This is a genomic window from Rhodococcus pseudokoreensis (assembly GCF_017068395.1).
Lineage (GTDB): Bacteria > Actinomycetota > Actinomycetes > Mycobacteriales > Mycobacteriaceae > Rhodococcus_F > Rhodococcus_F pseudokoreensis.
Genome location: NZ_CP070614.1, coordinates 57672 through 115159 on the forward strand (window position 1 = coordinate 57672; position 57488 = coordinate 115159).

54 protein-coding genes and 7 pseudogenes (2 of these 61 cut by a window edge) are annotated in these 57488 nt (G+C 66.6%); 38 read left to right on the forward strand and 23 right to left on the reverse strand.

Annotation, left to right across the window (positions count from 1 at the left end):
- A protein-coding gene (locus tag JWS13_RS00240; protein WP_241031975.1) for a hypothetical protein crosses the window boundary here: on the forward strand, positions 1-708 show its 3' portion. The gene continues 120 nt to the left of window position 1, outside the view; the window shows 708 of its 828 coding nt (coding positions 121-828); its start codon lies beyond the left edge, outside the window; the stop codon is at positions 706-708.
- A gap of 301 nt (positions 709-1009) precedes the next feature.
- Here JWS13_RS00240 and JWS13_RS00245 read toward each other — a convergent pair whose 3' ends face one another.
- Complete coding sequence (locus JWS13_RS00245) at positions 1010-1858, reverse strand: phosphoadenosine phosphosulfate reductase domain-containing protein (protein WP_206003913.1); 849 nt, start codon at positions 1856-1858, stop codon at positions 1010-1012.
- Positions 1859-2498: 640 nt separating this feature from the next.
- Here JWS13_RS00245 and JWS13_RS00250 point away from each other — a divergent pair.
- The 10 genes from JWS13_RS00250 (at position 2499) to JWS13_RS00295 (ending at position 11911) form a co-directional block, all read left to right on the forward strand.
- On the forward strand, positions 2499-3515 hold the full coding sequence (locus tag JWS13_RS00250) for a MinD/ParA family ATP-binding protein (RefSeq protein ID WP_241031976.1): 1017 nt from the start codon (positions 2499-2501) through the stop codon (positions 3513-3515).
- Between the two features lie 263 nt (positions 3516-3778).
- Positions 3779-4315 (forward strand): hypothetical protein, encoded by a 537-nt coding sequence (locus JWS13_RS00255; RefSeq protein ID WP_206003915.1) that lies wholly within the window; start codon positions 3779-3781, stop codon positions 4313-4315.
- Entirely contained in the window at positions 4312-4740 is a 429-nt protein-coding gene (locus JWS13_RS00260) for a hypothetical protein (protein WP_206003916.1), read from the forward strand. The genes JWS13_RS00255 and JWS13_RS00260 overlap by 4 nt, the downstream gene beginning before the upstream one ends.
- On the forward strand, positions 4737-5588 hold the full coding sequence (locus JWS13_RS00265; RefSeq protein ID WP_206003917.1) for an RAMP superfamily CRISPR-associated protein: 852 nt from the start codon (positions 4737-4739) through the stop codon (positions 5586-5588). The genes JWS13_RS00260 and JWS13_RS00265 overlap by 4 nt, the downstream gene beginning before the upstream one ends.
- Positions 5589-5965: 377 nt before the next feature.
- Positions 5966-6298 carry a hypothetical protein gene (locus JWS13_RS46110; RefSeq protein ID WP_319617499.1) on the forward strand — a complete coding sequence of 111 codons (333 nt, stop codon included), beginning with the start codon at positions 5966-5968 and terminating at the stop codon, positions 6296-6298.
- Positions 6299-6807: 509 nt separating this feature from the next.
- Positions 6808-7908 (forward strand): ATP-binding protein, encoded by a 1101-nt coding sequence (locus tag JWS13_RS00275; protein ID WP_005261707.1) that lies wholly within the window; start codon positions 6808-6810, stop codon positions 7906-7908.
- Positions 7905-9158, forward strand: a complete 1254-nt coding sequence (locus JWS13_RS00280; protein WP_005261709.1) for a vWA domain-containing protein — start codon at positions 7905-7907, stop codon at positions 9156-9158. The genes JWS13_RS00275 and JWS13_RS00280 overlap by 4 nt, the downstream gene beginning before the upstream one ends.
- Positions 9155-9352 (forward strand): hypothetical protein, encoded by a 198-nt coding sequence (locus JWS13_RS00285; protein ID WP_005261712.1) that lies wholly within the window; start codon positions 9155-9157, stop codon positions 9350-9352. Before JWS13_RS00280 ends, JWS13_RS00285 begins: the two co-directional genes overlap by 4 nt.
- Entirely contained in the window at positions 9349-10539 is a 1191-nt protein-coding gene (locus JWS13_RS00290; protein WP_005261715.1) for a hypothetical protein, read from the forward strand. Before JWS13_RS00285 ends, JWS13_RS00290 begins: the two co-directional genes overlap by 4 nt.
- 70 nt (positions 10540-10609) lie before the next feature.
- A complete protein-coding gene (locus JWS13_RS00295) occupies positions 10610-11911 on the forward strand; it encodes an AAA family ATPase (protein ID WP_005261716.1) in 1302 nt (433 codons plus the stop codon).
- 141 nt (positions 11912-12052) lie between these two features.
- Here JWS13_RS00295 and JWS13_RS00300 read toward each other — a convergent pair whose 3' ends face one another.
- A complete protein-coding gene (locus JWS13_RS00300; RefSeq protein WP_206003919.1) occupies positions 12053-12217 on the reverse strand; it encodes a hypothetical protein in 165 nt (54 codons plus the stop codon).
- An 873-nt stretch (positions 12218-13090) separates the two neighbouring features.
- On the opposite strand from JWS13_RS00300, the gene JWS13_RS00305 reads away from it, so the two are divergent.
- The 8 genes and pseudogenes from JWS13_RS00305 to JWS13_RS00335 all read left to right on the forward strand — a co-directional run bounded on the left by JWS13_RS00305 (position 13091) and on the right by JWS13_RS00335 (position 21038).
- Positions 13091-13408, forward strand: a complete 318-nt coding sequence (locus JWS13_RS00305; protein ID WP_005261717.1) for a hypothetical protein — start codon at positions 13091-13093, stop codon at positions 13406-13408.
- A gap of 800 nt (positions 13409-14208) precedes the next feature.
- Positions 14209-14393: pseudogene (locus tag JWS13_RS46115) on the forward strand (type II toxin-antitoxin system PemK/MazF family toxin); the annotation flags it as partial.
- Between the two features lie 258 nt (positions 14394-14651).
- Positions 14652-17009: a helicase-associated domain-containing protein gene (locus JWS13_RS00310; RefSeq protein ID WP_005261718.1), complete on the forward strand. Its 2358-nt coding sequence runs from the start codon at positions 14652-14654 to the stop codon at positions 17007-17009.
- Positions 17010-17291: 282 nt separating this feature from the next.
- On the forward strand, positions 17292-19202 hold the full coding sequence (locus JWS13_RS00315; RefSeq protein WP_005261719.1) for an RNB domain-containing ribonuclease: 1911 nt from the start codon (positions 17292-17294) through the stop codon (positions 19200-19202).
- A gap of 326 nt (positions 19203-19528) precedes the next feature.
- Positions 19529-19819 (forward strand): type II toxin-antitoxin system Phd/YefM family antitoxin, encoded by a 291-nt coding sequence (locus tag JWS13_RS00320; RefSeq protein WP_005261720.1) that lies wholly within the window; start codon positions 19529-19531, stop codon positions 19817-19819.
- 29 nt (positions 19820-19848) lie between these two features.
- A complete protein-coding gene (locus JWS13_RS00325) occupies positions 19849-20097 on the forward strand; it encodes a type II toxin-antitoxin system RelE family toxin (RefSeq protein WP_037205898.1) in 249 nt (82 codons plus the stop codon).
- A 44-nt stretch (positions 20098-20141) separates the two neighbouring features.
- A complete protein-coding gene (locus tag JWS13_RS00330) occupies positions 20142-20447 on the forward strand; it encodes a hypothetical protein (protein ID WP_037205900.1) in 306 nt (101 codons plus the stop codon).
- 237 nt (positions 20448-20684) lie between these two features.
- Positions 20685-21038 carry a hypothetical protein gene (locus JWS13_RS00335; RefSeq protein WP_005261723.1) on the forward strand — a complete coding sequence of 118 codons (354 nt, stop codon included), beginning with the start codon at positions 20685-20687 and terminating at the stop codon, positions 21036-21038.
- A 384-nt stretch (positions 21039-21422) separates the two neighbouring features.
- Here the strand turns inward: JWS13_RS00335 and JWS13_RS00340 are convergent, their stop codons facing one another.
- Entirely contained in the window at positions 21423-21866 is a 444-nt protein-coding gene (locus tag JWS13_RS00340) for a helicase associated domain-containing protein (RefSeq protein WP_005261724.1), read from the reverse strand.
- Positions 21867-22210: 344 nt separating this feature from the next.
- Between JWS13_RS00340 and JWS13_RS00345 the strand changes: the two are divergent.
- The 7 genes and pseudogenes from JWS13_RS00345 to narI all read left to right on the forward strand — a co-directional run.
- A pseudogene (locus JWS13_RS00345) lies at positions 22211-22446 on the forward strand (NADPH-dependent FMN reductase); the annotation flags it as partial.
- Positions 22447-22748: 302 nt separating this feature from the next.
- Positions 22749-23258, forward strand: coding sequence for a DUF3052 family protein (locus JWS13_RS00350; RefSeq protein WP_169693811.1), 510 nt, complete (start codon positions 22749-22751; stop codon positions 23256-23258).
- A 545-nt stretch (positions 23259-23803) separates the two neighbouring features.
- A complete protein-coding gene (locus JWS13_RS00355; RefSeq protein WP_051055435.1) occupies positions 23804-25027 on the forward strand; it encodes a nitrate/nitrite transporter in 1224 nt (407 codons plus the stop codon).
- Between the two features lie 12 nt (positions 25028-25039).
- Positions 25040-28726, forward strand: coding sequence for a nitrate reductase subunit alpha (locus JWS13_RS00360; protein ID WP_005261733.1), 3687 nt, complete (start codon positions 25040-25042; stop codon positions 28724-28726).
- Positions 28726-30384, forward strand: coding sequence for a nitrate reductase subunit beta (narH, locus tag JWS13_RS00365; RefSeq protein WP_005261734.1), 1659 nt, complete (start codon positions 28726-28728; stop codon positions 30382-30384). Before JWS13_RS00360 ends, narH begins: the two co-directional genes overlap by 1 nt.
- Positions 30381-31046 (forward strand): nitrate reductase molybdenum cofactor assembly chaperone, encoded by a 666-nt coding sequence (gene narJ, locus JWS13_RS00370; protein ID WP_037205867.1) that lies wholly within the window; start codon positions 30381-30383, stop codon positions 31044-31046. The genes narH and narJ overlap by 4 nt, the downstream gene beginning before the upstream one ends.
- Positions 31047-31778 carry a respiratory nitrate reductase subunit gamma gene (narI, locus tag JWS13_RS00375; protein ID WP_005261738.1) on the forward strand — a complete coding sequence of 244 codons (732 nt, stop codon included), beginning with the start codon at positions 31047-31049 and terminating at the stop codon, positions 31776-31778. It begins immediately after the preceding gene.
- Between the two features lie 172 nt (positions 31779-31950).
- On the opposite strand, the gene JWS13_RS00380 is transcribed toward narI, so the two are convergent.
- The 3 genes from JWS13_RS00380 to JWS13_RS46290 all read right to left on the reverse strand — a co-directional run bounded on the left by JWS13_RS00380 (position 31951) and on the right by JWS13_RS46290 (position 33842).
- Positions 31951-32496, reverse strand: a complete 546-nt coding sequence (locus JWS13_RS00380; RefSeq protein WP_157792750.1) for an oleate hydratase — start codon at positions 32494-32496, stop codon at positions 31951-31953.
- A gap of 100 nt (positions 32497-32596) precedes the next feature.
- Positions 32597-32929, reverse strand: a complete 333-nt coding sequence (locus JWS13_RS00385; protein ID WP_005261743.1) for a cupin domain-containing protein — start codon at positions 32927-32929, stop codon at positions 32597-32599.
- Positions 32930-33107: 178 nt separating this feature from the next.
- Positions 33108-33842, reverse strand: a complete 735-nt coding sequence (locus tag JWS13_RS46290) for a CDP-alcohol phosphatidyltransferase family protein (protein ID WP_368680376.1) — start codon at positions 33840-33842, stop codon at positions 33108-33110.
- Between JWS13_RS46290 and JWS13_RS00390 the strand changes: the two genes are divergently transcribed.
- The 3 genes and pseudogenes from JWS13_RS00390 (at position 33799) to JWS13_RS45155 (ending at position 36050) form a co-directional block, all read left to right on the forward strand.
- Entirely contained in the window at positions 33799-34272 is a 474-nt protein-coding gene (locus JWS13_RS00390; RefSeq protein WP_005261749.1) for an RrF2 family transcriptional regulator, read from the forward strand. The two genes, JWS13_RS46290 and JWS13_RS00390, sit on opposite strands and share 44 nt — an antisense overlap.
- A gap of 1 nt (position 34273) precedes the next feature.
- The gene (locus tag JWS13_RS00395) at positions 34274-35494 is read left to right on the forward strand and encodes a globin domain-containing protein (protein WP_005261750.1); all 1221 of its coding nucleotides are present in this window, start codon (positions 34274-34276) and stop codon (positions 35492-35494) included.
- A gap of 131 nt (positions 35495-35625) precedes the next feature.
- Positions 35626-36050, forward strand: a pseudogene (locus JWS13_RS45155) (hypothetical protein).
- A 727-nt stretch (positions 36051-36777) separates the two neighbouring features.
- Here the strand turns inward: JWS13_RS45155 and JWS13_RS00400 are convergent.
- Positions 36778-37212, reverse strand: coding sequence for a pyridoxamine 5'-phosphate oxidase family protein (locus JWS13_RS00400; protein ID WP_005261752.1), 435 nt, complete (start codon positions 37210-37212; stop codon positions 36778-36780).
- Positions 37213-37359: 147 nt separating this feature from the next.
- Here JWS13_RS00400 and JWS13_RS00405 point away from each other — a divergent pair, with 147 nt between their 5' ends.
- The 3 genes and pseudogenes from JWS13_RS00405 to JWS13_RS00415 form a co-directional block, all read left to right on the forward strand.
- A complete protein-coding gene (locus JWS13_RS00405; protein WP_005261754.1) occupies positions 37360-37677 on the forward strand; it encodes a hypothetical protein in 318 nt (105 codons plus the stop codon).
- A 64-nt stretch (positions 37678-37741) separates the two neighbouring features.
- Positions 37742-38206 carry a pyridoxamine 5'-phosphate oxidase family protein gene (locus JWS13_RS00410; RefSeq protein ID WP_005261756.1) on the forward strand — a complete coding sequence of 155 codons (465 nt, stop codon included), beginning with the start codon at positions 37742-37744 and terminating at the stop codon, positions 38204-38206.
- 550 nt (positions 38207-38756) lie between these two features.
- A pseudogene (locus JWS13_RS00415) lies at positions 38757-39075 on the forward strand (universal stress protein); the annotation flags it as partial.
- A 113-nt stretch (positions 39076-39188) separates the two neighbouring features.
- Here JWS13_RS00415 and JWS13_RS00420 read toward each other — a convergent pair.
- The 5 genes from JWS13_RS00420 to JWS13_RS46295 all read right to left on the reverse strand — a co-directional run bounded on the left by JWS13_RS00420 (position 39189) and on the right by JWS13_RS46295 (position 42698).
- Positions 39189-39410 carry a hypothetical protein gene (locus tag JWS13_RS00420; RefSeq protein WP_005261769.1) on the reverse strand — a complete coding sequence of 74 codons (222 nt, stop codon included), beginning with the start codon at positions 39408-39410 and terminating at the stop codon, positions 39189-39191.
- A gap of 192 nt (positions 39411-39602) precedes the next feature.
- Positions 39603-39791, reverse strand: coding sequence for a hypothetical protein (locus tag JWS13_RS00425; RefSeq protein WP_005261771.1), 189 nt, complete (start codon positions 39789-39791; stop codon positions 39603-39605).
- Positions 39792-40051: 260 nt separating this feature from the next.
- Positions 40052-40477, reverse strand: a complete 426-nt coding sequence (locus JWS13_RS00430) for a DUF5313 family protein (protein WP_005261775.1) — start codon at positions 40475-40477, stop codon at positions 40052-40054.
- Complete coding sequence (locus JWS13_RS00435) at positions 40474-42213, reverse strand: SulP family inorganic anion transporter (RefSeq protein WP_206003920.1); 1740 nt, start codon at positions 42211-42213, stop codon at positions 40474-40476. The genes JWS13_RS00430 and JWS13_RS00435 overlap by 4 nt, the downstream gene beginning before the upstream one ends.
- A gap of 233 nt (positions 42214-42446) precedes the next feature.
- Entirely contained in the window at positions 42447-42698 is a 252-nt protein-coding gene (locus tag JWS13_RS46295; protein WP_394855786.1) for a phosphoenolpyruvate carboxykinase domain-containing protein, read from the reverse strand.
- On the opposite strand from JWS13_RS46295, the gene JWS13_RS46300 reads away from it, so the two are divergent.
- On the forward strand, positions 42594-42833 hold the full coding sequence (locus JWS13_RS46300) for a hypothetical protein (protein WP_394855789.1): 240 nt from the start codon (positions 42594-42596) through the stop codon (positions 42831-42833). The genes JWS13_RS46295 and JWS13_RS46300 overlap by 105 nt on opposite strands.
- A 286-nt stretch (positions 42834-43119) precedes the next feature.
- Here the strand turns inward: JWS13_RS46300 and JWS13_RS00445 are convergent.
- From JWS13_RS00445 to JWS13_RS00455, 3 genes and pseudogenes are all read right to left on the reverse strand, one after another.
- A pseudogene (locus tag JWS13_RS00445) lies at positions 43120-44858 on the reverse strand (GAF domain-containing sensor histidine kinase).
- Positions 44859-44900: 42 nt separating this feature from the next.
- The gene (locus tag JWS13_RS00450; protein WP_005261779.1) at positions 44901-45548 is read right to left on the reverse strand and encodes a response regulator transcription factor; all 648 of its coding nucleotides are present in this window, start codon (positions 45546-45548) and stop codon (positions 44901-44903) included.
- 99 nt (positions 45549-45647) lie between these two features.
- Positions 45648-45941: a hypothetical protein gene (locus JWS13_RS00455; protein ID WP_005261781.1), complete on the reverse strand. Its 294-nt coding sequence runs from the start codon at positions 45939-45941 to the stop codon at positions 45648-45650.
- A gap of 388 nt (positions 45942-46329) precedes the next feature.
- On the opposite strand from JWS13_RS00455, the gene JWS13_RS00460 reads away from it, so the two are divergent.
- Positions 46330-46932 carry an Rv1733c family protein gene (locus JWS13_RS00460; protein WP_005261783.1) on the forward strand — a complete coding sequence of 201 codons (603 nt, stop codon included), beginning with the start codon at positions 46330-46332 and terminating at the stop codon, positions 46930-46932.
- 382 nt (positions 46933-47314) lie between these two features.
- Positions 47315-47665 (forward strand): annotated as a pseudogene (locus JWS13_RS46605) (IS110 family RNA-guided transposase); the annotation flags it as partial.
- Positions 47666-47908: 243 nt separating this feature from the next.
- Here the strand turns inward: JWS13_RS46605 and JWS13_RS00465 are convergent.
- The 5 genes from JWS13_RS00465 to JWS13_RS00485 form a co-directional block, all read right to left on the reverse strand.
- Complete coding sequence (locus JWS13_RS00465; RefSeq protein WP_005261784.1) at positions 47909-49795, reverse strand: phosphoenolpyruvate carboxykinase (GTP); 1887 nt, start codon at positions 49793-49795, stop codon at positions 47909-47911.
- A gap of 53 nt (positions 49796-49848) precedes the next feature.
- On the reverse strand, positions 49849-50730 hold the full coding sequence (locus JWS13_RS00470) for a hypothetical protein (RefSeq protein WP_005261786.1): 882 nt from the start codon (positions 50728-50730) through the stop codon (positions 49849-49851).
- A 121-nt stretch (positions 50731-50851) separates the two neighbouring features.
- Positions 50852-51217: an ArsR/SmtB family transcription factor gene (locus tag JWS13_RS00475; RefSeq protein ID WP_206003921.1), complete on the reverse strand. Its 366-nt coding sequence runs from the start codon at positions 51215-51217 to the stop codon at positions 50852-50854.
- 318 nt (positions 51218-51535) lie between these two features.
- Entirely contained in the window at positions 51536-51820 is a 285-nt protein-coding gene (locus JWS13_RS00480; RefSeq protein WP_005261791.1) for a hypothetical protein, read from the reverse strand.
- Between the two features lie 51 nt (positions 51821-51871).
- Positions 51872-52594 (reverse strand): carbonic anhydrase, encoded by a 723-nt coding sequence (locus tag JWS13_RS00485; RefSeq protein WP_005261796.1) that lies wholly within the window; start codon positions 52592-52594, stop codon positions 51872-51874.
- Between the two features lie 201 nt (positions 52595-52795).
- Here JWS13_RS00485 and JWS13_RS00490 point away from each other — a divergent pair, with 201 nt between their 5' ends.
- The 3 genes and pseudogenes from JWS13_RS00490 to JWS13_RS00495 all read left to right on the forward strand — a co-directional run bounded on the left by JWS13_RS00490 (position 52796) and on the right by JWS13_RS00495 (position 55372).
- Positions 52796-53290, forward strand: coding sequence for a MarR family winged helix-turn-helix transcriptional regulator (locus JWS13_RS00490; protein ID WP_005261798.1), 495 nt, complete (start codon positions 52796-52798; stop codon positions 53288-53290).
- A 49-nt stretch (positions 53291-53339) separates the two neighbouring features.
- Positions 53340-53480, forward strand: a pseudogene (locus tag JWS13_RS45160) (IS701 family transposase); the annotation flags it as partial.
- A 203-nt stretch (positions 53481-53683) separates the two neighbouring features.
- Positions 53684-55372: an IS1634 family transposase gene (locus JWS13_RS00495; protein WP_005261801.1), complete on the forward strand. Its 1689-nt coding sequence runs from the start codon at positions 53684-53686 to the stop codon at positions 55370-55372.
- A gap of 97 nt (positions 55373-55469) precedes the next feature.
- On the opposite strand, the gene JWS13_RS00500 is transcribed toward JWS13_RS00495, so the two are convergent.
- The 3 genes from JWS13_RS00500 to JWS13_RS00510 form a co-directional block, all read right to left on the reverse strand.
- Positions 55470-55898 carry a hypothetical protein gene (locus JWS13_RS00500; RefSeq protein WP_005261802.1) on the reverse strand — a complete coding sequence of 143 codons (429 nt, stop codon included), beginning with the start codon at positions 55896-55898 and terminating at the stop codon, positions 55470-55472.
- A gap of 708 nt (positions 55899-56606) precedes the next feature.
- Positions 56607-57122 (reverse strand): DUF5994 family protein, encoded by a 516-nt coding sequence (locus JWS13_RS00505; protein ID WP_005261803.1) that lies wholly within the window; start codon positions 57120-57122, stop codon positions 56607-56609.
- A gap of 190 nt (positions 57123-57312) precedes the next feature.
- Positions 57313-57488, reverse strand: partial view of a GTP pyrophosphokinase gene (locus JWS13_RS00510; RefSeq protein ID WP_005261804.1) — the final stretch only. 655 nt of this gene lie beyond the right edge of the window; only the last 176 of its 831 coding nucleotides appear in the window; the start codon falls outside the window, past its right edge; the stop codon is at positions 57313-57315.

The window sequence follows — 57488 nt, forward strand, 5'->3', positions numbered from 1 at the left end:
GATCTTCATCGCGCGTATCCGCGGTCGACGAGCCATGCGGATATTCATCGCCGGATGGAGCGGAGGCTTCCGAGCGAAATCGAACTGCGGAGATCGATGAGTTCGAGGCAGAGAAAGGCGCGCTCGGTAACCAAACGTCAGGTGCTGGAAGCGATGCCCAATACCCAGCACCGTGCGCTGAGCAGGTTGGTCCAGGAGCCACAGCGGTGGGCCGAGGTGAACGCGTCTCTTTCCAAAGTCAACGGGGACGCAGTGCAACTCGACGACAAAGATCGTCAACACGTCCAACGTGTTGATCGAGCGATCCAAGCGTACGAGAAAACATCAGGTAGAGGGCACATCGTCTACACCGAGGTAACGATGCCGGATTCGATTGCAGTCCGAGAGCAACTCCCGGGCTCGCTCAGTGCTGGGACGGTTGTCTCGTTCGATCGGTTCACCATGACCCGGCACAACCTCCACGAACTCGACGCTGAGCGCGGTTCCAACGATCTCGCACTCGAAATCCAGACCTCCCGCGGAATGTACCTCGGTATGTCAGATACTGCGGGAGGAAACACTGCTCACCTGCTGCCTCGCGGGATCCGTCTCGAGGTCGTCGCGGCGCATTATGCTCCCTACGAGCGCAATGGAGGTTCGATGGGGGAGCGGTTGGTAGTGCAGATGAGAGAAGTACCGGACCCAGACCCAGCGGATGGGGAGCGATGACATGGTGTGGAAAGACAAACACGGGCGTGAAGAAATCTTCGTCCACCCCGACATCCTGAGCGGAAAGGCCGGCAAGGCGCAGTTCAGAATCACGTCGCCTGCACCCGACCGTGACGCGTCCGGCCCCTCAGACGGACCGGCGACCGACGCGGATACGAGTCGAAAACGGGCGAGCGCGGAACAGAAAAATCGGAGGCCACCAAAGGGTGTGCCTCCGACTCTCGCTGTGCAATCTCAGTGACCCGACTATACCCCACCAGGAAGCCCCGCGGTGGAACGGAGAGCAGAAAGCCTCTATCGCTCAACTGAATTCGTATAGTCGTGGCAGTACTGTGGTCAGTTCCTCGAAGAGTGACGGCCACCCGCGCTTAAGCCATGTCACCCGCCCCCTCTCGAGGAAGCTCGCGTCGATGATGTGGCTGACTCGATGCTGCTGTTCGGGTACGCCGAGGTCACGAAGGATGGTGTACACCGGGTTCATCGGCAACCGAGTGCGTGCAATGTAAGCCCACACGTCGTCGCGGCTCCAGTTCCAGATCGGGCCGAACGCTACCGTCCCGTCCGCCCGTTCCACCTTCCCGCCATGTCGATCCCGTTGCTGCTGTCTCGTTGTGCAGCAACCCCGACAGTTCCGATCGACCTGCTCAGCGAGTGCCCGGTGATACAACGACCAACGACCCGAGCCCTTCACGGACTCGTCAGCGCGCACTCCCCAGATTTCACCTGGACCTTGATCGCTGTGTGCGCGATTGGCCGGCTGGGTGATCAGGACGTCGTGCAATGGATGCTCCGACGCGGTGTTCGGTGCAGTCAGATCCCACGCCCCCGATTGAGCGAGGTACTGCAACAGCGGCGGATCCGAAGGGTAGACGGAGAGGTTCAGGTCCCAACGGTCGGCCAGGTCAGAGATGTACGTGTACGTTTCCGGATATTCGGCTCCTGAGTCGAAGAACACCACCGGAATATTGGAGTCGACTTGCCGAGCCAGGTGAAGCGCAACGAGCGAATCTTTGCCACCGGAGAAAGCCAAATACCCGTCTGCGTCATCGAGGTGCTGCTCAATACGTGAAAGAAGCGCCCCGAGATCGTGACCAATAGGGCGATGAGCACGCAGAACATCGAGATCGAGTCCGTCTGGCAAGTCTCGCATGGCGCCCCTTTTCCGCACATCCTCAGGGTCTCCTGAGTGTCGCTACAAACCAGTCCCACGGTCTCACGGTAGTCGGACTGGTGGGTGCACGAGCGTCGCGCTCAGTGTCCCACTACGGTGATACCGTCCCGACGAATACCCAACCGACCTGCGAAAAGATGAGGGGGACTCCGTGCCCAGCGATCACGAGGACGCTCAACCACCGACTTGGCTTCTCGGCGGAGATGAGCAGGCCGACACAACGACGCCGGCGACCAACGGAAGTCGCTGTACCACTGCTCCCGCCTCCGCTCCGCTACACAACCATCGGGAGGCCGCGAAGGGGACGAGTGACGTGCCGGTCCAACCGGCCAACGGAACGACGTCGGCGAGGACGGGCAACCCGGTTCCGGCGGTGCCGCAGCCGTCCGGGCCGACATCGAACCTCGATACCCCCCGGCAGCCGACATCGTTCGACTCGCTCTCACCGGCCCCCGCAGTCACCACCCCTGCACCCGCCCCAACTCCGCCTGTGAGTCCGATCTTCAGGCCCCCGGCCGCTGCGGCAGAATCAGATCCGGCCGCGCACCAGGCGGAACCGCTGCGCGGCCGACAGCGGACTGCTGACGTTCTCGCGGGCGGGGATCCACCCGCCGGTTTCGTGCATCCGGCGTCGGCGCCCCAGGAAGCTCCACCTCAGCGTCAGCAGTCGGATTTCCGCACCGCCGCACCCTCGCAGCGGATTTCATCGATCGAAGATCTCGACATCATCAAGCGCGCCAAACGGCCACCCGAGCGGGGCGTGGGGAAGCTTCTGTACAAGGTCAGCGGTGGCAAGATCAACACCGGCCAGTCCCCGGCGGAACTCGAGCACCAGGAACTCGTCCGACGGGTGAATCACCCGGTACGAGGCGTCTACAAAATTGCGTTCGTCTCCCTCAAAGGCGGAGTGGGAAAGACCACCGCGGCGATGACGTTGGGTTCAACGTTCGCCTGTCACCGCGGCGACCGCGTGGTAGCCATTGACGCGAATCCTGACCTCGGGACGTTGGCGGACCGTGATCGGCGCGAGCACCGCCACACCGTGCGCGACCTCCTCGCGGACGAGAACATCCGATCCTACAGCGACGTTCGTGCCTATACCTCACAGGGTGAAAGCAGATTGGAGATCCTGGCGAGCGAGGAAGATCCCGAGACATCGGAATCCTTCAACGAACAGGACTACCTCGATACGCTGCGCATCCTGGAAGTACACTACAACCTGGTTCTCACTGACTGCGGCACCGGCATCATGCACTCGGCCATGCACGGAGTGCTCTCGGAGGCGGACGCCCTGGTCGTAGTCAGCCCCACCGCGCGAGATGGGGCCAGGAGTGCTGAGGCCACGCTCAATTGGCTCAGCAAGCACGGCTATCAGAATCTCGTCGAACGCACTGTGGTGGTGATCAATAGCACGCGTCCCGGAGCGTCGCCCCTCGACCTCGATCGGCTCACCCAACTCTTCCGCGACCGCGGCGTGCGGGCGGTGCGCACACTGCCTTACGATGATCATCTCGGTGAGGGCGGCACGATCGATCTGAAGTTGTTGAACAAGAAAACTGCTCGGGCGTACCTCGAGCTGGCGGCTGACCTCGCGGACGACTTTCCGGAGCCACTCGGGCGGCACGTGCGGAACTGAAGACTCCACCCTGACCCAACCTGAACGTGCAGGGCAGGCCACGAAATGACCGGCCCTGCACGTTATCTGTCCGCTTCTGAGTGTCCATCCCCGCCAATAGGGTTTTGCGTATGGCCTCCACTACCGCTGCAATGAGATGTGACAGGAACGAAGCGAGGTACGACGTCTGCACGGCCGCATATGTCGCTGCCCGCCCGACGACACTCAGTATTCCTTCCACCCCGGACGTCTGCGCCCGCTGTGCCCGCGTTGGATCGGCGTGTGTGCCAGCCTCGAAGATCATTTCCCGGGCCTTCACCGCCTTCGATTCGTGGCAGGACCCCACCCGCACAGGCCTGTGCTTCGTCTGCGCATGGATCTACCGCGAACCCGCCCTGCGCTCGGCGATGCACCTGGTCACCACAACCCCCTCCCTGAGCGTTCTCAACTCGCGTGCCCTTGCCGCACACCTGGCCGGACCGATCGCGGACGATCATGCGCTGGTCGTGCCTCTGCGACCAGGGCGTAAGCACTTGTTTCCGGCAGCGAGGTGGGGTGCGGTCGCCGTCGACGACATCACCTTCGAATGGTCTGGCTCGGATGCAGCGACCCTGCACGCGATGCAGCGCCTCCGCGTTGAAGGTTTCTCCCAAACGGCGCTGAGCGCAGCAGCTCCTCCCTACGCCTTCCTGCAAAAGGTTGCGCCACACAAGTGGGGACGTGTCCTCGATGATTGGGAACAGCTCAAACGCTGGCGAAGTGAGCCGCCCTGGTGGGAACTCGGTCTGCGGGCCTCCGTGCCGACGAAGGTGTCCGCGTGAGCTCACCACAGCAGGCTCCGACGACCACGTGGCTCGCGAGCGCCCCGGAGTTGCCGCCACTCGACGGCCCAGCTGCCACAGCTGAGCGGCTCGTACTCCTGCTGCATTATGGGATCGACTGGGATAACAGCTGGGTGGCGTCCCGCCGTTCGACCTACTGGGACCACCACCTACCCGATCGGATCCGTATCGCGACCTATCGCAGCGGAAGCAGCCTGGACCGCTGGTGGGGTCTGGTTGCCGAACAACTCGAATCGGTCCCCAACCTCGACCAACGGCGTGAGCTCACCATCTTGTTGCGTGAACCGCCCAAGCCGGTATTGACCGTGATGAGGTTGTCCACCAAAGCCCTTGTTCTGAGAACACAGATCGTCGCCGCCGCGTACCGAAAAGCTCGGCGCGCAGAGAAGGCAGGCAGCTCGTGACCACCACCGTGCATTGGGATCTGGCCATCACCGCGTTGTCCTCGATTTCCCACAAGGACGACGACACCAGCACCACGACGGCACTGTTCCGTCGTGAACCGGTGATCCAGCCGGACGGCACAGAGGAGTTGGTGCCGATCGTTTCCGGAAACTCGTTCCGAGGCGCACTGCGCCGAACCGGGGAGGAGTTGCTCCGCGACGTCCTCGACTACGAGGGAATCCTCTCCCTCCCGGCCGCACACACCCTCCGCAGCGGCGGGGCGCTGCGAAAGATCAACGGAGAGCCGATCTCCGGCCGCCGACTCGAACGACTGCGCACCCTCATTCCCCAGATCGCGGTGTTCGGCGGCAACACCACTGGCACGATGGTCAAGGGCCGCCTGCAGGTGGGCAAGGTCGTTCCGAAGGTAAGGGAGACCGCGCACATTCTCCGCAATCCCGGCGGGGCGCCGCTGCCGGGACAATTCGATCTCCTCGGACTCGAGCGGTACAGCAGATTCGACGACGCCGACAGTGGCGACTTCCCCACCCCCCGCGCACCGGACAGCAGCAGTGGCAATCAACTGATGCGGTACGAGATCGAAACCTTGCCAGCAGGCACCCAGTTCGAGTCCTGGCTACGCCTCACTCGCGGCACCGACCAGGAGGTCGCGTTCTTCCAGGACGTTCTCGACACCTTCGCCGCCGATGGTCGGATCGGTGGACGGCAGGCAATCGGACACGGCCTGATCAAGCTTGAGTCCGACCGGAAAGTCGTCGCAGGGCCATCACCGCTGGACTGCGATTGGCGTGAACGGGTGCGTGACGTTCGCGGAGAAGCGCTCGATGTGTTGGCCGGCCTGACGTGATGCGTCCGCTGCTCGTGCGTGCGCACTTGGCTCATGGCCTCGCGCATGGGTCGCCGTGGGCAACGAGCCTCGACGGTCTCCTGGCCGCGGAGCTCTGGGACGAGCACAAAAGTCAGGAACGATCCTGTGGCAGGGAGGTCCCCAGGCTCGATCCCTCCATCAGTCCGCCTGACCTCGACTTGCCGCTTGCCCGATGTGAATTGGCCGGCAGCGATTCTTGGCACTGGGCCGCGACCTGCGCCCATTCTGACATCCCGGTGGATCGGCCCACCGTCCGCTACTGGACAGCGAGACCGGATCACACCGCCCTTGGGGACCTGGTCCAGACCCTTCCCGCGTCGATATCAGAACGGCAGGGCCCATACCGTGCTCGCATCATGCCGTTGCTCGCGACAACTACGGCAAGCGTGTGCTGGCAGGGAATCGGCGACATCGACGCCATACGCTCAATCCTCGAACCCGTCGTCGCAATCGGAAAGAAGAGGAGCCAGGGTGAAGGCCATGTCCTTCGCTGGGAGTTCGCCACACTCGACATCGATGGGTGTGCCGCAGCGCATCTCTATCCGGACGGCAGCCTCGGCCGCACCACACCCGCCGCGTGCCTGAGCAAGATCGACATTCCACAGACCGGCGGCTTCGGCACCGCCGGCTTACGCCCGCCCTACATGCATCCACTCCGGAAGCGCCCGCTTCACCTGCCGCGGCAGTAAAACCGTCGAGAGCACGCACCTTGGGGCGAGCTGCAGCTGCCTTCCGTATGAGACGACCTCTCATCATCCGAGCACGTAGTTGGCTACTGCATCGAAGGAGAATCGGAAAAGAGAGAAGGCCAGTCAGCCCAACCGAAAACGGGCCACTCTCATCCGCGGAGCGCGATGCAGCCAGCGGGCGCAGATGGCTTTGCCCCGGATGAGGCCGTCTCACATTGGCAGCCAGGCCTGATGGATGGCACGACGGCCACTGCGCGGCCGCTCGTCGGCGCGCTCAGATGATCGTGCTGATCCTCGCCTGACCGAAGTGCATTGCGCTCATCCAAATAAGTTTGCCAGTTCGGCGAGCCAGACCGACCCATTCGATTCCTGGACCCCGACTCTCGCGGTGCCGGGGACCGGACTGCAAATGCCCTTCGGGACACCATATTTGCGCAGGTAATCGCATATAGTTGCGGTGTCCTGTTAAGCGCGACTCACCATCGCGCCGAAGAATACGGAGTCTTGGAATGGCTGATGTGGCGACTGCTGTGACGGTGTTGGATGCGAATGGGCGGGCCGGTGTTCCGTCGTTGTTGATCTCGGGTCCGGGTATGGGTAAGTCGAGTCTGGTGCGGGGGTTGGCGGCGTCGGACGGGGTGCTGTGCGAGACGGTCCTCGGGTCGTTGCGGGAACCGGCCGACTTCGCTGGCCTGCCGGTGGTGCGTGAGCACGGGGTGACGTTGGAGGCTCCGGACTGGGCGAAGCGCATTCACGCCGAGGGTGGTGGCTATCTGTTTCTGGACGAGTTGACGACGAGTCCGCCTGCGGTGCAGGCGGCGATGCTCGCGGTCGCGTTGGACCTGAAGGTCGGTGATCTGCAATTGCCGAAGGGGACGCGGGTGATTGCGGGTGCGAATCCTCCCGATTGTGCTGCCGGTGGGTACGAACTGGAAGCGCCATTGGCGAATCGGTTCTGCCATGTGGAGTTCACTCCGTCTGTTGATGAGTGGTTGGACGGTATGGCGACTGGGTGGGCCACGCCGCCCGCCTCGCGTGCGGTGGCGACGGACGAACAGCGCGTGGCGCTGGTGCGTAGTTCGATCACCGGATATGTCCAGCGCAACCCGGAAGCGTTGGACGCGTTCCCGTTGTCGGCGGCGCAGACCGGGGGAGCGTGGCCGTCGCGACGCACGTGGGCGATGTTGGCGGCGGTGTTGCCGCATCTGCGTGACGACGACAACGCGGCGATCAATGCGGCGGTGTTCGGGCTGATCGGTGAGGGGACCGGTGTCGAGTTCCTGGAATGGCGCAGGAATGCCGATCTGCCCGACCCGGTGGCGGTGATCGAGAATCCGGAAACGGCGTTCGACTGGCAGTCTCGTCCGGACCTGGTGTGGGCGGTTCTGGCGGGTGTGACGGCGTGGGCTGCGGGGCGGGGCACTGTCGAGGCGTGGCGCAGCGCGTGGGGGCCGCTGATTGCGGCTGCGGAAGCGGGTGCACCTGATGTGGCGGGCGCTGCGGCGCGGACGTTGGCGAAGGCGCGGCCCGCCAAGGCTGTGGTTCCGGCTGCGGCGAAACGGTTCTCCCCGATGTTGGTGGCTGCGGGTCTGGTCGGTGAGGCGGCGTGAGCGCGGTGCGGGTACTCGACCCGGACGAGTTGCGCGCGTTTCGGTTGGCCCGGTTGGTCTCTGCCGAACAGATGCCGTACTTCATGCGGGCGTTGTTCGCGGCGCAACCGGTGGCTGCGCCGGGGCTGGGCACGTTCGCGGTAGATGCGCAGTGGCGGTTGTATCTCGATCCGGCGCTGCTGGTCGGTGCGAACGCGTGGCCGGTCCCGGTGGCGGGTGCGGTCCTGTTGCACGAGGTTGGGCACTTGCTGCGCGCACATGCCGCGCGCGCAGAGTTCTTGCCGAAGCCGGTCGCGCACGTGGCGTGGAACTACGCCGCCGATGCGGAAATCAACGATGACCTTCTCGCGGCCGGTGTCGGACTGCCCGAAGGGGTGATCACCCCGGAGTCGTTCGGGTGCGCATCGGGAGGCATCGCGGAGGACTACTACACGAATCTGGTAGATCCGTCTGCCCCTTCATCTCCGAACGCAGACGGCGATGGTGATCCGGGGTGCGGGTCCGGTGCGGGGTGCCCTGCCGTGCCCGGCGAGTTGGGTGCGGGCGGGAATGAGGTCACCGAAGGTCTCGACGGCGCGGAGGCCGACCTGGTGCGGCGGTATGTCGCGCAGGCCGTTCGTGAGTCTTCGGGAAAGGGGCGGGGGAGCGCCCCGGCAGGATTGGCGCGGTGGGCAGGTGAGGTACTGGCACCGCCGACGGTGGCATGGGATCGGTTGTTGCGTGCGGTGATCCGGCGCGTCTTGGCGGATCAGGCGGGACGGACGAACTACACGTATTCGCGACCCTCGCGGCGCGGGATCCCGGGCATAGTCGCTCCGGCGATGCGCGGCCCGTCGATCACGGTCTCGATTGTGGTCGACACGTCGGGATCGATGTCGGCAGACGATCTGGATGCGGCGATGAGTGAGGTTGCCGGGGTGCTGCGGGCTGGCGGTGTGGCACGTGATCGGGTGCGGATTCTGGCCTGTGATGCGTCGAGCACAACGGCGCAGCCGGTTCGGTCCATCGCGGACGTGAAACTGATCGGCGGCGGCGGCACCGACATGCGGGTGGGTATCGAGGCGGCCAATGCTGCGCGTCCGCAGCCGCATGTGGTGATCGTCCTGACGGACGGGGATACGCCGTGGCCGGATCGCCCGTCGCGGTCGCATCTGGTGTGCGCGGTGATCGGCAGTGACGCGGCGGCGGGGCGTACACCGTCGTGGGCGTCGACGATGTCCGTGCCGGTCGGTGCGGGAGTTCGCGCATGAGCGCGGCAGGAAGCGGCGACCTGGTCCGCTACGCCGACCGGGTGTTGGCCGGTACCGGGATCACCGCCCACCAGGTCGCGGCGGTAGTGGCAGGTACGGCGACCGATGCGGCGGCGGCGGCTCTGCGCGCCGGTTGGCGCTGTGCCGCGAATCCGGTGCATGTGGGGAGCGACGAGGGACGGGGAGCGGCATGAGCGTGGAATGGTTCGACCTCGCTCAGCGGCTCTATGCCGCCGAAACCCGGTCGCCGGTCGCTCGGCTCACGCACACCACGTTCGTGCCGTCCACGGCGGCGCTGGCGGTGCGTGCGGTGGCACGTGGTGGCAGCGTCACCGTGGCAGTGGCCGGTTTCGAGGGCCGCGAGGAACGTACCCGCGACGTGGATGCCCTGGGACTGCTGGCCGCACACGGCGGCACCATCGTGGGGCGCTGCGATCCGGCACCGTTGCTCACCGACGACACCGGCACCCTGCCTGCCCTGGTGACGCTGGCGCGGGCGCACGCACACCACCCGGACCCGCAGGTGGCCGGTGCAGCGGCCATGGTGGCGTGGTGGGCGGATCGGGCAGACCATCCCGGCACGTCGGCGGTGGTGAATCTGGTGGCCGCGTCGTCGGCGCGGTACGTCCTCGGCACCACCCCGGAGGCCGAACGGTCGGCGACCACGTGGCGGCAGTGGTTGGGCATCTCCGATGACAGCGTCATCGGGTTGCATGAGTGGGCCGCGAAGATCAGTGGCGGACCGCTGCTGCCACTACTGGAGCCGATTCACGAGGATGACCGTTATTCGTGGGACCGCGCGCTCTCGGCAGCGACAGCCGGGCATGACTGGTCGCGCCCGGACAACACCGCCAGCGCCGCCATGGGACTGCGCACCCGATGCGATGCCGCCGACTTGAAAGCTGCTGCCCTGCTCGATGATCCGCTCTGGCGGCAACGCGCAGTCCATACCGGGCATGTGGCGGTCGGGGTGGCATCGGTGACCCCGCCGCCGATCCGGTCGCGTCGGCGCAACGCATCGCTGGCGGTGACCTGTGAGCGGCTCGATTCACGGTTGCGCGTCGGCTCCGAGGTCACCGGCTGGATGGGCACCCCAGCGGACAAGCCTTTCGAGCGGTTCTGTGTCGAGGTCACCTCGGCACACGTCGTGGAAGGAAAGTTGGTCCTTCATCTCGGCTCGGTCGGCGCACACGCCCCCGCACCGGGAGCAAGGGTGTGTTTGATGCCGCAGCCGCCGTCCCCGCAGACGATGCGCGCGGGTCGGGGCCGATACTGGCGGCTCTACCGTGCCCGCCGTTCCTGGCTCTCCACCGGCCAAACACCGGTCGCTGCGCGGCGTGAGGTTCCCCTCGACGTGCTGATCGCGGGCGCAGAGGACTAGCCCCGGAAGCCTGCACCGTCACCCGAAAACAGCTTGCTTCACACCACCTTTCGTGAAAGGTCGCACCGTCATGCGCATCCTCGCCCCCCGCCCCGATATCCCCAACGCGGCCCCCTCGAGCGCACCGGCACCCAGGCCGACCCCGCCGTCGCTCACGCAGTGGCCGGGGTCACAGATCATGTCCGATCCGATCACCGCACGTGTGCTGTTCTCGGTGTGGTCGGGTGATCCCGCCGTTGTGGTCCCGTCGCCACCCGGTGCGGGCAAGACCCGACTGGTCGCGCTGCTCGCGGCAGCATTGGTACACCGCGGCGATCTGCGTGTCGGCATCGCGGCCCAGACCCGCGAACAGGCAGTGGAGATTGCGCGGCGCCTCGGCACCCTCACCGACCGGGCTGCTCTGATGTGGACAGCGAAACCACCGAAACCCGACAGCGGGCAGACGCCAGCGGTGTCGGGGCAGAAGGTGCGGTGGCCCGGTGAGGTGGGCGCGATCTTGATCGGCACGACCGCCCGATGGCTGTTCTCGGACCCCGACCGGGTGGCGGCTGACGTGATCGTGGTCGACGAATCGTGGCAGTGCACCTATGCCGATCTGGGCGCACTCGGCGCGATGGCTAGGCAGGTGGTCTGTGTGGGCGATCCCGGTCAGATCGATCCGGTGGTGACCGGCGACGTGTCTCGATGGGACGGCAGCGATACCGCCCCGAACCTGCCGGGACCGATCGCGCTGCAAGCCGCTCACGGCGACGCGGTGGGCGTGGTCCGGCTGCGCCACACCTGGCGACTCGGACCCGGCACCACCGCCCTGATCGGGCCGTTGTTCTACCCCGACCTGCCGTTTACCTCCCGCCGACCACCGGAGCACCTGATCGACGCCGACGGCGTCGTGCTGCCCGAGCTGGCGCACCGTGCAGTCACGGTCTGCGGTGGCCCGTCCGATCCGGCGCTGGTGACCGCGTGCGCACAGCGGGCGCGGGAGCTGGCGGGCGCGGAGCTGGTCACCGCCGAGGATCAGCGACCTATGAGCGCCGCCGATATCGCGGTGGTGGTTCCCCACGTGACGCAGGCGGCGGCGATCCGCGCCCTCCTGTCCGATCACCCGGACGTGCTGGTCGGCACCGCGAACTCTCTGCAAGGGCTCGAGCGTGCCGCTGTGGTGGTGTTGCATCCGCTGGCCGGATACCGCACCGCCGAGCCATTCAGCCTCGATCCGGGCCGCGCCTGCGTGATGCTCTCCCGCCACCGCGCCCACATGAGCGTCGTCATCGATGACGCGAGCGCCGAGGTACTCGCCTACACCGAACCCTCGACCGCGCACGCCGCCAATACCGCCCTGCTGACCGCGCTGCACCGCACTCCCGCTGTGTAGCAACCCCAAAGGGAAGGGACGTTGGCGATGTCCGATGCAACGGTGACCGAGTTCCACACCACGCCGGACCATCTGTCGGACGTGGACTCGCCGGCACCGTTGGCCGGGGTGTCCGCGCACGATGGGCAGCGGATGTGCTGATCAACTACGCCCCCATCGGCGGTACCGAACACCGGCGAGAGCGTCATGGTCGTCGGTGATCTCCTCCGCGATCCGAGGCATCCGGCCGACGCGATGGGCGTCGACGACGGGTAGAAGCCCGGCGGAGAGGGGGAGGTCCATGTCTGCCGCCGAGCTGTCCGGCACGGGCATAGAGGGAACTGACGGTCGGCTGGACGGTTTACGACCTGTTCGGCCGCCAGTCCCCGGCACCGAGAGGGCCGGAGGCCGACGGCCCGGACACATCGGGTCCCGCACCCTCCGGGCGGGTCGCCCGAGATAGGGACGGCGGGGAGTTGTAGGTTGTTGTTGGTTCGTTCGTTCTGGTCGGCTTTGTCCTGGGCATTCGAAAGCCCTTCTCGCCCTTCGTTCGGACGTTCTTTCGCGTTGGCAGTTCGATTCCTTGGCCGGTTGAGCCCGTGGCGTGCTGCGCTGTCCACCATCTGTCGGATGTGAGCTGGTAAGTAGGCGACGCCGAGTTCGGGGGCCGCTGCGGCTTCTCGACAATCGTTCGGATTCGAACGAGGTCCGAACGATCCGTGAGAATCCGAACTTTCCAACGAGAACCCACAGGAGTCAACGGCATTTTGCCGGCGACGTCCTCCCGGCTGCTGTCGGTTCTCAAGGGATCTGGCGGTGGTGCCCTGCCACGAGCTGCGGTTCGCCACATGTCTCGGTCATGTCTTCACCAACTCCTTGCGGATTTCCGAGGGGACCGACGCACCGCGTCGGCGCGGTGCATCACGTGGACCTGCGGTTCCGCCACTTCGAGTGGAGCGAGCCCTGGCTCAGGTACGGACATGTCATCACCACAGTTCGCAGCGTGGATGCTATTGGTAGCTGGTGGCGCACGAATGGTTGAGTCGTTCAGGTGTCCCTGTGATCGGGTGCTCTCGCATCACCGCACCCATCACAGGAAACAACGGCGCCGTCCCCTGCTGACTGTGTGGATGCTTGGACTGCGGTCGGCTCGAACGACAGAATCGCAAGGCCCGGAAGTCGGAGCCGGGGACGGAACTCATGGTGACAAGGTCCGGCATCGGGGTGAGTCAGGTCGCGGACGGGCACGTCGAGCAGACGGGCAAGGGCTACGGTCTGTTCCCAACTCGGATATTGGCTGCCCGCCTCCCACCGGTCGACTGCGGGTTCCTCCGCGTGGCAGGCGGCATCGACACCGGGGCCGACGTGACGGCCGGCATCGAGCAGATGGGTGATGTAGAGGGGCACCAGTTTGCCGGCCTTCCACAGCTCGTGCTCGTCGCTGTCCGGCTCGACAAACGGGCCCGTGACCTTGAAGTCGGCCGCGAACCGCGTGGCGCGTTTGAGATCGGCCGGTGATGTCGTCTCCATACGGCCGCCGATACGGGGCGGTCGAGTGCCGGTCGGTGTGACGGCGGGTTGGGCTCGGCGACGGAAGAACTTGAACATGGACGCTCCTGTGGTGTGGCGGTGGGTTGGGACGGGGGTGTGTCCATTGGTCAACGTTTCTTCACTCGAAGTCGTGGGGAACTGGGTAGCTCGCCATCCTCGCCACATTCGATGAGAACTCGCCACCACACGCTCCGCCCTGGACCCGGTGACGAACACCGCCTGGTACTCGAGTCATCGGCACGGCTCAACTGCGCAATCTCTACCAGCACCGAGGCATCATGCGCCACCCAGGCGAGAAACTGCCCCCAACTCCGCGCCACCTATGTGAGAAACGCGCCAAATCGGCCGAGAACCGACAGCGGCACGGCGTCGCACCAGGCTCGGTATGGGAGATTTGCGCCAACTGAGTGGGGAGCGTGGGGAGCACAAGGAAAAGGCCAGGTGAAGGGGAGAAAAATGCTCCCCACTGGGGTGGGGAGCAGGACGAAATTCGGGGAATTGTTGAAGTGAAAGACACCCGGTCTGCCCGCGTACGCACCGATCGCCGGCATCGTGTGTAGGAATTCAGCAGTGGGTCAACTTTTCATCACCGTGTCACTGGCGTGTCAAAATTTTCATCCGCGTGTCAAAGATGCAGGTCAAGAGTCCAACGATGACTCCGAACCCCTTGAGCGCGGCCCGATTCTTGAATTTTGCGCGCTGAGCCAACATGTCAAACCGCAGGTCACGGAGTTGCGTAATTGACACTTGGGTTGGATTCCTACATCGTGCGGGGGCTGTTGACCGAGGTGCCGGTGGGCCGGCCAACGGGTTGAGCACGATTCGGTGGTCAGTTGCGACAACATCGTCGCGATTCCGGTGTCGGCGTTGGGGCGCGGTCTCGGGTTCTTCTTTCCGTCGCAGGAGGCGGCCCCTGTCCGAGGCGATCCGGTCCGCGTTCGACCTGGAATGACCACTCCCGTGGTGGGACCGCTGGCGCACAGGCAGGTTCCGGGCCACTGCCAGGAGGTGTGGTGGTGACCGAGGGTGAACGGTTCGCGCCCTGTTCGCAGCCGGTGGGGGTGATCGGGAGGCGATTCGCTCGTCGGGATGCATGCCAACCTGTCCGCACCGTATGCAAATCCGGTTCGGATGGTGCTCGACCGTAGCCTTCTGCCGTCGATGATCCTGCCGCCCCCGACGGGGTGGGGCACCCGCTAGTGTCGGGCCGGTGCCGGTTCATGACGTCGACGCGTTGCTCACCCATTTGGGGTCCTTGGACGAGGAGCGGCTTGCCGCGGTTCTGCGTCGGCGGCCGGGGGCGTTGTCGTTGCCGTGGCCCGCGGACCTGGCGGAGTTGGCGGTCCGCCTGGGCGGGCGGGAGTCGATCGCGGCCGCCTACATGCGGCTGCCGCGCCCGCACATCGAGGTGCTCGGCGCCCTCACCCTGGTCGAGCAGCTGGGGCTTCCGGTCACCGCCGCCGGGGTGTCGACGTGGCTGGGCAGCGACCCGGAGGTGGTCCAGCCATTCCTCGATGATCTGCATGAGCGCGCCCTGACGCTGGTCACCGGCGGCGGCGAGATCAGCACACCCGCCCAGTTCCCGCCGGTGGGGGTCGGTCTGGGCCCGCCGGTGCGGGTGCTGCTCGAGGAGACCGCCGTTGCGGTGCTGCGCGGGGTGGCCGCGGCACTGCAGCTGCGCGGTGACGGTGCCAGGACGGTGCTGGTCGATCGCCTCGCCGCCGTCTTCCGCGACCCTGCCGCGGTGCGCACCCTCGTCGACGGCGCGCCGCCGCGGGAGCGGGAGCTGCTGATCGCCTGCGCCGAGCAGGATGCCGCACTCGAATACTTCCCGCCACACTTCGGGTCGCACCGAGCGGGCGGGCGAGAGCAACCCGGGGACTGGGCGGTCGCGCGCGGCGTGCTGTGGCCGAGTTACGACGGCGCCGCGTATATGCCGTTGGAGGTGTCGCTGGCGCTGCGCGGGACGGGGTGGCGGCTGCCGTTCCATCCGGAACCGCCGCTGCTCGCGGATCATCCGGTGCCGGCCGAGCACGTGGACGCCGAGGCCGCCGCGCGTCTGCTGCGGATGATCGAGCGGGTCACCGAGCTGGTGGATACGGCGGCGACAGACCCGATTCCGTTGATCAAGTCGGGTGCGGTGGGCGTGCGGACGCTGCGCACCGTCGCGAAGACCTGGGACGTCGAGGTCGACGAGGTGCGGCTCGCCGTGGAGCTGGCCCGGTCGACCGGGGTGCTCGCCCCGGCACCACCCCCGCCGCCGGCGAAGGGTCGGGGACGCACGCGCCCGCCGCCGCCCTCGCCCGGCCTGATCCCCGGCCTGGCGGCGCCGGGGTGGCGAGCCGCCGACGCCGCGACCCGGGGACGCGTCCTGATCGAGAGCTGGTGGCGGTCGGACCGTTCGGTGCTGATGGAGGCGGGTATGGGCGCCGAGCTGGGCGAGAGCGCCGTGTATCGGCACCTGCGTCACGAACTGATCGACGTGTACGCCACGGTGGTGACGCCCGGGCGGGGTGTGGCGGACATCGAGGAACTGGCCGGTCTGCTGGGGTGGCGGGCACCGCTGATCGGGGAGGACATTATCGGCGACGCGCTGACCGCGGCGGCCGGTGAGGGCGAGCTGCTCGGTCTGCTGGCGCTGGGCGCCGCCACCGCGCTGGGCCGCGCCCTGCCCGCCGGCACCCTCACCTCGGTCATGGCGGAGCTGTTGTCCGGCGCCCACACGTCCGCGGTGATCGGTGCCGATCTCACCGCGGTGGTCCTCGGCCCGCCGGCGACCGACCTGTCGCGCCTGCTGGACAGCGTCGCCGACCGGGAGTCCTCCGGGGCGGCCACGACGTGGCGGTTCACCCCCGCCAGCATCCGGGCCGCGTTCGATCGGGGGAGCACCGCCCCGGATCTGATCGGGGAGCTGGCGTCGATCGCGGCGGCGGGCCTGCCGCAGGCGTTGGAGTACCTGATCGGCGATGTGGCCCGCACCCACGGGCAGCTGGGGGTGATCGAACTCGGGTGCGCGGTCGTCGCCGACGACCCGACGCTGCTGCGCGAGCTGGTCGGCAACCGGAAACTCGGCAGGCTGGGACTGGCCACCCTGGCGCCGACGGTGCTGGCCTCCCGCACCGGACCCGACACCATGCTGTCCGCGCTGCGCGCGGCCGGCTATGCGCCGGTGGTGCGTGAGGTGGACGGCAGTGTGCTGATCTCGGCGCCGCCGAACACCGACCCCGCCGACCTCGACCGCCCCGACCTCGACGCCATCGGGGTCCCCGCCGCCGATCCCGACCGGCATGCCCGCCACCTCACCGCCACCGCCACCGCCGCACCGTCCGAACCCGCCGGACAGTTCCCGTCCTTCGCCGCACTGCGCGGGCGCGGCCAGCCCGAGGCGATCTGGGAACTGGTGGCCGGTCAGCCCGCACACCTCACCCACGACGGCCGCACGCACCTGGTCCACAGCGCCAGGCTGCACGGGAACACACTGACCGCCTGGAGCACCACGACGCAGCGGTACGAGGACTTCCCGGTGGCGCACCTCGCGATTTCCGGACACCCCGCCGCCGCGCGCTGAGCGGACCCCTTTTCGTCGAAGAAGCCAGGGCCGCCCCACACAGCCCACGGACAACACAAATGATGAACGCGCACGGCCAACCGGGTTCGTCGATGGGGCGTTCGCACCGGATTTTCCCACCCGTACCCGCTGCCGCGCCGCCCCCCGAATGCCAGCACGGAGGGGTTTCGGCCAAACCGGGGTGTCCTCCTCGCCCGAGTCGGTGGCGGCAGGTAGACAGGGAAGGGCATGGTCGGCCCCCGGGAGTCCGGGCCGGTGGCGGGGATGAAGTGAGGTGCTGCGTTGACCGAGAGTGATCGGCCGTTGTTGATGGTGGATCGGACCGAGGCTCTCGACCGCGATGACGCGTTCGCGGTCACCGAGGTCGCCGACGGTGCCCGGTGGCGGCTGGAGGTGCACATCGCCGGGGTCGCGGACGTGGTGGCCCTCGGCTCGGATGCCGATGCGACCGCGTTCCTGCGCCGCGAATCGAGGTACCTGGCGACCCGGACGGTGCCGATGCTCGGCCGCGGCACCGAGCGGGCGGCGACCCTGACCCCGGAGGCGGACCGCTCCACGCTTCGGGTGTCCGCGGACCTGTCCGCGGACGGCACGATCTCCGACGTGGTGGTGGACCGCGGGTGGGTGCCGGCGGGCCGCTGCGTGCCGGCCGATCACGCCGAGATCGCCCGCATCCTCGCCGCCGAGACGGATCCGCTGCACGAGGCGGTGCGGGCGGCGCACCGGGCCGCCCAGGTGCTGCTGGCCGCCCGGCGCAGCTCCGGTGCCTTCGCGCTCTACGACCTCACCCACGGTTGGGTCAGCACCGAGGAGGGCGGCCTGGCCGCGATACCGCCGGCGCAGCGCACCGTCGGGTACGTGATCGTGCAGGAGCTGATGATCGCCGCCAACGAGGCGATCGCCCTGTGGTGTGCGGGGGAGGACCTTCCGATCCTGTTCCGGAACCACCGCAGCGCGCTGACCGCGGGCAGCACGGAGGACCTCGCGGCGGAGGTGGCGGTGGCGATGACCGACCCGGTACTGCTCGACAAGCTCCGCTCCCGGCTGCAATCGAGCTATCGTGCTGCCATCTACGCCCCGACGGTGCACGGCCATCACGGGCTTCGGTTGGCGGCGTACACGCACGCCACCTCGCCGCTGCGCAGGGTGTCGGACCTGATCACCCAGCGGGTGATCTTCGCCCACCTCGACGGCGTGCCTGCCCCGTACACGAGCGAGCAACTCGGCAACCTCGCCGCCGATATCAACCGGCGTATCGCCGCGGACCGGGACGAGAAGGCGGCGCACTTCAAGGCCCGCGACCGGCGGGTGACCGCGCAGGTCGTCGCCGCCGGCGAACTCGAGCAGCTCGACGCGAAGCGGTGGGCGAAAGTACTGGCGGCCGCGGCGGCACGGGACCCGATCGATGAGGTGGTCGGCGAGCTGCACCGCCGGATGCGGGCCGACGAGGTGACGGTGACCACCATCGTGACCTTGCTCGAAGCCGGGGAGGCGTGGGCGCCGATCCGCGACGAGGTCTTCGACTGGGCATCGCAGTCGCATCCGGAGTTCGGGCCGAGTGTGGTGTCGATGTGGCTTCAGGCGCGTCCCGACTTGCCCAGACCTGAGATCGACGGCGATCACCGGGGGCCCTCGCACACACCGGTGTTCGCGGCCCGGCTGCGGGCCGGCGCGGTGTGCGGGCCGTGGGCCACCGCGGGCAGTAAGAAACGCGCCGAGCAGGACGCAGCGTGGGGCCTCACCAGGGCGATCGCGGCGGGGGAGAGCCACCCCGCCACCGAATCCCCGCTGACAGACCCGGAACGGTCCGGCGCACCGGGCGACGCTGCGCCACCCTCGACCGAATCCGGCGAGGTCGCGGCCGGGCGCAGGAACCGCCCGGTATCGCCGCCGCACGCCCCGCAGGCATCGGAGGCGGCGGCGAAGAAGCGGGCGCGGGCCCGCAAGAACCCGATCGCCTGGGTGCTCAGCCACGCCCAACACCACGGGCACCCACCCCCGCGGTGGGCGGAGACCGTCGACGGCCCACCCCATGCCCCGGTGTTCACCTGCGAGGTCCGCTACCTCGGCTGCGCCGCCACCGGCCGCGGGAACACGAAGACCGCAGCGAAATCCGCTGCGGCAGCAGACCTTCTCGATGCCCTGCTCGACGACACCGTTTCGGCGCGACCAGGAATACCGGCGGGCGGATGATCTGCCGCGACTGTGCCGGCTGAAGACATCCGCCACTGGCCTGGGTCGGTGCGGGTGCGCCGGGACCGACGCCGGCCCCGGCGCGGGAGGGTTCCGACACGTCCGTCACCGTGCCGAGCGTCAGCAATCAACCGACGTGGTTGCCGTCATCGTGCCGACGACGTCGTCACCGCGCCGACGAACGATGGGATCAGCGTCGGCATAGTCGGTGACGCAATGATCGGCACACTCGGGGGCACAGTCGCATCGCTTCTGAACCCGGACCGGGTGTTCTGTCGTCGCGATCGTGACCGGGAAGGTGTAGGCACGCTAATTAGGCTGTAATTATGTACATGACGACTCTTCCTGTTGCCGACGCCCGAGCGCAGTTGTCGCGGCTGGTCGACGAGGCCGAGCACACCCACGAGCGGTTCGAGATCACCCGCAACGGGCACCGTGCGGCGGTCCTCCTCGGTGCCGATGATTACGACGCGTTGCGGGAGACGATCGCGGTGTTGTCGGATACCGATCTGCTGGCGGCGCATCTCGCCGGCCGGGCCGAGGTCGAGGGTGGGGATGTCGTCGATGCCGCCGAGCTGGCGCGGTTGATGCGCGGCGCTTTCTCGTCCGGCGAGTGAGCGAGGCCGGTGACCACTATCGGTTGGTGATGGCCTGGTCGGCGGCGCGGGCGTTGGCGACGTCGGTGCCGGAGAAGGTCGCGACCGCGGTGTACGAGTTCGTCACGGGTCCACTTCTGGACAATCCGCGGCGGGTGGGCAAACCTCTGGATCCGCCGCTGGCGCCGGCCTACAGTGCGCGGCGGGGGACGTACCGGGTGCTGTATCTGATCAACGACGGAAACCGCATGGTGGAGGTCACCGCGATCGCACACCGCGCCGATGCCTATCACTCGTAGCTTCGGGTCGTGGGTGCCTCGCGGCATCGGTACTGTCGGTGACCGTGGGCAGCAGGGGGCAGCGGCGAGCCGATCGGGCGCTGGTCGCCGCGTATCACGAGGCCCGGCTGGGTGAGCTGATCGAGTGTGTCGCAGCCGAAGTCGACCGCTTCCGGGCCGGCAACGTGGATGCGTACACCGTCGATGAGGCACTGCACCACTATCACCTCGCGGCGAAGGAACTGTGGAAGTTCTGCTGGTCCGGCTCCGGCGCCCAGATCGAGTTCACCGCGCGTGCGCTGGAAAGACTCGCCGCCGACGGCGAGACGATCGACTGGTGGGAACGCGCCACGCCTCGCCGCCGGGAGTAGTACGTGTCCGCTGTGCCCCGCGCGTCGACGTGAGCATCGGTGCGAGCCGGGGACGGTGAAGGCCTGCCGCCGTAGTGTGGTCGGCGCCGCTCGCTCCCATTCTCGTACGGCCTCGACCAGTACATCGCGCTGGTTCGGTTCGTCTCGGAGGAGGCGGCCCGCCGCAACAGTGAGCGTCCCGAGCAGGGCGCCTGGTGGGCCGAGACGGAGCGGTGCTTCGACGGCCCGGTCTCCTTCATGGACTGCCCGGACGCGACCACCTGGCTCGGCGGCGGCTCCGACGATGCCGGGTTCGTGCAGATCATGGAGGGCCACACCACCGACGCGCAGCGGCTGCGGGAGTTGATGATCGCGGCCGGCGACAAGCTGCCCGGGGTGCGGCCGGAGATTATCGGCGGCACGTTCGGCTCCGCCGGCGACGGCGGATACGTCGAGGCGGTGTATTTCACCACCGAGTCCGAGGCCCGCGCACACGAGAAGATCACCGTCCCCGACGACCTGCGTTCGCTGTTCGAGGAGGAGGGCCCGCTGATGGGCGAGGTCGACTACTTCGACCTGCGTGAGCCGATGCTGGTCTCCGCGTCGCGGTAGCGCGCCCGCCGGGGCGCGTGTGCTGCGCCCGGCGGCCGGGGGTGGTGACCCCGGACACGTAGATGGGTGCGCCCGTCGCATGTCGTCCCGTCCGGTTGGGGAGAGGGCGCGGAGCGTCGCTTCCAAACGTGCGGTGGCGGGAATGATTTCGGGCCGTGCCAGAGAGTAGGAGCCCGATGCCGACCACGGCCGGGTCGTCGGCGCGGCGAGTTCTGCTCACCAACGACCGGGGCTGCCGACGTGTCCTCCGACTACGCGGACGGTGACGTCGATCGCATCGGCGGAGGCCAGGAGAGGCCCGGGGCGGGTGCCCACCACGCCGGGCGGGACGGCGGTGGTGCACATGTACGGCGTAGGCGGCGGCTGTGTTTCGGCCGCTGGCCTCTAGGTCGACGACGATGCCTTCCATGTCCAGCCGGGCAGTTCTTCAAGCCGGCGTTCGCAGTCGGGGTCCACGGTGCCGGCGATGCGCCGGCGGCGTTGCCTGTCGATCCATGTGCCGAGCCGGTAGCCATCGATCGTGTAGGACCGCGGGACGCGGGCGTGACCGTGGTGTTCGACGTAGTCGAGGAGTCGGCCGAAACCGTCCTCCCACTTGTCGGCCCGGGCGGCCCATGTCCAGCCGGGCACGTCCTGGAGCCGGCGTTCGCGGTCGGGGTCCAGGGTGCCGGCCCTGCGCCTGCTGCGTTGCCTGTTGACCCATTTGCCGAGCCGGTAGCCATCGATCGTGTAGGACCGCGGGACGCGGGCGTGACCGTGGTGGTCGACGTAGTCGAGGAGTCGGCCGACACCCTCCTCCCACCGGTCGGCGATGGGCCACTCCAACATAGGATTCACAGTACGACCGGAGTCACGAGGGGGCCGCCGATTGCGGATCCCAATCCGCTCACTCAGCGATCCGCATACGACATGGTTTCCCGGAATGTGCTTGAACTCGGCCTTTTCGCCCGAAGACCGTAACGATTCCCTTGAACTTTTCATCGCCCGACGCTGCGGCGACAACTTGCCGCGCCATGGAACTGGAACGTGTTTACAAGCACCCGCAACGACGCCGGCCAGCAGAGCGCCGACCTGACCATCACCTGGCTCGAACCCGACAACACGGCTCTTCAATCTTGAGCGGGCAATCCGGGATTTGAGGGTGTTCGGCGCGTCCACCGGGCCCGTGACCGGCCGTCATCGGCGCCTCCCCGGGCGCGATCGGTACGGCGGTGGGGCAGCAGAGTCTGCGCGCGGTGCTGAGCTTTTCCAACGCCCGGCAGATGACGGCCCCGGAGGCGTATATCACGTTCGATCCGGAGATCTACGGCGCCGACGGCGCGGTCTCCGACGAGCCGACCGCGCAGTTCCTGCGGGGAACATGCGGGAGTTCCGCGATCACATCGAGCGGGTGCTCACCGTCCTCCCGGGCGAAGTCGCGGGTGGTGATCTCCTCATAGGAGGCGGGGTTCAAGTCCTGCGTCTCGACGATCCGAGTTGGATACTCGACCCCACACCCGGGCGACCGGGTCGGCGGTCTGACCGTGACCCTGGCGCGCACGTTCGCCGCCGCCTACCCCGGGCGCATCCACCCCCCACACCACGGACTGGGAGGCGATCGGTGCCGTCGCCGATCTATATCTGTGAATATTCAAAGGTGTCGGCCTGTGCGGAGATTGACGACCCACGTCACACTCGCCCGACTATTTCGTCTGTTGGAAAGTTGGATGGGTGAATGGGGTGAACAACCGGGACCGGTGTAGGGATGATCGAGCATGTCATGCGCAGGAACTGTCCCTCGGCTTCGGGATGGTGGTGCAGGAGATCGGCGGGGGTGTCGACGTCGACGAGGAGTTCCGGCGGATCGCGTCGGAGGTCGTCGGCACCCGGCCGGTCGGCGAGAATGACCGCGGACGGGTCGACGTGGTGCCGCTGTGGTGGCGGACGGGAGACGGGAACCTCGTCGGCGCCCTGCGCGGTGTGATGACCATTCTGCCGGCGGGACGGTTCCTCTGGCTGTTGACCCCGAAACGGGATCGGCCGGGGCACGTGCCACCAGGGGAGATCGACGAGGAGGCCGACCACATCGGTTTCCACGGGGTGACCGCTGCGGCGCCGGGTCGGGGTGCGCCTGACTGCCTGGCCGACATCCCCGCAGTGCCCGCCGCGCCGGCTCGGTGGCCTGCCCCAGCGGGGGCAGCTCCGCCGACAGCGCCACATCCCGGTCGCCGAGCAGGGTGATCAGGTGCCCGGCCAGCCCGTGCCTGACGGCTACGCCCGCCGTGGACGTCCGAACTCATGCACGCCGATTACCCCGCCCTTCGGGCAGGCGCACCTCCCCGAGTTTCGGGCGTGCGGTCAGGACAACTGCGCACATCCCTAGCCCACCACCTCCGGGTAGACCGGCGAGCACCTCACTCGGTCGGGTCGAGTAGAACGTTCTGCGCAAGCATCCAGAACTCGGTAGGGACCTGGGGGTACGGGCCGTCACCGACCTCGTGGCTGGTGATCAGATCGGTGGAACGGCCGACGGCCGCGTATCGGCAGTGCTCAACGACGGAACACCTGGGCCGGCGCACCACTCGAAAACCGCAGCCTGTGAACATGATCGGAGACTCAGCGAACATCGCGTCGCTCCCGGCTGCGTGACGTCAGGGCAACGTACCCGCAGTTGCACAGTGCCCCGATCACGGTTCGATCAGTCCCTTCGTCGAGTTCCGGGGGAGGGGATTGACCTTGAATCGTCTCACCGGTCCATTGGATGGGGTTATATGGGTCATGTGGGTATGCGGGTAGGTGTAACCGGCTCCTCGGCACGTAGTCTCAACCTGATTCTGGCTACCTGGGTATCTGCTATCAACTTCTGGGCTTGGAACCTGATCGGCCCCCTGTCCACAACCTATGCAGATGCACTGTCGCTGAGCAGTGCTCAGGCATCGATTCTGGTCGCGACACCGATCTTGGTCGGTGCGCTCGGGCGGGTCGTGATCGGGCCGCTCACGGACAGGTTCGGTGGACGCACCATGTTCATTGCGATCTCGGTCAGCTCGATGTTTCCCGTGCTGGCAGTGGGTTTCGCCGGTGCGATCGACTCGTATGTGCTCCTCCTCGCCTTCGGGTTCGTACTCGGCATAGCTGGAACGATCTTCGCCGTGGGGATCCCTTTCGTGAACAGTTGGTTCAGGCCGGAACGCAGGGGGTTCGCAACCGGTGTCTTCGGTGCCGGCATGGTGGGGACCGCATTGTCGGCGTTCTTCACCCCGAGGTTCGTCCGCTGGTTCGGGCTGTTCCCCACCCACGCAATCATTGCGGGCGCCCTCGCGATCACCGCGATTGTTTGTGTGTTGGTGATGCGCAATTCTCCGGACTTCACTCCGAACACGCAATCGGTCTTGCCGAAACTGAAAGGCGCGGCAAAATTGCGGGTGACGTGGGAGATGTCGTTCCTGTACGCCGTGGTATTCGGTGGATTCGTGGCGTTCAGCAACTACCTGCCTACATACATCAAGACGATCTATCATTTCTCCGCGGTGGATGCGGGTACCCGCACGGCGGCGTTCGCGGTCGCGGCGGTGGTCGCCCGGCCGATTGGCGGTGCGCTCTCGGATCGGGTCCCGCCGAAGTTCGTGGTCTTGTTCTCCTTTGCCGGCACTGCCGCCATGGCGATCGTCGCTGCGTTCCAGCCGCCACCTGATGTTCTCTCTGCGGCCACCTTCATCTCGTTGGCCCTGTTCCTGGGTGTCGGAACCGGCGGGGTGTTCGCCTGGGTGGCACGTCGCTCTCCGGCCAAGAGCGTGGGTGCTGTCACGGGAATCGTCGCCGCGGCAGGCGGGCTCGGGGGTTATTTCCCGCCGTTGGTGATGGGTGCGACGTACAACGCCGAGGAGAACAACTACACGGTCGGTCTCGGCCTGCTGGCGCTGACCGCGTTGGCGGCGTTGCTCTACACCGCGTACAAGCTGCCGGCCCGCGAGTCCGCGCACTCCACTGCCCCGGCCAAGCGGAACTGAAAGGGCGTAAACGTGGCTGTCAATCACACCGGCGGTGCGGCTGAAGAACTGTTGCTCAAGAGCGGACGGTTCTTCACGCCGGGAACGGTGTCGGACGATCTGCGTACGGTCAGCCGGGAGGGGGGTCGCCAGGGCGACATCTTCTACCGGGACCGGTGGAGTCACGACAAGGTCGTCCGATCGACGCACGGGGTGAACTGCACCGGCTCGTGTTCGTGGAAAATTTATGTCAAGGACGGAATTATCACCTGGGAAACCCAGGAGACCGACTACCCGACGGTCGGCGCCGATCGGCCCGAGTACGAGCCCCGCGGATGTCCCCGGGGCGCGGCCTTTTCCTGGTACACCTACTCGCCGACTCGGGTTCGTTATCCGTACGCGCGCGGTGTGCTGGTGGAGATGTACCGCGAGGCCAAACAGCGTGTCGGCGATCCGGTCGAGGCGTGGGCGGACATTCAAGCCGACCCGGTCCGACGGCGAACCTACCAGCGGGCACGCGGTAAGGGCGGCCTGGTGCGTGTGTCCTGGGGCGAGGCCACCGAGATGATCGCCGCCGCGCACGTGCACACCATCAAGACGTACGGTCCCGACCGGGTGACCGGGTTTTCCCCGATCCCCGCGATGTCGATGGCCTCCTTCGCCGCCGGTTCTCGCTTCATCGAACTACTCGGCGGCGTCATGACCTCGTTCTATGACTGGTACGCCGACCTCCCGGTGGCCTCTCCGCAGGTGTTCGGTGACCAGACCGACGTTCCCGAGTCCGGGGACTGGTGGGATGCCTCGTATCTGCTGATGTGGGGTTCGAACGTTCCCGTGACCCGCACACCGGACGCTCACTGGATGGCCGAGGTCCGCTACCGGGGCACCAAGGTGGTGTCGATCAGCCCCGACTACGCCGACAACACCAAGTTCGCGGACGAGTGGATGCCCTGTGCCGCGGGTACGGACGGGGCGATGGCCATGGCAATGGGGCATGTCATCTTGTCCGAGTTCTTCGTCACCAGGCGTGAACCCTTCTTCGTGGACTACGTCCGACAGTTCACCGACCTGCCGTTCCTCGTCAAACTCGAAGAACGTGACGGGCGGATCGTGCCGGGGAAGAATCTGACCGCCGCAGACCTGGGCGAGACCAGTGAGAACGCCGCGTTCAAACCGGTGCTCGTCGACGGGGCAACCAACGCGGTGGTGGTGCCGCATGGTTCGCTCGGCTTCCGCTACGGCGACGAGGGCATCGGCAAATGGAACCTCGACCTCGGCGACCTCGCCCCGGCCCTGACCGTCGCCGCCGACGGCGCCACCGGTGAGACCGCAGTGGTTCACCTGCCCAATTTCGACACCACCGACGGCCACGGTACGATCATCATGCGCGGTGTGCCCGTGCGCCGGGTGGGGGAGCACCGGGTGTGCTCGGTGTTCGACCTGATGTTGGCGCAGTACGGGGTCGAACGGTCCGGACTCCCCGGCGAGTGGCCCACCGGCTACGACGACCCTCGAACCGCGTACACCCCGGCGTGGCAGGAACCGCTCACCGGTGTCAGCGCCACGCAGGTCACCCGGATCGCCAGGGAGTTCGCGAACAACGCCATCGAGTCCGGCGGGCGTTCGATGATCATCATGGGCGCGGGCATCTGCCAGTGGTTCCACGGCGATACCACCTACCGGGCGGTGCTCGCCCTGCTGATCCTCACCGGGGCGATGGGTCGCAACGGCGGCGGCTGGGCGCACTACGTCGGTCAGGAGAAGGTCCGCCCGCTGACCGGGTGGACGACCGTCGCCATGGGTACTGATTGGACCCGTCCGCCCAGGCAGATGGCGGGCACCTCCTACTGGTACGCGCACACCGATCAGTGGCGCTATGACGGATATCGCGCCGACGCGCTCGCAAGTCCCACCGGGCGCGGGCGTTTCCACGGACGGCACACCATGGACGTGATGGCCTCGGCGGTGGCGATGGGGTGGACGCCGTTCTATCCGCAGTTCGACCGGTCCAGCCTCGACCTGGCAGACGAGGCCGCGGCGCAAGGTCGGGACGTGATCGGTCACGTCGTCGAACAACTCGGAAGCGGTGAGCTCGGGCTTGCGGTCACAGACCCGGACAATCCGCAGAACTGGCCCCGGGTGCTCAGTGTGTGGCGCTCGAATCTGCTGGGCTCGTCGAGCAAGGGCAACGAGTACTTTCTGCAACATCTACTCGGTACCGATTCGAATCTTTCGGCCGAGCCGACACGGGAAGACCTTCGTCCGGGCGACGTGATGTGGACCGACGAGATTCCCGAGGGCAAACTGGACATGTTGATGTCGATCGACTTCCGGATGACCTCGACCACGCTGCTCTCGGATGTGGTGCTGCCCGCCGCGACCTGGTACGAGAAGGGTGACCTGTCGACCACGGACATGCACCCGTACATCAACGCGTTCTCGCCGGCGATCGATCCGCCCTGGGAAACGCGGTCCGATTTCGAGGCGTTCGGCGCGGTGGCGCGGGCGTTCAGCGCGATGGCGACAAAGCACCTCGGTGTTCGACGTGATGTGGTGATGGGGACGCTGCAACACGACACCCCCGGCGCGATGGCCTATCCCGGTGGTACTGAGCATGATTGGCGTGCAGCGGGGGAGACTCCGGTCCCGGGAAGGACGATGGGACCGTTGATCGTCGTCGAACGAGACTACCCGGCGATCGCGGACAAGTGGGCGGCGCTGGGGCCCTTGGTGGAGGAGGTCGGCCTGATCACCAAGGGCGTAACCACTCACCCCCATCAGGAAGTGGCTGAACTCGCGGCCAAACACGGAGTGATGAATATCGGTGCCGCCGCGGGTCGGCCAGCATTGAACACCGCGGAAAAGATGTGCGACACGATCCTCGCACTGTCCGGTACCTCCAATGGCCGACTGGCCGTCGAGGGCTTCGAGGAGCTCGAGAAGCGGACCGGGCGCCCGCTGGTGCACCTCGCCGAAGGCAGCGAAGAACGTCGGATCACGTACGCCGACACCCAGTCCCGCCCCGTGCCGGTGATCACCAGCCCGGAGTGGTCCGGCAGTGAATCCGGGGGACGCCGGTACGCGCCGTTCACGGTGAACATCGAAGAACTCAAGCCCTTTCACACCCTGACCGGCCGCATGCATTTCTTCCTCGACCACGACTGGATCGAGGAACTGGGGGAGCAGTTGCCGATCTACCGGCCGCCACTGGACATGGCACGGCTCTTCGAAGGGCCCGAGCTGGGCACCCACAGGAACGGCATCGGGCTGGCCGTCCGCTACCTGACCCCACACTCCAAATGGTCGATCCACTCGGAATACCAGGACAATCTGTTCATGCTGTCCCTCTCCCGCGGGGGACCCACCATGTGGATGAGCCCGAATGACGCCGCGAAGATCGAGGTGAAGGACAACGACTGGGTCGAGGCCGAGAACCGCAACGGGATCATCGTGTGCCGCGCTGTCGTCTCCCATCGCATGCCCGACGGTGTCGTCTTCGTCTATCACGCACAAGAACGCACCATTGACGTGCCACTGACCGAGAAATCCGGTAAGCGCGGTGGAATCCACAACTCATTGACCCGATTGCTGATCAAACCGTCGCACCTCGCTGGCGGGTACGCGCAGATGTCCTTCGCTTTCAACTATCTCGGGCCCACCGGTAACCAGCGCGACGAAGTGACGGTGGTGCGGCGGCGTTCACAGGAGGTGACGTACTGATGCGTGTCATGGCACAGCTCGCAATGGTGATGAACTTGGACAAGTGCATCGGCTGTCATACCTGCTCGGTGACGTGCAAGCAGGCGTGGACCAACCGCTCCGGCACCGAGTACGTGTGGTTCAACAACGTCGAAACCCGACCCGGGCAGGGCTATCCGCGCACGTATGAGGACCAGGAGAAATGGAACGGGGGGTGGGTACGGGACAAGAAGGGGCGGCTGCGGTTGCGGGACGGCGGGCGGATCAAGAAACTGTCACGGATCTTCTCCAACCCGAAAATGCCCTCGATCAACGACTACTACGAACCCTGGACCTACGACTACGAAAACCTCACCACGGCCCCGCAGGGCGACAATATTCCCGTGGCACCGCCGCGCAGCCTGATCAGCGGCAAACCGATGAAGGTGGAGTGGTCCGCCAACTGGGACGACGACCTCGGTGGCTCCCCCGAGATCGTGCCCGACGATGCGATCCTGCAGAAGGTCAGCGAGAAGATCACACTGCAGCTCGAAGAGACGTTCATGTTCTACCTTCCCCGCATCTGTGAACACTGCCTGAACCCGTCCTGTGCGGCGTCGTGCCCATCCGGCGCAATATACAAACGGTCCGAAGACGGAATCGTGCTGGTCGATCAGGACAAGTGCCGCGGCTGGCGCATGTGTGTGTCCGGATGCCCCTACAAGAAGGTGTATTTCAATCACAAGACCGGCAAGGCCGAAAAATGCACGTTTTGCTATCCGCGTGTCGAGGTCGGGCTTCCGACGGTGTGCGCCGAGACCTGTGTGGGGCGGCTTCGGTATATCGGTCTGATCCTCTACGACGTGGACCGGGTGCTCGCGGCGGCGTCTGTCGAGAAGGACACCGACCTGTACGACGCCCATCTCGACGTCATCTTGGACCCGAACGACCCCGAGGTGGTCGCGGGCGCCCGGGCCGAGGGCATCTCCGATGAGTGGATCGACGCTGCGCAGCGTTCCCCGATCCATTCGCTCATCAAGGACTACCGGGTGGCGCTGCCGCTGCATCCGGAGTACCGGACGATGCCGATGGTGTGGTACGTGCCACCGTTGTCGCCCATCGTGGACGCCGTGGCCCGCGACGGACACGACGGCGAGGACGTGGGGAATCTGTTCGGGGCGTTGGAATCGCTCCGCATCCCCATCGAGTACCTGGCCGAGTTGTTCACCGCCGGTGACACCGACGTCGTCCACGGTGTGCTCAAGCGTCTGGCTGCGATGCGCTCGTACATGCGTGACATCAACCTCGGTCGTGCACCGCAACCGCACATTCCCCAGGCCGTCGGGATGAGCGAGGAGCAGATGTACGAGATGTATCGGCTGTTGGCGTTGGCGAAATACGACGACCGGTACGTGATTCCTTCGGCCTACGCCACGGAGGGGCACAAGCTCGAAGAAACGGCAACGGAGTGCTCGCTGGACTTCGACGGCGGACCGGGCATGTACGAGTCGGGCCCGTTCGGCGAGGCAAGCGGTGGACCGGTTCCGGTTGCCGTCGAAACCTTCCACGCCTTGAAGGAGCGGCAAAGCACCGAGAAGATGTCTGCGAACTCTCGGCACCCGTCGCGGGTGAATCTGTTGAACTGGGACGGCAAGGGCACACCGGACGGCATGTTCCCCGGCAGTGAGGGCCCACGATGAAACTTCTGGGTCGGCAACATGATCGGCGTCGAGGGGGCCGTGTACGCGACCGGTTGGTGTGGCAGGCGTCGTCCCTGCTCCTGGCCTATCCAGACGACGGGCACACCCGACGCCTCGATACCGTCGAACAGCTTCTAGCACTCATGGCGTCGGGTGCGCGCGACACACTCGATGCGACGTATCGGTTTCTGCGCGATACGGACCCCCACACGGCGGCGGAAGTGTATGTCGATACTTTCGATCTGCGCCGCAGGACCACGCTGTACCTGACCTACTGGACTTCCGGCGATACCCGAAACCGCGGCAACGACATCCTGCGGTTCGCTCACACCTACCGGTCCGCCGGAGTGCAACCACCAGGCGATGAGTCGCCGGACCATCTGGCGGTGCTCCTCGAGTTCGCGGCCACTGTCGACCCCGCAGCCGGGATGGAGCTGATGAGGTTGCACCGCGTCCCCATCGGGCTGCTGCACGAAGCCCTGACGGCGGCCCGCTCGCCGTACGGACACGTACTCGACGCGGTCTGCGACACCCTGCCCATGCCCACCGGCCACGATGAAAAGCGAGCGCGGGACCTGGCGCTGGCGGGCCCCCCGGTCGAGGCGGTCGGGTTGCAGACCTTCACCCTGACAGTGCCGCCGCGGCGTGAAGGAGCTGGCTGAATGTCTGCGGGAGAAATCTTCTGGGACATCGTCCCCTACGTGGTGCTGGCCATCGTGGCGGTCGGCACGTGGTGGCGGTATCGCTACGACAAATTCGGCTGGACCACGCGATCCTCGCAGCTCTACGAAAGCCGGCTTTTGAGGATTGGCAGCCCTCTGTTCCACTTCGGCATTCTAGTGGTCATTGTCGGCCATATCATCGGGTTGGTGATCCCGCAGTCCTGGACCGATGCGATCGGGCTGAGCGAACACGACTACCACGTGCAGGCCCTGGTACTGGGTGGAGTTGCGGGCGTAGCGACGCTGGTGGGTGCCGGATTGCTGGTGTACCGCCGACGCACGCGTGGGCCGGTGTTCATGGCGACGACGTGGAACGACAAACTGATGTACCTGGTGCTGCTCTCCGCAATCGTTGCCGGTCTTACGACCACCGTCTTGGGCACCGGGATCGCCGGTGAGGCAGGCAACTACCGTGAAACGGTCTCCCCGTGGTTCCGGTCGATCTGGATTCTGCACCCGCGTGGAGACCTGATGGTGCAAGCGTCGATTCAATATCAAATCCACGTCCTGATCGGCCTTGCGTTGTTTGCGCTCTGGCCATTCACCCGTCTTGTGCACGCGTTCAGCGCCCCGGTGGCGTATCTGTTCCGGCCGTACATCGTGTATCGCAGCAGAGACACAGCCGCGACAGGTGAACTGATCGGATCGCAACCGCACCGACGCGGATGGTGACGTGGCACCCCACCAGGACTTCGAAAGCCGGAATGAACGTCCTCGAAGCCGGCATAACACTCCTATCAATTGCCCTCGTCCCTATGGGGAGTCCGGCCTCAGGGAGAGTGAGATTGACCCCGTGACGGTGTCCGGGCAACCCATCAGGCTCGATGCATCGGGTCCGATACGGCTAGTCGGAAAGCAATTTGGGCTCCCTGAGATGATCTCCGATCTCGGTCGCATCCAGCTTCGCCATCAGCTTCTTGCGCAGCAACCGCGGCCGGGCTGCCCCAGATCCTGTCCGTCGCGGGAGTTTGTTGCTCGTTGTGGCCCGCAGTGCGTGAACGTCATAGGGGGAGTTGAACACTGCGGGGACTCCGCGTTCGCTGCCGAGCAGTTGATATGCCGCCTTCATGGTGCGTCCGACGTACTCGGTGGTGAAGATGCACTCACGTGTTGTCTCGGCGAACTGACCGATGAAGGCGAAGTTCACCGCGCCCTCGGGTACGACATCTGGCCGGCACCGGCCTGGCGTGGCATGAAGTACGAGGTCACTGTAGGGCATCCTCACGCGCTTCGCGGTGTGCGCAGCGAGCTCGGAGAGCTCGGAGAACTCGTCGACCGGGACACCCAGTGGGTAGACCAATTGTTGGGTGATCTCCTCGCCTGTGCACCCGCGCAGGGGTGTGTTCACGTAGTCGCCGGCGCGTCCGTGACAGCGAGTTGACCCAGACAACGATCTGATCCTCGGGTTTGCTGTTTGAAGTGCGGCTGCCTTTGCCGCTGAACGGTCGCGTTTGCAGATCTTCCGGATGGGTGTTGGTCCTAACCCTGTCCTAACCCAGCTTCGCGACGGTAAGCAACACGGTGGCAGCGTCGAGGGCTTCCAGCGAGTGCCGTGCGTTGGGCACGATCAACAGGTCTCCGGGCGAGCCCTCCCAGCTGTTCTCACCGGCACTGAGCCGGACCCGCCCGTGCAGGACCTGAACAGTCGCCTCGCCTGGGTTTTCGTGCTCGTCGAGCTTTTGCCCCGCAGCGAGTGCTATCAAGGTTTGGCGCAGAACGTGCTCATGACCGCCGTAGATCGTGCGAGCGCTGCGACCGCTCGACGCGGTGCTCGCGAGCTCGAGTTGCTGCCGCGCCAGGGCTGTCAGTGACATTTTCTCCATGTTGCGTGCCTTCCTTGTGGGTCTTCAGATCAAACCCCGTCATCGGATGAACCGGCTCACCTGAGAAGCGCACATGCAGCTCCTTCCTTCGCGGTTCTGCCGTCCACGCTACCGAGTCCGGCTCTCGGTCTCTTTGTGCCACACGGTGCTGGCGGAGTGGGGTATTCGCCGTTGGCTCTCATACCGGTGTCCGCGTCCGATGGCTGGGATCTCGCCCGGTAGCGGTGGTAGGAGCACTCCTAGATCGAGTGCCGTACCGCATTGGCGCCCATCGAACCCCACCGTGAGGGCGGAGGCGAAGGCAAGAACTGTGAGCAGGACTGCGATCAGGGCAGCGTCCGGTAATGCGCCAGTGAGGACCGGGATCAGCAGTGCCAGCGGAGCGTAGAACCCCCCACCGGGTCGTCGACCGGTCCGGTCCGGGTGGAGGAGCACACGAAGGCGATGAAGAACCCACCGGCAGCAGCATCGGCCAGCCGGGGATCAATCCGCTCAGTCCGAGGGCGCCGTAACCTCCGACCAAGATCGCCAGGTCTGCGCACACATCGAGCTGGCCGTCCGCAGTGCTGACGGCGTGCCACCGTCTGGCCAGGAACCCGTCGAGCGCATCCGAGGCGGCGGCGAGTACTCCCAGTTGCGGGAGCGCTGCGGCCGTCGACGAGCAGTACGGCATGCACCGGCGGAAAAGGCCCGGCAGGCCGCTCTCGCCAGCGATCGAATCAGTGACCGACCTGACGCCGGTTCCCGCGAAGCGTGCCATGGCTCGGCCACGTGAGGAGCCCGACCGTACCGACCTCCGTTCACACCCGGCCGCGTAATACCGGTCACATAAGTGGTATGTTAGATGCGCATTAACGTACGGTCGGGTCATGCAACTCACCCGGTTCACCGACCTCGGACTGCGGGTCGTCATGCGACTCGCCGTTGCCGCGGACGGTGACCGCCCCGGAAGCCGGTATATCGCCGATGAATTGTCGGTGTCGTACGCACACGCGGCGAAGGTGATCACCCGACTCGCGGAACTCGGCATCGTCGATGCACGACGCGGCCGCGGAGGTGGGCTGGCCATCACCGAACTGGGCCGCACCGCCTCGGTCGGATGGCTCGCGCGCCGCCTCGAGGGAGAGGCGGAGGTCGTCGAATGCGACGGCGTCAATCCGTGTCCGTTGCGGTCGGGTTGCCTGCTGCGGTCGGCGCTGCGCCGCGCCCAGGAGGCCTTCTTCGAGTCACTGGACACTCTCACGATCGAAGACCTCACCCAGGCTCCCACCCGAACGGTTCTGCTCGCCCTGCCCCGTCCGGTCGGCACCGACCCCCAAATTTCTTCCACGATCGGAGAATGACATGCTTTCGCCCACCTCGACCGAGATGATCCGCGCCACCCTGCCCGCGGTCGGTGCTGCCATCGACGACATCACGACGCTGTTCTACCGCAAGATGTTCGCTGCGCACCCCGAACTGGAACGTGACCTGTTCAACCGCGGCAACCAGCAGCAGGGAGGCCAACAGAAGGCGCTGGCCGGCGCCATCGCCGCGTTCGCGGCTCTCCAATTGGAGCCCGATCAGGCCCGTGTCGATCTCATCCTGTCGAGGATCGCGAACAAGCACGCCTCACTGGGGATCGAGCCCGCTCAGTACGCGATCGTGCACACGCACCTGTTCGCGGCCATCGTCGAGGTGCTCGGTGACGCCGTCACCGCCGAGGTCGCTGCCGCCTGGGACGAGGTGTATTGGCTGATGGCCGAGACGCTGATCTCGATGGAAGCCGGTCTCTATCAGGCTGCGGGTGTCGCGGTGGGCGATGTGTGGCGCCAGGTGCGCGTTCGCGACCGGCGCCACGAGTCGGCCGACACCGTCTCCTTCGTGCTCACCTCGGCGGACGGCGCGGCGTTGCCGTCCTTCGCTCCGGGGCAGTATCTGTCGGTGGGTGTCCATCTCCCGGACGGTGCGCGGCAGATCCGCCAGTACAGCCTCTCCTCTGCACCGTCGAGCGACGACTGGCGTATCACCGTCAAGCGCGTCGACGCCCAGAGCCTGCCGGACGGAGTCATGCCGGCCGGGGAGGTGTCGAACTTCCTGTTCCGCAACGTGTTCGAAGGTGACATGCTGAACGTGACCACGCCGTTCGGTGACCTGGTACTCCAGGACGACGACGCTCCGCTGCTCCTTGTGTCCGCCGGCATCGGTTGCACGCCGATGATGGGGATGCTCAGTCACCTCGCCGACACCGAGGACTCTCGTCCGATCTCGGTGCTGCATGCCGACCGCTCGCCCAGCAACCACGCGCACCGTGCCGAGTTGACCGAACTGGTGGAACGTCTGCCGTTCGCGGTCATGCACCGTTGGTACGAAGACCTCGGCGCCCGCCGCCCCGAAGGCCACCTTCGGGAAGGCCGCGCCGATCTCGGCGAGGTCACCATCGCACCGGGTACCCGGGCCTACCTGTGCGGTCCGCTGCCGTTCATGCTCGGCATGCGTGAGGCGCTACTCGCGAAGCAGGTGCCGGCCGAGAACATCCACTACGAGGTCTTCGGCCCGGACAGCTGGGCGGCCGCCCCGGCGTAAGCAGCGCGCCGCGTACCACCCCCGGCGCCGTCTGCATCGGGGGTGCTACGGAGAACCATCCCTAAATGACCGCGCCAACGCGTTCGTGAGCACCCTCACCGACTCGGCGCGCAGAGCGGGAAGGACCCGACATGGCAACCGTGCAGGCCGTCGCGATCGCTGTGGCCTTCGTATGGCTGGAATGGTGTCGGCCATCTCGCTCGTGGAGGCGCCGCTCAAATTCCGCGCGCCCGGAGTGACGGTGCGGGTTGGATGAGGAATCGGACGCCTCGTCTTCCGTGCCCTGAACTGCATCGAGATTGCCTGGGCGGCAGTACTGGTCGCCACAGTCATCGTTGGCGGTCCACCGGCTGGGGCGGTAGCTGCCGCGATGACCGCGGTGACGGTGCTCATCGTGCAAGTAGCCGGTGTTCGTCCCTGGCTGACGCGTCGGTCCAACCGGGTCCTGGCCGGCGAAGATGTTTCCCGTTCACGCGCGCATCACGTCTATGTCGGGTTGGAAACAGTGAAGGTCCTCGCGCTCCTCACGACCGGGATCCTTCTCCTTGGTGCGTAGGTGGCCTCCCGGCGATCCGCGCACACGGTGAGCCTGTGCTCGACGGTCGACTGCGCTGGTCTGCTGCCAGCGAGGCGCCCGAAGGTGCAGGGCAGCGGCGGTTCATCGGGTTGGGGCGATCATGACCGGGCATTGGGAGGCGTGTTGCCCGGCACTGCCAGGGAGCCAAGCAGGGGGGCGGCCGATCCGCCACGTCCCCGGCTGCCGTGACAACCAAGTGCGCGTGCCGTGACTGCTCGTCGAGGTGGTGCAGCGGTCGATCCCGGACCACGACCTTCGAACGGCCACACCGGGGTTGGTGTCGCACCAGCCTGCCGCTCGGAGAGAACGCCTGCTCCGCGTGGCGATCGTGGCCTTTCGAGATCGCGGTCGTCAAGGTCCCTCGTGAAGACTGTGGCGAGGGCGAAGTCGCTCCAGGGCGGCACCGCCACCAGGGGTCCCGACGTCGCGCTTGCTCGGAAGGCGGCGCCGATTGCTGGACGCCGTAGACATCACCGAACTGCCTGCCCACGGCTCCGCCGTCGCATTGCCCATCGGTCTCGGACCGGGTATCGCGAGGGGAACACGCGGCCCGATCCCAACCCGACTCGCCGGCGTCTCAGGCAGAAAGTACCTGGCGCCGTGCCCATTGCCTCACCGCGCTCGCGGCCGCGTGCCGTGGCACCACGGTCGTCACTGCAGGACCGTTCGGGGTGGCAGCGCGGAGGAGAGAGGCAGCTCTGGCGGTTCAGCGGTCCGGTTCGTTGCCGAAGACGAGGCGGCGGCCGGTGATCTCGGTGGGCGTGATCTCGACGTAATTGAATTTGGGTGTGGCCAGCCATGACCGCAAAGGCAACTCGTCGGCTGCGGCGACCTCGCTGAGCTTCTGAAGTCGCCGCGCGGTGCCGTGGACGATGACGCTCCACCCCGTGTTCTCGGATATCTCGTCCACCTCGAAGGTGACGTCCCGGTGGATGGTGAGTTCGACGAGCTTGGTTCCCTCCGCGGTTCGGAAGTACACCTTGCCCTCGTGGACGACGTAGTTGACGGGAAAGATGTCGACCCTCCCGGACACGCTCAAGGCAAGCCGCCCCAAGGCGCCCGAGCCGAGCAACTGCCAGCTCTCCTCCGAGGTCAGCTCGGTGATCGGTTGCTCGGCTGCCGCATCCGTGTCATAGCCCATACTTGATGATGGCACCCGGAGACCGTCATTGTCAGCACGTTGGGCCAGCTGATGGTGCGCTGCCGCCGGGGATAGGGACGCTCGGTGTCGATCTGCGCTTCCCGCTGTGCTCGCAGTGTCGCAGGTCTACCGGTGTCCGGAAGAGTTTTGTCAGATGTCGAATCGGGAGGTCGCGACGACGACCACGGGGTGCGCCCGCTCTACGCGGGGAGCCCCTACCCGGCGTGGCATCGCCGCGAGGGATCCACCCGCTACCGCCTGATCACCACGACCGCCCCGACGACCCTCGGTGAGATGTATCCGGCCACCACCTTCGTATTCTTCATGGTCGGCGGACTCATCGCCATGCTGATCCGAGCCGAGCGGACAGTGCGGGGTCTACAGTTCCTGTTGAACGAGCAGTACAACCAGCCGTTCACGAGCACGCCACGATCATGCTGCTGCTGTACGCGACATTCTCGGTGAGGCGGATAGCCGCGCCGGGAAGATCGACGGCACCGGACTGATGCCACAACAGGAGGCAAAGGCGATGGGAAGCGATGACCCAAGCGTCACGGAACTTGCCGTCAACGAATGCTGGGCGCTGCTCCGGACCGAGAGTGTTGGCCGCCTTGCCGTGTGGGTGGACGACCACCCGGATATCTTCCCCCTCAATTATGCGGTCGATCACGGAACCATCGTATTTAGATCCGGGCGAGGTACCAAGGTGTCCGCTGCGGTGTCGGATGCCCCGGTCGCGCTGGAAGTCGACGGCTACGAGACCCGATCGCGCGAAGCGTGGAGCGTGGTGATCAAGGGGCGGGCCGAAGGGATCCGTGAGATCGATGAGTTGATGGACACCGTGGATTTGCCGCTCTTTCCGTGGCAGGCCGGGACGAAGAATCTCTTCATCCGACTCGTTCCCACCCTGGTGACCGGCCGCCGGTTTCCGGTTGTCGACCCGACCGTTTGGCGAACTCCCTTCTCGAGCGTGCGACGTTCGCCTTCGGAGTAGGTGTGGACTGCAACGTCCACTGACGTAGGGATTAGACCTGTTGATGGACAATGCGTCCACGAACAAGGAGCCGGCGGCCGAGCGATGGCTGGCGGCGCACCGCTCACGCTGAATCCATGTCACCAGTAGGTCCTGGCTGAGCCTTGTCGAGCGGCTGTTCGCCGATTTGAAGATCAAAAGTTGCCACGCCAGTTCGGTGTCTGGGGCACCAGAGTCCTTCATCGGTTGTCACCGTGACGGCGTAACAGCGTGACGCGTCGGCCGCTCACGTATTCCATGTCGATGATGAGGTGGTTGTCGCCGGGATGGATCGACCACGGGACCGCGCTCCGATCGTGGAATCTGGCCATGGTTTCCGCGAAGGACACGTAGGTGGCCCATGGCAACTGCGCTCCATCCGATTCGGGTGATCAGATCGTTGTCCCCCGCTTCGAATGCAAGAAACTCCCCGTCGAAGCGTTCGAACGTCTCGTCGTCGGTGGGGATGACGACTTCGCCCCGATGGCGGCGAAGGTGACCGGACGCAGCTCCCGGACAGCAGCTCGGCCACCCGGACCGGGACGATTGGGAACGTCGCATCGTCGAGACGGTCGAGGGGAACGGACGGAGGCGTGCACCATGCTTGGTTCGCTGCCGGGGAATTGGAGCTACTACTGCGATGAGGGCAACCCGGCGAACCTGTCGGCGACGATCGCCGATGCGAATGACGCCCTGATGATCATCATCGGGAGCTCGCGGGGCGGGCTGGTGTCCGTCCTCGAGCGGGCGTGGGGGAGTCGGTGTCTTCGCAGCTGATCCATCACGGCCGCCGTCCGGTTGTCCTGGTCCCCGAACACATTAGGGCCGCGCCACCGGCGCCCGGGCGCTGAGTGAGCTGCCACAGCGAGTTCCGGATCCGCACCGACCCCCGACGCCGTGAGTCCGTGATCTATACGCGGTCGGGAGATGGACATCGGACCCCGCTGTGGGCGGGATGGAGGGGTCAGCCGCGGGCGAGGCGGCGTACGGCGCCGCGGAGGGTGTGTTCGATCTGGGGCAGGTCGACGTCTTCGGGGGCGGTGGCGGTGTTCTGTGTGGGGTTCCAGCTGATTCGGCGGTCGATCCCGGTGGCCGCGGCGGCGAGTTCGGTGCTCCACTCGCTCAGGGTCGGTTCGGGGTTGTCGACGTCTTCCCACTCGAGGATCCTAGGGCGAGTGAGTGCCACTGCAGATCGGTGGCGTGGATGGTGCGGGTTGTCATCGGGTCCTGGCTTCTGTGGGGTTGGTGCGCGGGTTTCCGCGGTCGGTGATCTCGGCGGTGGTTCCGGCGTCGCCGCGCGGGCTACGGCGGTAGGACGGGGGTCGGGCGAGGGAAGGCGCGGGAGAACGCTGTCGACCCGATCTTCGCGTGTGTGGAATTACTCGCGTTTCGGCGCTCCCATTGTTCGGTGGCTCAACCGTTCCGTGATCTGGTTCGGTTCCACCAGCTCGAAGTAGCGCGGATCGGGATTGGTTCGCGCGGCGACGATGTCGCCGTAGTTGATCATTCGGGTCGCAGCGCCGAGATGGAGTCTCTCGTGGGTGCCGACGTATCGGAAATGTGGCATGACGTTCTTCCCTCGCGGGCGTGGCCGGTGACCGGGCGCACTGCCGGACGGATGTGGGGGCCACCACCACATGCGCTCCGGCCCAGCCTGAGTGGCTTCGCCGTGTCCCGGTTCCCGGTCGCTCGATCCGGGAGGCGCATGACCCCACCCCAGTTCACCGTCACTTCCAGTTTTCTACTTATGAAGATTAGCAATTAATCGATTGGTAGTGAACGGGGTGCACACCCCAGGATCTGGTGTGCACCGGGGGTCTTGCTGGTTCAGGGGGCCGACCGGTAGCGAGATTCGTAGGAGGCCTGCTCCTGGTCGAGTCGCCGTCGTTTGTGAGTGTTGAGGAGCGCGGGGTCGAGGCCGTGGCTGACAAGGCGGTGGCGGAGGTAGATGTTCTTCAGGGCGAGAAGGAAGTACACGAACGGCAGGAACAGCAGCAGCACCATGCCGGTGCGGATGATCCAGGGGCCGGGAATGAGCACGAGCCCGGCGAGGATGGGAATCAGCGGGATGAGGCAGCGGGTGGCGTAGCGGCGGGTGGCGCCGGGGCCGGTCGTGTCCTCGATGACCCACGGGTGCAGCTCGGCGGGCAGAGTTCTGCCCAGGACGTAGCCGAGGCGTTGCCGCGCAGTGGGTTCGGGTGTGGCGGTGGGGTCGGAGGTGGGGGTCGTGTTGTCTGCGGTGTTCTCGGTCATGATCGGTCCTCGTTCGTGGTGGAGGTGTACTGGTGTTCGGGTAGGACGAGCTGGCGGGCGTAGGCGATGGCGCGCGGGGTGGTGTCGAAGAGGTGACGGTGGTCGCTGTCTGTGGTGGTGAACACCCCGAGGGCCTTGAGGGGGCGGAGGTGTTCGGGTTTGGCTCCGGAGATCAGGACGGTGATGTGCCGGTGCTCGAGTTTGGTGATGACGTCCTTGAGGACGATCGCGCCGGTGGCGTCGATCGCGGTGACCCGCGACATGCGCAGGATCACCACCTTCACTTCGGAGACGTCGGCGAGCTCGAGCAGGAACCGGTGCGCGGCGGCGAAGAACAGGGGGCCGTCGATCCGGTACGCGACGATGTGCTCGCGGAGCAGGTCGTGTTCCTCGACCAGGTGGTCGTCGGTTTCGAGCGGGACCTGTTCGATGCGGGCGGATTGGGCGACCGCTCGCAGGGCGAGGATCGCGGCGAATCCGACCCCGACGGCGACCGCGGTGACCAGGTCGAAGACGACGGTGACCAGGAAGGTGGCGACCATGACGATCGTGTCGGCGCGGGTAGCTCGGGTGATGGCCAGGATCGACGCGGTTTCGACCATCCGCACCGTGGTCGCCAGCAGCACCCCGGCCAGGGCGGCGAGCGGGATGTCGGCGACGAGCCCGGCGGCCAGATACACGATCGCCGCGAGGATGAGGGCGTGGGTCAGCGCCGCGAGCCGGGTGCGGGCGCCGGAGCGCACGTTGACGGCGGTGCGGGCGATCGCGCCGGTGGCGGGCACGCCACCGAACAGGGGGGCGGCGATGTTCGCCAGCCCCTGCCCGAACAGTTCCCGGTCCGGGTTGTGGCGGGCTCCCACGGCCATCGAGTCGGCGGCGGTCGCCGACAGCAGGGACTCGAGTGCCGCCAGCGCGGCGACGGCCAGGGCGGGGGCGATCAGCGAGGTCAGCTCGCCGAGGTGCAGGAAACTCAGGGTCGGCGCGGCGAACCCGGCCGGAATGGCGCCGATCCGGGCGATGTCGAGGCGAAAGAGTTGCGCCATCAGGGTGGCGGCGGCGACCGCGATCAGGGAGAACGGGACGCGGGGGAGGTAGCGGCCGCCGACGAGGATGACCCCGGCCACCGCCAGTGCGGTCGCCGGGGTCAGCACGGAGGGGGCTTGGGCGAACCGGTGGACGGCGTCGGCGGCGCTCTGCCACACCTTCTCCCCGGCGGCGCCGGTGATGCCCAGCGCGGAGGGGACCTGTTGCAGGGCAATGACGACGGCGATCCCGGCGGTGAATCCCTCGATCACCGGGGCCGGCATGTAGCGCACGGCCCGGCCCACCCCGGCGAACGCCAGAACGACCAGCACCACCCCGGCGATCAGCCCGACCGCGAGGACCCCGGTCGGCCCGTGCTGGGCGACGATGGGCACCAGCACCACGGTCATCGCACCGGTCGGGCCCGACACCTGAAAGCGGGACCCGCCGAAGACGGCCGCCACCGCCCCGGCGATGACCGCCGTCGTCAGGCCCGCGGCGGCGCCGAGGCCGGAGCTGATCCCGAACCCCAACGCCAGCGGCAGCGCCACCAGCGCGACGATCAGCCCGGCCAGCAGGTCCGCGGCCGGGGCACCGGCCGCGGGTTTCCACTCACCCCAGCGCGGCAGCAGCGCGGCCACCGACCGCGCGGCCCGGACGAGGGGGCTCTCGGTCGCGTCGGCCGGGCCGGTGGGGGTGGATGGTTCGGTCATCGACGTTCCTCGGTAGTGGCGGTCAGCGGTCGGCGGGCCATATGCTCAATAGTTGCTAATGTTAGCAAGTAGTCATCATCGAAAGTGGAGTGATGTGGGTAACCCGCATAGTGGGCCTGCCGGTGGCGCGGCGGCTGGTTGTCGCCGGCACCGGTCGACGGTGTCAGCTCGTATCCGGTCCCGCGTTCGGGCCGACCCGCGGTGGCCCGAACACCGACCGTGACGCGCTCCACTCACCCGATACACACAGCAAGGAGAGAGCGCGCCAACGAGTGCAGTCGTTGCGCGGTCGTTGCCCGAAGCGGGGCTGCGCCCAACGGGATTCCCCGTCCTCGGAGGCGGCGGGGGCGGGGGCGCGCCGGCGATCGGCGGTGTCCTCGATGCGCCGCAACGCCTATTCGAGGATCCGGGAGCTCGCCGAAGCCGGGCCAAAGGAATTTGTCGTCATCGCCGCGACGGAACCAGTTGACGTAGAGATCTTTGATTCGAGCCGACGATGGTCGCTGCCGTTTTCGATGTTCGAGGAGTTCACCGGCCGGGGCTTCCTGCCGACCCCGCCAACCTGTCCAGGGCTGGCGGTCACTGCGGTCCACGGGCGACCTGTGAAAAGGCTGGTGTGAACGCGTTCCTCGTCGTCGAAGAGCTCGTCGGCCTGCCGATCGGGACACCGTAGGTGCCGGGGCACGAACTGGTCGCGATCACCGATAGGCGCGGCCCACGGACCGTTGGGGGGGTGACGAAGAACTTGTGTTCCGACAACAATAGGGGCGGCGGCGGTCATGGTGGTCTCCTCGAGGAAAAGTGCGGGCGGAAAGTCTGAGCTTCCTCTCATCGTCGCGGTGCACCCATCACGGGCGTAGGGAAGAAGGTTCCACCTTGGTGGGCGGGGCCGAGACCGAACCCGGTTCAGGGGAGCGGAGCGGACCACCGAAGCGTGGTTCCGCCGGCGGGGGTCGCGTCGACGGCGCAGTGCCCGTTCACTTCCCGTGCCCGGGCCACCAGGTTGTCCAAGCCGCTCCGGGGGACGTTCTCGGGGATGCCGGTTCCATTGTCCGCGACCTCGATGGCGAGATCGTCGTACACGGCGATGCTGACGGTGACGGTGTCGGCCGATGCGTGCCGGACCGCGTTGCTCAACGCCTCACGCAGGACTGCCTCGGCATGTTCGGCGAGCGCGGCGTCGATGACGGACAGCGGCCCGGACATGTGCACGGTCGTGCGGAGCCCGGAATCCGCGGTGGCCTCGGCGACGATGTCGTGCAACCGCCGCCGGAACTGGGTCATGCCACCCGAACCGCCGTGAAGGTCGAAGATGGCGGTACGAATATCACGCACGATGTCGTGAAGGTCGTCGACCGACTGTATGAGTCGCTGTTTGACGATCGGTGCCTTCGTCCGCTGCAAGGTGCTCTGCAGTGAGAGGCCGACCGCGAACAGGCGCTGGATGACGTGGTCGTGGAGGTCGCGGGCGATGCGGTCGCGATCGGAGAGGACGTCGAGCTCACGCATTCGGCGTTGACTGTTGGCGAGCTGCAGCGCGACGGCCGCCTGATCTGCGAACCCCGACATCAACGCCAGCTGGTCATCGGTGAACGGCGGCGGGTCGATGTGACGGAGCGTCACCAGCACCTCTGTCACCGAATGCGTTGCCCGCAGCGGTAATACCAGTGCCGGACCGAACCGGGTTCCTGTCTCGAACACAGAGGGTCGAAGGATAGTGCGATGACGCGGAGCGGTGTCCGCTCGCGGAATGCTTCACCGGACGTCGACCCTCGAGTGGGATGGTCCGGCCGATGATGCGATCCGGCACCGTCCCGGCCGACGCGGTGACCACGAGTTCGGTGACGTCGTCCGACGGCATGTCGGGATCGTCCGGCACGGCGAGGAAGGCGCTGTCGGCGCCGGTGAGAGCGAGGGCGTCGTCGGCGATCACCTGCAGCACCTTGGCGGTGTCGCTGCCCGCGAGCAGTTCGGTCGCGATGTCGCGTGTCGCCTCGAGCCAGGCTTGCCTCGTCCGGGACTCCTCGTACAGGCGGGCGTTCTCGATCGCGATCCCGGCGGCGGTCGCGAGCGCACGGAGAAGGACCTCGTCGTCCTCGGTGAAGTGTGCACCGTTGGCCTTTTCGGTGAGGTACAGATTCCCGAACACCTCGTCGCGGATCTGAATGGGAACTCCCAGGAAGGTTTTCATCGGCGGATGGTCGGGTGGGAATCCTACCGAGGCGGAGTGGTGAGACAGGTCCTCCAGCCGGACCGGCTTCGGATCGGTGATGAGGACACCGAGGACCCCGCGGCCTCGGGGGAGGTCGCCGATCCGTTCGCGTCTCGCTTCGTCGATGCCCTCAAAGATTAACTCGCTCAGTCCCTCTCCCTTTCCGGGGGCGAGCACCCCGAGCGCGCCGTAGCGAGCATCCACCAGATTGATCGCGGCATGGACGATGGTGCGGAGGGTGTTTGTCGAGGTCGAGTTCGGATGTGACGGAGAGCATCGCCTCCAGCAGTCCGTCGACGTGATCTCGGGCATCGACGATCTGCTCGATGCGGTCCTGCACCTCGGTCAGGAGCTCCCGGAGCCTCAGTTCGGACAGGGCACCGAGTAGCGGCCCTCGGTCGCGCTCATCCGATTGACCGGTCACGCGACTCATTCTCCCCTGTAGTGGCATCGTTAAGTGTCGGAACTACTCTCGTCAGGTGCCGGACTGCTTCGACTGCATCTTCGTGGCGAGCACCGCTGCCTGAGTACTGCGCTCCACTCCCAGCCTGGTCAGCAGCCGGGACACGTAATTCTTGACGGTCTTCTCGGCGAGGAACATCCGCGCAGCGATCTGACGGTTGGTCAGTCCCTCACCGAGGAGGGCGAGCAATGTCCGCTCCTGATTGGTCAGGTGCCCGAAAATTCCCTCCTTGTCGCTGGCGTCCGCGCGAATCTTGGTGAGTAGAGCGCCGGCGGCGCGGCTGTCGAGGAGCGACTTCCCGCCGGCCACGTCGTGGACCGTCTGGGTCAGTTTCATACCTCGGATGTCCTTCACGACGTAGCCACTGGCCCCGGCGAGAATCGCGTCGAGCATGGCCTGCTCGTCGGTGAACGATGTCAGGATGAGGCAATGCAGTTCCGGCATCAGCGAGTGCAGTTCGCTGCACAGTTCGATTCCGTTGCCGTCGGGCAAGCGCACGTCGAGGACCGCGACGTCGGGTTTGAAGGCCGGGATCCGTGCCAGCGCCTGCGCATAGGAGGCAGCTTCACCGACCACCGTCAGTTCGGGATCGGAGGCCAGGAGATCCGCGATCCCGCGTCGGACGACCTCGTGGTCGTCCACCAGAAATACCCTGATCATGGGGCAACCTCCGGTCTGGCTGCGTCCCCCGTCCGGAAACGCAGATTACGCGGGCGACAGGAAGTGTCCGGCGCTTCCCTGTCGACGGGCTTCCGGTGTTCATCGAGATGCCGGACGGTCCGGGCGCGGTCCATGCCAGCGTGACCGGTGCGGCATCAACATCGCCGCCGCCAGACCGACGGTGGCGACGAGCGTTGCGGCAGCGCCGACTCCGACGAGCGGGGTTGCGAGCCAGGCGCCGGGCAGGACGACGACGCCTGCGGCCGCTGCTCCCGACACCACGGCAAGTGCGAACCCGGCGGGACGTAGGTACAGGAACTCCCCGGGTACGTCGTCGCGCCGGTGACGGTCGTCGCGTGGCCGCGATGCGGTGGAATGACCTTCGAACATCATGTCCTCCCTCCTTTGCCGACGGGTGGCTCCGATCTCGTGCGTCGGCCTCTTCCCCCACGGTGCGATAGCGGCGAGCGCTTTTCCAGGGCCAAAGGTCACACTTCTCGGGACCCCGCGGTACCACGGCGCGATTACTGTCATCTTCGACCACCGATCCGAGGTCTGGTGGGCCTCGGCGCTGTGGCTGCGCCGATGTTCGGGGAAGGGATCAACGGCACGGCATCCCGCCACTCCAATGCGTCGGATGTGAACGTTCCTCGTGCGTGCAGCGTCTCACAGCAACGACAAGGACTTCCCTGGTCACCGGTGTCAATGACCTTGTGCCCTAGCCCGCCCGCCTCGTGTGCGGAAGACTGTGAAGCAGAACGGCGGTCCGAGGAGGAATGTGATGACCACCGATCAGGTACTGCGCTGGTGGCGTCTGGCGCCCTGGAGCCGAAATCCCCTCATGCGGGCCACGGACCGCTGCGATTCCGTCGTCGCGGCCGTCCTGATCACCTTCATCCTGATGGTGGTCCCGTTCGCAGCGGCGCTCGGAACCGTGACGTACACCAGTTTGAACGAACGGTCCCACGCCGAACTCCGGACCAGGCATGCGCAGTCAGCCGTTGTCATCGATGATCCGCGACACGTGGTGGTCGCGGACGCGCCCAGCCGTTCCCCGGAAATGCAGGGCCGTGCGACGGTTCAGTGGACTGCGCCGGACGGTGTCCTGCGCTCGACTGATGTGGAGATCAGACCCGGAACGCACCGGGGCGACACCATCACTGTGTGGGTAGACATGAACGGCAACGTTGTCGACGAGCCCAGGTCGGGAGTGGAGAACGCGGCGATCGCGGTGAGCGCGGCCCTGTTGCTCTGGACGGTGGCGGCGGTCTGCTCCCTGCTGTTGTACGTGGGGGTGCGGTGGATGAATGGACGAAGCCGGATCCGCCAGTGGGATCGCGCATGGAGGGATTTCGGCCGAACACCGGGCTGGCCGGTGAGCTGACACACTGGTGCGCCGGTCGTGGACCGGGGCGCGGACGATACCTGGCTCAGAATGACCGTGCACCCACCGCTGCTCGACTCGGACAACGCGGTCGTGGCAGGAGATCTTCACCGCGCGTTGACTTCCGGCGCCCGTGCTGACCGAAGCGCCTCACCCGCTTATCCTCGGTCGCAGTTGGTGACCGCGATAGACGATCGGAAACCTCAAGCACGCCAGGCGGGCTGGTCCGTGCTGGACCGACAACGAGTCGATCACCACGGGTTCAAGTCCGGTGAAACCACGCTGAAGCAGGTCGATACTTCCGGCCATGGCTGCCCAGTGGATTCACTCGGACGTCGCCCTCCTCGGATGTCGGTGACGTCGGCCGCGTATATCCGGTCGAAGAATTCTCCAGTCCGCAGCCACATCGCCCGCCGGCAAGTCCGGCAAAGGCAAATCCCTACCTGAACGGCGTGCTCGGCGAGGCAGCCAACGCCGCCGCCACGACCGAAGCTTTCCTCGGCGAACGCGACCGGCGCATCGTCCCGCGGCGCGGGCAAGCTCACAGCGCTCCTCGCGGTTGCCCGCTCGATCCTCGTCATCGTCTGGCACCTGCTCGCCGACGCCGGCGCCCGCTTCCGTGACCTCGGGACCGACCGCCACACCCTCCGGCTCCACACCGCACGCAATCTGCAATCGCATCGCCCAACTCGCCGCGCGTGGCTACCGCGTCACGCTAGAACCCGCTGCCTGACCCCATGCCCACCGCCACAACCGAACCCGGCTCCCCAAGCTCGGGCGGGTGCCGTCGCCTGCCCACTCACCAGAGGCGTTTCCGGTCAGTGGCGCAGGTAACCTCGATTGCCCTGCGCGGCGGCCTGGTTGTGGCCGGCACCGGTCAACGGTGTCAGCGCGTTTCCGGCGGCCCCGGGTTCGGGCCGACACCCCGGTCGCGCGAACACCGACCGTGACGCGCTCCACCGTTGCGCGGTCGTTGTCAGAAGCGGGGCTGCGCCCACCGGGATTCCCCGTTCTCGGAGGCGGCGGGGGCGCGCCGGGGATCGGTGGGGGCGGCGTAACCGGACGCGGCGAGGCGCTGCCGGAGGGCGGCGAGTTCCTCGCGTAGGACGTGGGGCAGTCTGTTGCCGCCGATGGTGGCGAACCACTCGTCGATCAGCCGAAGTTCGGTGACCCATTCGGTGGGGTCCACCCGCAGCGCGGCGGCGATCGTGGTGTGGTCGAACTTCAGGCCGGTCAGGTCGAGGTCGCCCGGGGTGGGCACGTGGCCGAGTGGGGTCGCCTCGGCTTCGGCGGTGCCCTCGATGCGCCGCAGCGCCCACTCGAGGATCCGGGAGTTCTCGCCGAAGCCGGGCCAGAGGAATTTGTCGTCATCGCCGCGGCGGAACCAGTTGACGTAGAAGATCTTCGGCAGCAGCTCCGGGCTGGTCTTCGCGCCGATGTCGAGCCAGTGCTGGAAGTAGTCGCCGACGTGGTAGCCGACGAACGGCAGCATCGCCATCGGGTCGCGGCGCACCACACCGACCTTTCCAGTGGCGGCGGCGGTGGTTTCCGAGGACAGGGTGGCGGCCAGGAACACCCCGTGCCGCCAACTCAATGATTCGGTGACCAGCGGGATGGTGGTGGCGCGGCGGCCGCCGAAGAAGATCGCCGAGATCGGCACCCCGGCCGGATCGTCCCATTCGGGGGCGACGGTCGGGCACTGGGCGATGGGGGTGCAGTACCGGGAGTTCGGGTGCGCGGCCGGCTCCCCGGAGGTCGGGGTCCAGTCCCGTCGTTTCCAGTCCGTCAGGTGGGCCGGCGGGGTGTCGGTCAGCCCTTCCCACCAGATGTCGCCGTCGTCGGTGAGGGCGACGTTGGTGAAGATTGAGTTACCCTGCTCGATGGTGGCCATGGCGTGCGGGTTGGTGTGGACGCCGGTGCCGGGGGCGACACCGAAGAACCCGGCCTCCGGGTTGACCGCATACAGTCGGCCGTCGTCACCGAACCGCAGCCAGGCGATGTCGTCGCCGATCGTTTCGGCGGTCCATCCGTCCAGGGTGGGGTCGAGCATCGCGAGGTTGGTCTTGCCGCAGGACGAGGGGAACGCCGCGGCGACGTAGTGCACCTTCTGCTGCGGGGAGGTGAGTTTGAGGATGAGCATGTGCTCGGCGAGCCAGCCCTCGTCCTTGCCCATCTTCGACGCGATCCGCAGCGCGTAGCACTTCTTGCCGAGCAGGGCGTTGCCGCCGTAGCCGGATCCGTAACTCCAGATGGTGCGCTCTTCCGGGAAGTGGGAGATGTATTTGGTGTGGTCGCACGGCCACGGTGTGTCGGTCTGCCCCTCGCGGAGCGGGGCGCCGACCGAGTGCAGGCATCGGACGAATTCGGTGCCCGGGGTGAGCGTGTCCCAGACCTGGGTGCCGGAGCGGGTCATGATCTGCATCGAGACCGCGACGTACTCGGAGTCGGTGATCTGGACCCCGAACTTCGGCTCGGCCGCATCGAGGGGGCCCATGCAGAACGCGATGACGTACATCGTGCGGCCGGCCATCGCGCCGCGGTAGTGCTCGGTCATCATCGTCTTCATGTCGACCGGGTCCATCCAGTTGTTCGTCGGACCGGCGTCGGCCTGGAACTGGGAGCAGATGAACGTGCGGTCCTCGACCCGGGCCACGTCCTCGGGGTCGGAGGCGCACCAGAAGGAGTTCGGTTTGCGCTCCAGTCGCACGAAGGTGCCCTTGTCCACCAATTGTGTGGTCAGCCGGTCCCATTCGTCGGCGCTGCCGTCGCACCACACCACACGGTCGGGGGCGGTGAGGTCGGCGACGTCTTCTACCCAGGACACGACGGCGGGATGTGTGGTGGGGGCGGTGGGGGTGCTCACGGGTGTTCTCCTTCAAAACTATTCGACACAATGTGGTGCCTGCGGCGGGTGGATCAACGATGTTGATCGCGATAGGGGACGGGATGGCCGAGGGCACGGCTCACGTGGCGGGCGATGGCGGAGACCAGCAGCCGGTCATCGATGGACGGCAGCAGCTGGTCGGCGGGGGTGATCAGCGCCAGCGCCCGCACACAGGCGGCAACGGCCTCGACCGTCAAGGTCCGCACCTCGTGTCCACACAGCGCGGCGAGCAGCCCGGGCAGCACCAGCGCGCCGTAGGGGAAGCCGTCGGCGGGGACCGCCACCGTGCGCCCGGGCGCCGCACCCTCGGGGGCGCAGCCGGTGAGATCGATCAGGACGTCGTTGTGGTCCATCAACCGGCGCAGCGGGAACGCCTCGGCGTCACGCTCGTGCCAGCTGCTCAGATCCCCGACCCCCGAGGCGATCAACACCGGTGCCAGCAGCGGCGCCCACGACGCGCCGGTGATGACGACCCGGCCCGCGCGTGGCGGGACGCCGCGGCGGCGCAGGGTGGTGATCGTCGCGGCCGCCACGGCCGCCGTCAGCACGTCCAGTTCGGTGAGGACCACGGGCCCGCCGCGTTCGGTCACCTCACGCGCCACCGCCGCGGACTCCCGGTGCCCCAACCCGACCACGAACACCGCGGACACCCCCGTCGGGAGTCCCAGGATGCGCGCGGTCAGCACGTGCGGGTCGCTCGTGGTCACCGGAAGGCTGAGCGCGCGCATCGGAGTCTGCTCCCGGATGAGGGCCGCGTAGTCCTCCATCGCGGCCCACGGGGTCCGCGTCCGCATCGTCCCCGTGCTGGGCGAGCGGGTGGCGGACATGGCGAGCACCGCGACCGCGATTCCCGTCAACGCGATCCCGGGTCCGTCGGACGGTCCGCTGGCGCGATCGTCGTGATTGTTCGTCACCGCCCACTTCTCTTTCCGGATCCGAGAGACGAATCTCCGCCGCTCATGCATCCAATATACGTACTTTAGAAAATTCGCAACTAATACTCAGTGGTGTGGGGTTCCGCCGTAGTGGGCCTCGTCAGCCCCTGGTCTCGGCCACCAAGGCAGGGGGTTCGGGAAGGTCCTCGAGCACCTCGGCCTGCCCGGCGACCACCCCCGTCAAGATCCCGCGCGCGACGCGAAGCAGCTCGGCGATGCGGGGTGAGGTCAGCGCGTAGGACACCGACAGGCCTTCCCGCCGGGCGGTGACCAGGCCTGCGCGTCGCAGGATCGACAGCTGCTGGGACAGGTTCGCCGGTTCGATGCCCACCTCGGGCAACATCTCGGAGACGGCGTGTTCGCGTTCGCTGAGCAGCTCGAGGACCCGGATGCGTGCCGGGTGCCCCAACGTTTTGAAGAAGTCCGCCTTCATTTGATACAGCGGTTGGCGCGAGTTCGCGGCCATGACGCCTCCTGTCGTCCGGGTCGATCCGGTGCCGGCGAGATGCGTTTGGCCTGTCGATGCGGCGCCGGGCATGCTGCCCCACCAGCAACCTACAGCTCCCGCAGGGTGTGCTACTTGCGAATCTTAGCAAGTCGCTTGGATCTGTGTTGCAGGGCCCGTTCCGGCCAGGCATCCCGAAGCTGGTTCGCGCGAACCGCGCGTCGCGGCAGGTCCCTCGCCACCGAGGGGGAACCGGGCCCGCGCTGGTCAACGATCCCCTACGCTGTCCGATGCCGGCAACCGGTCGGTGGTGACTACTGGTGCACGGGAAGGATTCCGTCACTCGTCGGGTTCGCACCACTGGTGACTGGGCAGGAACCGTGATCGCATGGTCAGGAGAAAACCTATCGTCAACACGAAGACGGAGGCGACGATCTTCCACCATAGCGGCTGATCGGACACGCCGGCCCCGACAGTCCAGCAGAGGACACCAGCCAGGGTCAGGACCATCGAGATCTTGTGTGTGCCAGGGTGAGCGGACGGTCGCAATCCCCGGACCAAGCCGTCGCCCAGTCCTCCGATGCCGATGAGGCTGAGTCCGGCGAAGTACAGCGCGGTGCTCATTGCGGATCCTCCGATCGGTGCGACGCTGCCCTCTTCTCGGGCATCGACTGGTCAGGCTGCGCCGCCCTGCCGCGCCGGTGCCCCGCCCGCGCCTGGATCCGCCGGTGGTAAGTGATGTGGTGTCGGATCCGACGGAAGTCGTGGTGTTCTGGGGAGTCGGTCGCCGGGCTCACCGATGTCTCCCACCGTCCCCTGATGGTGTATTCGGCCGTCGGACAGCGTGTAGGTGACGCCGGCGATGGCGCAGGTACCGGCCTCGATGCGTCCGGCGATGATGCGTGAGCGTTGCGCAAGAAGTGCGCCGGTCTCCACGACGTGATGGGCTTCGAGTTCGTCTGCGGTGCAGAGTCCTTCGCGACGTCCCGTCATGACCGACGGTGCCACGCGTTCGACGACGGTGCGAATGAATCCCTCCGGCACCGCGCCGTTGTCGAGCGCGTCGAGCGTCGCCTTCACGGCGCCACAGCCGTCGTGGCCGAGCACGACAATGAGCGGAACGTTCACGATGTCGACGGCGTACTCGATCGAGCCGAGAACGGCGTCGTCGAGGACATGGCCTGCGGTGCGCACGACGAACACGTCACCGAGACCCTGATCGAAGATGATCTCGGCGGCGACTCGCGAGTCTCCGCATCCGAACAACACGGCGGTGGGGTGCTGCCCGTCGGAGAGCGCCGCGCGGTCCGCGATCCCCTGGTTGGGATGCAGTGGGGTTCCGTTGACGAATCGCTCGTTTCCCTGCCGCAGGGCCTGCCATGCGGACGCGGGGTTCATAGTGTGCGAGGAATCTGTGTGCACTGAGGCCTCATTTCGTCTCAACCTGGCTGGGTACTCGTTTTCGCTGCGCCGGCATCGGTCCGACGCTCGAACATCACCGATGAGGTCACAGGCTCAGCGCGGCGCGATGGTCCAGTACCCACCAAGCTACCCAACTTCTTGCGTCATGCAAGGCTTAGCTTCTGCAATACTTGAGCTATGCACAAACGCGGCGGTGACGACGAGTCGGTGAGCACGAGTCCCGAGGATCTGCGAGCATTCGAAGTCGCCATCCGAGATCTCGTGGGTGTGGCGCTGCGCAGCATCGAGGGAGGCGACGTCGAGGTCACGTTGCCGCAGCTGAGGTTGTTGATGGTGCTCAGCGAGGAGGGCACAGTGAGTTCGAGTCAGGCGGCGCGAGCACTGGGTGTTGCCGCATCGACGGTCACCCGCCTCGCGGATCGTCTCCTCGCCTCCGGGCACCTCAGGCGAGGCGCGGATCGATCGAATCGCAGCGTCGTCACCCTGGAATCGACGGCGCGGGGGCGCGCCGTCGTCGAGCAGGTGAATGCCAGGCGGCAAGGGGAGCTACGTCGCATCCTCGACCAACTCGACCCCACCGAGCGGTCCGATTGTGCGGCCACCTTGCGTCGCATACACGCGTGCCTCGACGGTACGTCGACACCACCGGCGCTCAGTTCGCTTTTGCGGTGAACTGCCCGCTCCCGTGGTGGCCGGCTGGTGCGAAAAGGTCACACGTGCGATCCGATGGCGCATCGAGCGCGACTACCGGGAACTGGAAACCGGGCTCGGACTGGACCATTACGACGAGCCCTCCTGGCTCGACAGGCACCACCACGCCACCCTGGTCACCGCCGCCCATCTCTTACCGCCCTGCGATTGACCCGATTGACTCCAAAATAGGCTGGGCAGGACTGCCTCCGCGAACGTCAACGCGCACTTGCCCGTTGGATCGGTACCTGCCGACTGTGCCACCACACCCCTTGGCGCAGTCCTACTAGCTTGAGTTTCCCCGCTATCTGATTGGTCGGCGTGTCTTCGACTGTGGTGCTTGCCTTTCGGTGCCATCGGCTGTATTACCTAGATATGGCTTCGATCGTGGGGAAGCGGCAGGGTGGGAAGACGTACTACTACCTGGTCGAATCGGCCCGTGTGGACGGCAAGCCGCGGATCGTCTCGCAGCAGTATTTGGGCAGCGCGGACGAGGTGATGGCGAAGCTGACCGGCGCCGAGCAGGGGCAGCCGGTCCGCACCCAGCACAAGGGGTTCGGGGATGTGGCGGCGGCATGGTCGATCCTCGACCGGCTCGGAGTGGCCGAGGTGATCGACGCGGTCGCGCCGCGCCGCTCGGATGCGGCGGTGTCGGTGGGCACCTACCTGGCGTTGGCCACCGTCAACCGGGTGGTGGCACCGCGATCGAAGGCGGCATTCGCGCAGTGGTGGGCGGGCACCGCGGGCTCCCGGTGGGTCAAGGCGCCCGCCGCCGCGCTCGATCACCGCCGCTTCTGGAAGGCGATGGACCGCCTCGGCGAGGACGAACTCCGCCGGGTCGAGACCGAACTCGGCCGCCGCATGGTCACCGAGTTCGGGCTGGACCTGTCCGGGCTGGCCCTGGACATGACCAACTTCGCCACGTTCATCGACTCGGCCAACGAGGCGGCGCCGATCGCACAACGCGGCAGGGCCAAACAGAAACGCGTGGACCTGCGGCTGGTCGGGCTGGCGTTGGTGATCACCCGCGACGGCGGAGTCCCGATCGTCTCGCACCCGTACCCGGGCGATCGACCTGACGTCACCCAGTTCTCCGACCTCCTCGACGCACTGGTGACCCGCTACCGGGACCTGACCAACACGGTCGACTCGCTGACCGTGGTCTACGACGCCGGCCAGAACTCGACCGCCAACCACGCCCGCGTCGAGGACTCGGGCATCGGCTTCGTGGGCTCGCTGCCCCCGAGTGATCATCCCGAGCTGCTGGCCCTGGGCAAATCCCGCTACATCAGCGTCGACGAGGACCGCTATCCCGGCCTGACCTGTGTCGACACCGAAGTCCGCGCCCTCGGTGTCACCCGGCGGGCCGTGGTGACCCATTCGCCGAACCTGCACGCCAAACAATCCCGCGGATTCGACCAGACCCTGGCCAAGGTCCGCCGACAACTCGCCGAACTGCAGGCCACCCTCGCGCGCGGACGCACCCGCCGCGAGAAGGCCGCCGTGCAGGACGCGATCGACCGGATCTGCCGGCCCCGCTGGGTGCGCGAGGTACTCACCACCACCCTGACTGGGGACACTCCCGGCAGCCTGCGGCTGTCCTGGCGCACCGACACCAAGTCCCGGAAACGACTCGAACACCGGATCTTCGGCAAACGCATCCTGTTCACCAACCGTGAGCACTGGACCGCCGCCGAGGTCGTCGCCGCCTACCGGTCCCAATCCGAAGTCGAATCCGGCTTCCGGCAACTCAAAGATCCCGCCGTCGTCTCGTTCTCCCCGATGCACCACTGGACCGACTCCAAGATCCGCGTCCACGTCTTCTACTGCGTCCTCGCCCTCGCCGTGGCACACCTGATGCGCCGCCAGGCCGAACACGCCGGCCTGCACCTGTCCGTGCGCGCCCTGCTCACCGAACTCGCCGGCATCGAAGAAACCGTGCTGCTCTACCACGACGGCGGCAAGGGACGACCCCGCGCCAGCCGCATGCTCACCGACATGAACGACACCCAACACCGCCTCTACGAGGTGTTCGCACTCGACCGCTACGCCCCCACCCGATGATCCGAGGCGACAGTTAGGTAATACAGCCACACCACCCCAAAATCCCTACTGGCCAGCACAAACGTCACCCAGGCGCGAGACAGCGGGGAAACTCCGGCTAGGGGAGGGCGTGGGGTACGGGTCCGATCTCGATGGTCGACGACGTTGCCGCCAGGCCGATCCGGGCCCATTCCACGGTCACCGTGAGCGACACCGGCGCGGGGATTCCGTCTATCCAGTACCGCGGCGTGGTGCGGAAGTCGCTCAAGCGCGTCGTTCCGGTCGACAGGATCGGGGCCTGGTACGGGTCTGCTTCGCCCGTGAGATCCCCGGCACGCACGTGTGTCCGGAGGAACGACCACCGCGGCGACGGGTCCCCGGGGTCGGTCAGCGGTCGTGTTTCATAGCGGGCCTGCTGGGCCGCGTGGCCGTAGGCGGTGAGGGCAAGACGCAGTTCCACCCCGGCCGGGTAGCGAAGAAGGTCGATGAGTTCGACGGTGATCCCGAGGCCTGCAGCGAGAACGGAACGCCCGTGAACAATACCCACCCCGCGCCACGAGGGTGGGGGTGCGGCCGGCCAGCGTCTTCGCATACTCGTCATACTTCCACTGAGACAGAACCTCGACGTGAGAATCCCATCGGAGGAGGACTTTTCGCGTCCCACGGCACGCAAACGACGTTGGTATCCGTGCCGTGGTGTGCACGACAATTGTATCAAGCAACACCTGCTCCGGCGGTCTCCCTGTGTGTGCGCGGTAGTGTGAGTGGGCCGGAACGACAGTGCCCCTCTGCTGCGCCTGGTGGTGGCAGGGGGAGTGGCACACTGGAGGGGACAGCACCAGCACCAGACGGTGGGTCATCCTGTGGATGTCGAACTTTGGGTTCCACCCTCTTCGGTGAGGCGGTCGGTAATCCGCCGAACTACCCGCGGACAGGAAAAGGCACTTACCCCACCGTATTGCGATCCTGCGAGGGTGTCCCATTCGCTCAGCGGTACGGACGCTTCTGCGCCGTGGAGTCGTTTATCAACAGGTGAATGGTGGAACACGATGACCGCGCCGCGACGCGCACGACTTCTGAGCGCATGCGGGACTTCGCGTCCGTTGGACAACGTTTCGCGCGTGGCTCGACGGGCTGCTGTCGCACGCGTTGTCCAAGTGGGCACTGGGTGCTGTCACCCTGACCGCCGATTGTCGAGGATCACTGTGGCGGTGGCAGGGTAGACGGAAGAGATGTGTGTCCCCTCGAGTCTCACTCAGCCGCGTCGCACCCTGTCGCGGTCGCCGGTGCGGCGCGGCGGTCCGGACTTGTCTCCACGGTGGCGTAGTGCTCCGCCTTCGGACTCCCAGCGGTGTTGGGCGAGCAGTGCCAGCCGGCGGTCCTCGGCCTCGCGCGCACCGATCGCCAGCAGTTCGTCGGCGGTGGAGACGTCGCGCGGACTCGCCGCCGTCATTATGGTCGCGTAGGCGAAGACCGGGTCGGTATAGGGAGGGACCACCAGCAGGACCAGCCGCCCGAACTTCTCGCCGGTGATCGCCAGTGTGTTGCTCGACTTGTCGCTGGAGCGTCGCAGAGCAACCGTGGTGCCTGCGCGGTCGATACACGACGGTGCTGGCGCCCAGCCGTTCTCGTCGTAGAAGATTTCGTCGATGTGGCCCAGCCGCCGCGAGAGGGCCGTGAGCAGGGCCGGAAGTTCATCGGTGAGGTGAGTCGATCGTGGCCACCAGGCGCCCTGTACGAATCCGCGGGACTGGGCGGGCTTGAGCCGCAATCGCAGTCCTCGACCGGTTGAGGGTGTCGCCTTCGAGGAATCCACATGCAAGGTTGGTGTGGACATCAGTGGCCTCCCGCCTGTTGATGATTGGTGAAACTGGTGTCGTGGGATTTACGGATGGGGGTTTCGTCGGCATGCTGTGGGTGCAGTGCTGGGTCATTCTCGGGTGTTGCCCTGCAACGCTCCGTTAGGTGACGTGTGTGGTGGTTCGGCAGACATCCACGCCACCGGCCGGCGGGTATCGCACGAGCGGCCCGGCGGTCGCGTTGTGTGGTTTCCGGCAACGGTGCTGTGAGCGATCGCCGTGATCGTGGTCGATGGCCCCGAGGCTCAGTGGACCGTCCTCGAAGTCCAGCGCCGACT

Coding starts and splice junctions, on each gene's coding strand:
- JWS13_RS00485 (WP_005261796.1), bottom strand. CDS start 52,594: ATGAACCCCGCGTCCGCATGGCAGGCCCTGCGGCAGGGAAACGAGCGA.
- JWS13_RS00490 (WP_005261798.1), top strand. CDS start 52,796: ATGCACAAACGCGGCGGTGACGACGAGTCGGTGAGCACGAGTCCCGAG.
- JWS13_RS00430 (WP_005261775.1), bottom strand. CDS start 40,477: ATGACCGAGAACACCGCAGACAACACGACCCCCACCTCCGACCCCACC.
- JWS13_RS00335 (WP_005261723.1), top strand. CDS start 20,685: ATGGACTGCCCGGACGCGACCACCTGGCTCGGCGGCGGCTCCGACGAT.
- JWS13_RS00340 (WP_005261724.1), bottom strand. CDS start 21,866: ATGTTGGAGTGGCCCATCGCCGACCGGTGGGAGGAGGGTGTCGGCCGA.
- JWS13_RS00285 (WP_005261712.1), top strand. CDS start 9,155: ATGAGCGCGGCAGGAAGCGGCGACCTGGTCCGCTACGCCGACCGGGTG.
- JWS13_RS46110 (WP_319617499.1), top strand. CDS start 5,966: ATGCCGTTGCTCGCGACAACTACGGCAAGCGTGTGCTGGCAGGGAATC.
- JWS13_RS00495 (WP_005261801.1), top strand. CDS start 53,684: ATGGCTTCGATCGTGGGGAAGCGGCAGGGTGGGAAGACGTACTACTAC.
- JWS13_RS00295 (WP_005261716.1), top strand. CDS start 10,610: ATGCGCATCCTCGCCCCCCGCCCCGATATCCCCAACGCGGCCCCCTCG.
- JWS13_RS46300 (WP_394855789.1), top strand. CDS start 42,594: ATGCGCCGCAACGCCTATTCGAGGATCCGGGAGCTCGCCGAAGCCGGG.
- JWS13_RS00390 (WP_005261749.1), top strand. CDS start 33,799: ATGCAACTCACCCGGTTCACCGACCTCGGACTGCGGGTCGTCATGCGA.
- JWS13_RS00410 (WP_005261756.1), top strand. CDS start 37,742: ATGGGAAGCGATGACCCAAGCGTCACGGAACTTGCCGTCAACGAATGC.
- JWS13_RS00355 (WP_051055435.1), top strand. CDS start 23,804: ATGCGGGTAGGTGTAACCGGCTCCTCGGCACGTAGTCTCAACCTGATT.
- JWS13_RS00475 (WP_206003921.1), bottom strand. CDS start 51,217: ATGGCCGCGAACTCGCGCCAACCGCTGTATCAAATGAAGGCGGACTTC.
- JWS13_RS00400 (WP_005261752.1), bottom strand. CDS start 37,212: ATGGGCTATGACACGGATGCGGCAGCCGAGCAACCGATCACCGAGCTG.
- JWS13_RS00425 (WP_005261771.1), bottom strand. CDS start 39,791: ATGCCACATTTCCGATACGTCGGCACCCACGAGAGACTCCATCTCGGC.
- JWS13_RS00455 (WP_005261781.1), bottom strand. CDS start 45,941: ATGATGTTCGAAGGTCATTCCACCGCATCGCGGCCACGCGACGACCGT.
- JWS13_RS00245 (WP_206003913.1), bottom strand. CDS start 1,858: ATGCGAGACTTGCCAGACGGACTCGATCTCGATGTTCTGCGTGCTCAT.
- JWS13_RS00435 (WP_206003920.1), bottom strand. CDS start 42,213: ATGACCGAACCATCCACCCCCACCGGCCCGGCCGACGCGACCGAGAGC.
- JWS13_RS00450 (WP_005261779.1), bottom strand. CDS start 45,548: ATGATCAGGGTATTTCTGGTGGACGACCACGAGGTCGTCCGACGCGGG.
- JWS13_RS00460 (WP_005261783.1), top strand. CDS start 46,330: ATGACCACCGATCAGGTACTGCGCTGGTGGCGTCTGGCGCCCTGGAGC.
- JWS13_RS00290 (WP_005261715.1), top strand. CDS start 9,349: ATGAGCGTGGAATGGTTCGACCTCGCTCAGCGGCTCTATGCCGCCGAA.
- JWS13_RS00320 (WP_005261720.1), top strand. CDS start 19,529: ATGTACATGACGACTCTTCCTGTTGCCGACGCCCGAGCGCAGTTGTCG.
- JWS13_RS00385 (WP_005261743.1), bottom strand. CDS start 32,929: ATGGAGAAAATGTCACTGACAGCCCTGGCGCGGCAGCAACTCGAGCTC.
- narJ (WP_037205867.1), top strand. CDS start 30,381: ATGAAACTTCTGGGTCGGCAACATGATCGGCGTCGAGGGGGCCGTGTA.
- narI (WP_005261738.1), top strand. CDS start 31,047: ATGTCTGCGGGAGAAATCTTCTGGGACATCGTCCCCTACGTGGTGCTG.
- JWS13_RS00305 (WP_005261717.1), top strand. CDS start 13,091: ATGGTGACAAGGTCCGGCATCGGGGTGAGTCAGGTCGCGGACGGGCAC.
- JWS13_RS46290 (WP_368680376.1), bottom strand. CDS start 33,842: ATGACGACCCGCAGTCCGAGGTCGGTGAACCGGGTGAGTTGCATGACC.
- JWS13_RS00325 (WP_037205898.1), top strand. CDS start 19,849: ATGGCCTGGTCGGCGGCGCGGGCGTTGGCGACGTCGGTGCCGGAGAAG.
- JWS13_RS00480 (WP_005261791.1), bottom strand. CDS start 51,820: ATGAGCACCGCGCTGTACTTCGCCGGACTCAGCCTCATCGGCATCGGA.
- JWS13_RS00275 (WP_005261707.1), top strand. CDS start 6,808: ATGGCTGATGTGGCGACTGCTGTGACGGTGTTGGATGCGAATGGGCGG.
- JWS13_RS00395 (WP_005261750.1), top strand. CDS start 34,274: ATGCTTTCGCCCACCTCGACCGAGATGATCCGCGCCACCCTGCCCGCG.
- narH (WP_005261734.1), top strand. CDS start 28,726: ATGCGTGTCATGGCACAGCTCGCAATGGTGATGAACTTGGACAAGTGC.